This window comes from Candidatus Laterigemmans baculatus (assembly GCF_010367455.1).
In the GTDB taxonomy this organism is placed as follows: domain Bacteria; phylum Planctomycetota; class Planctomycetia; order Pirellulales; family Pirellulaceae; genus Laterigemmans; species Laterigemmans baculatus.
The window spans coordinates 1-57,671 of record NZ_WRPR01000010.1; the positions used below are offsets into that span (position 1 = coordinate 1).

Below are 57,671 nucleotides of genomic sequence, written 5' to 3' on the forward strand. Positions count from 1 at the left end.
AGCGGCCGGCAACCGGCCCCCTCACCCTAGCCCTCTCCCCCACGGCTTGGCTGCGGAACTTTCGTTCGCAGCCAAGCCGCGGGGGAGAGGGGACCGGAAAACTGCACGACCTCTCCGGGAGCGCAAAGCAAAACAAAAAGCCGCCTCGGCACTCGGCCGACGCGGCTTTTGTTTTGTTGCGGTCGTCGCGGCCGAAGCGGCGACGAAGCGGTTTACTGTTGCTGCTGTTGCTTGCCGCCCGGCTGGTTCTGCGGACGGACCCGCTTGTTGATGTCGGTCTCGAGCACGCCGAAGACCGCCTCGTGGCGAGCCACCGACATCTGCAGCGCGGCCAGCAATCGCTTGGCGGTGTAGAAGTTCAGGATGATCCGCTGATTGACCTTGATCGGCTCCTTGGGAACTCCGATCGGCTGGGGGTTCAGCCCGAAATCGACGATCAATTCTTCGGGCGAGCCGGTCACGCGGCAGAAGTTGGCGTAGGTGGCGTGCGCCTGATCGTCGTTCACCTGGACCTGAACCGGCTGCTGGCGGGTCTGCGCCGCTTCGGCCGGGGCGGGAGCCGCGGGAGTGGCGGCTTCGGGGGCAGCTGCTTCGGGTGCGTCGCTCTTGGGGGTCTCGGTCTCAGCCATTACCAGTCTCTCCTCTCGAGGGGGCGATCAAATCAGTAGGTTCTCCCGCTTCGGATCGTGACGCATCGCCGGGCGGGATCGGGGCCGACGCACGTTCAAAACAATGAGCTTGATCGATGCCGTATGGTAACGGTCGTCTATCAAGGTGCAACATTAGGGGGTAAGGAAAGGCACCCTGAATGAGTAGGTTTCTTTTCCAATCTTGGCAAATCCTTTCTGCATTCCGGTAATATTGCCCCGCAGCGGTCTGCTCAGCTCTCCCTTGAGCCGCAGGCGCTAGCCTCGGGTGAGCCGTAGGCGCTAGCCTCGGGCCTTCGCACGCTCGGAATTTCCGCTGCAGCAACCGCGGCTAGCGCCGTCGGCTCAGGGTTTTCTGACAGCGCCTCGGGCCTTCGCACGCTCGGAATTTCCGCTGCAGCAACCGCGGCTAGCGCCGTCGGCTCAGGGTTTTCTGACAGCGCCTCGCCCAGTTGACTTAAAGCCTCGTTTGGTGACACCTTGCAAAACAGGGACAAATAGGAGACCCAGGAGACATGACGGAGATGCAACGGTTATAACGACTACAGCTCGAATGCAAACGTTTGAGTAATGATTCTCCACAGCCTCCAGCCGAGCGAGCGTGGTTCGGTGTGCACTTTGGCATTGCCTCGATAGCCGATCCGCAGCGGCAGTTCGTCAATATTCAGCGGCACGCGGCCTTGGTAGGAGATGCTTCGCGGTTTGGGTTGACCGGTGCTCGGATCGATCTCGGTCTGCAGCCCACCACCTGCTTGGCTGGCAAGCGATGCGGGAGCGGCATCCAACTCCGCTTCGGAGATTTCTTCCAAGATCCCTTCAAAGGTCTCGATCCGCGCGGCATCGAGTTTCAGTTCAACTTCCATGCCTTCGCGGACCAGTTGGATATCGCCCTGGTCGATCACCAGGGTGGCTTCCAGGTCATGGGGATCGCCAATCAAGCACAGCAAGTCATCTTCGCCGAGCAGAGCCCCCAGATTTTCTTCGTCCAGCGGCGAACCGGTCCAGTTCGGCAGCCGGTCCTCTTCACCGGGCTGGGGTTCTTTCCGCGGCGGGGGGAGGACCACGCCGTCTCGCTTGGCTCGGATCGTCAAGCGTTCGATCTCATCCTCGGCTTTGCTTCGCGAGTCGGCTAGCGAAACGATCAGCCGCTGCTGAGCCGGTTGCTGCCCCGTCGCGGCCTCGCGATCGTTGTGGAAGAGTCGCTCGAGCGTCCGCATCCGCTCGAACGCCAACCGCTCCTCGCCGCGCAACTCGGCCACGCGAATCTGCAGGTCGACGTTTTCCAAGCGAGCGAGCACATCACCCTCGCGGACAACCTGGCCCGGCTTCACGGTCTCCACGATCCGTCCTCGCGTCCCCGCATAAACGCGCGAAGCCTGTGCCGGGCGAACCTCGAACGCACAATCGATGTGGTGAGGCAGCGGCACGTAGCAGACGGCCAACACGACCGCGCCGACGAGTCCCAGCGTCATCGCCAAACGGCCCTTTTTCACCTTCTGCAACCTCCCAGGAGTGCGGACAAATTGAATCGTCTTCCAGATCGGCTGGCCGATCAATCCAGCAAACCCTGCCAGTGCGATCGTGCGGCCCAGTACCGCCAATCCGTAGGGTTCCAAAACTTTGATCACGAACCAGCAGATCGAAAACACCACGACCCAGCGGTAGATCACCGAAGCGACGGTATAGAGACCGAACATCAAACGGTTGCGACGCGGCAGGAACGGGTCGTCCTGCAACTCCATTCCCAAGCAAGTCTGCTGAAACCAACGCTTGAGAATTTCCGTGCTTTTCTGGCGGAGATTCGGAATCTCCAAAATGTCCATCAAGATGTAATAACCGTCGAACCTCAGCAGCGGGTTGCCGTTGACGACGATCGTGCTGACCGCATTCAAAAACATCATGTTCAAGCAGAGGTCATTCAGCAGCCCCGGCTCGCTAAACCACCACAAGAAGGTGGCGATCGAGGCCAGAATCATTTCCACATAAATCCCGCCGGCACCGATCCAGACGCGTTTCCACTTATTGGGAAGCATCCACGAGTCAGAGACGTTGCAATACAGGCAAGGCGTGAAGACGAGCAGCATGAATCCCAATTCGTGGCACTCGCCGCCAAACTTCTTACAACTCAGACCGTGGCCGAGCTCGTGCAGAACTTTCACGAATGCCATCGTCGCCGCGAGATACAGCCAACGGTCGGCGGCAAAAAACTGCTGGAACGTGGGCAGCTTTTCGTAGAACGTGTCGAACTGCGTGGCGATCAGCAGCCCGGCGGAGAGGAATAGCAGAACGAAACCGATCAATGCCGGGATCGTGAACATCCACCCAAACCAGGGCAGCAAACGATTTAGAAATCGCTCGGGGTCCACGCCGCGAAATCGCAGCGCAAAAATGTTCGCCGCGCGCCCGAGCAACTCCTTCTGCTTTTTCTTGGCTCCACGTTTCTGCAGCGCTCGGCCTTGGCCGGGCGAATTGCTGATCACCAACCCGCTGCGGTGCAGCATGCCGATGAACTGCTGCAGGTCGCCGAAAGTGATTTTCTGGGGTGCGAAGCGGGCCTCAAAACCCTCCTTGATCTGATCGAGGCTGACGTGCCCGTCGAGCATTTGGAGGATGAAATACTCCTCCTCGTGGAACCGGTAGTACTGCAGCCCCACCGGCTCCTTGACGATCCAGTACCCGGTTCCCTGGTACTGATGCCGGCTGCTCCGCAGGTCGGGGCGTTTTCGCACCGACAGCGACCGCGATGAGCTGCTGACCAGACTTTCGGCAAGTGAAGTCATAGGGAGTCGGCCTTAGCGATTCGCGTTGCCAGCCGCGGCGGCTTGACCCACGTTGGGTTCAGGAATCCGGGAGTTGTCGATGCGGATCACCGGCACCATCCCCGGCTTGATCAACCAATCGTCGCCAACGCGTTTGTTCTCGAATTCGACCCACACGCGGCGGCGATTGCTGATGTCGACGTCGTTGCCGACGAAGCCCACCACGCCATTGATCCGCTCGGTTCGGCCGCCGCCGAGATTGAACTCCACCACCGCCGGCATTCCCGGCGTGACGAGCGAGTCGGGATCGACCGCCGAGACAGCTCCCTGAGCCCGCAGGCGGTCCATTTGCACCAGCTGGACGATCGGCGATCCCGGTTGCACCCACTCGCCGAGTTGGGCCACGCGGAGTTCGACAAAACCTCCGAACGGAGCCGTAATCTTGCGGCGGGCGACCTCCAGTTCGGCAAGCTCCCGCTCCGATTTCTTCGCCATGTACTGAGCCTGGGCGATTCGCTCGTTCAGTTCGGCAAGCTCGATCCGCAGTTTTGCGCGATTCGCTTCGAGCGCCTTGGCGCGAGCTTCCCAGGTCGGCGTCGCTCCCTGACGGGCCAGATCGGCGTAGGCCACCGCTTCCTCGCGAGCCAGCTCCTCGCTCTGCTCAGCATCGCGACGATTGATCGTGTTCAGCGCGTTCAGCTCGGCTTCCTTCTCTTGCGCCATGGTCAGCAACAGCGTCAGCTGCGCCTTCTGGTCGTCGATCACCGCCAGCGTCTGCCCCGCCTCGACCAAATCTCCCTCCTCGACTCCGATCGCCGTCAGCACCCCTTCGACCTGGGCCGGGACGCGGACGTTGTTGATCAGAATCACCATCGAGTTCTCCGTCTCGACATAGCCGGGCGACGACTCGGAGCCGGAGGCCGACGGAGCTCGAGCCGCCGAACGCTGAGTACCGTTTGGGCGAGCAGTGCCGTTCGAACGCGCAGTGCCATTCGGGCGCGGGGCCGCAGCCGGAGGAAGCGTGCCGGCCGCGGGGGGGACTCCGGGCGAAACCCGAGCGCCGGAAGCAGCCGGGTTGGAAGCAGCCGGGTTGGCAGCGGCGGCCGGAGGCAAACCGAAGGCGGGGAGCGGCGCGGCGGGCCGATCACCGCGAGCGGGACCATTGGCAGCAGGACCACTGGCAGCAGGCCCACTGGCATTAGGCGTACGGGACGATTGTCCGCGAGGCGCCGTATCCTGGCCCCCGGCGGTCAGAAGCCACGACGGTGCGGCGACCGCTGCGACGAGCAGAACAGTGAACAGTACCAGACGCGTGGATTTCATCTGTGAGCCCAAGGAGGTTGACTGAAGAAGAGAGGTCGATCGGCGGGAGAGAAGGAGGGGGGCGACTCAGAAGAAGAATGTGCAGAGCCATTCGTAGACTTCGTGGCCGAGGACGAATCCGGCGGCTCGCTTGCCGACCCGGACGTCGGCGATCACTTTGGCTCCCGGCCGTGGCCGCAGCATGCTCATCGAAGCGTCATCCGGATAAGCCTTCATGCGAACGACTTCGCCCTCGTCGGCGTCGGTTTGTGTGCGCTGCTCGATGCTGGCGATGTCGAGCCCCGCTTGCAGCGACTGATCCGGGTCGGTGGCGAGGATGAAGTCGACATCGAGCCCCTCATCGAGCCGCCCTTGGGCAGCCAATTCGGCGATCCGGTGCTCCAGGTGAGCCATCCGTTTGTCGGGCATTGCCAGCTTGAGGTGCATCGGCTGGGTGAGATCGGCCAGCTCCAACATCACCTGTCCGGTCACGATCGGCCGCGAGCGGAGCGTCTTTTCGAGATCCCAGGTCGTCACCATGCCGTCGATCGGCGCCCGGACGATCAGCTGGTCGGCCTGCATTTGCCGCAGGGCGATCGAATTTTCGAGCGTTTCGATCTGACCTTTCAGCTGCAGTTCTTCCCCTTGCAGCTTGACCGATTCACTCGGTTCGAGCCCCCGCGATGAGAGCTGGGCTTTAACGCTCAGCAGTTCCTCATCGGCGCGTGCGAGCTGTCCTTGCAGCTCCGAAATTTTGAGGTCGAGCTCGCGGTTCTGCAGCCGCAGCAGTTCCTGCCCGGCTTGGACCGTTTGTCCATGGTCGACCAGAACCTGGACGACTTCGCCATCGATCGGCGCGAAGATCTGGCGGCGGACATTCGGCTCGAGCGTACCGTTGGCTTCCAGTTCCAACTCGAGGGGCACGAAGACCGCGGCCAAGACCAGGACCGCCAGCAGCGCGACGACGGCCAGCGTTTTCGGGAGCGTGCGGGCCCGGACGATCCAGCTCGCACGGCCCAAGGCTCGCCAGAGCGGCATCAGGAACAGGTTGTCGTAGCGGAGCGAGTTGGCGATCGCGCGGGTGCCGTGCTCGTAAACCAGATTCACCCGGTTGTGAAAAATCTCCGGCGGGAGCGTGCTCTCGATCTGCTCGACAATCAAGGCGCCGATCGTGTCTCCGCGGTGGGCTCCATCGCGGTCGATCTCCCCAGCGGCACCGCCCGCTTCGGGTGCATCGCCGCGAACCGGCTCCCGCAACGGGAGCACGGCGATGTGGCGGCCGTACGATTGGTCGACGTATTCCTCGAGCGCTTCTTCAATCTGCGGCGGGAGATCCTCGGCCGTGCCGTCGTGCCAAAGCGGTTCGCCGGCAGCGACGACGCGGGTGGCCAATTTGTTCAGCGCGGCGACGATGTTCGAGCGATTCTCGATCGTGTCCTGGCCACTGATCGCTTGGACCTTGCACTTCCGCCCCTTGAGAATCGCCACGCTGACGCGGTCGCAACCGATCAGCCGTCGCCCCTCGTTGGCGACGATGTAGGCGGTTTCTTTCAGGTTGAGCGTTTCGTGCGACAGCCGGGCAAAGGTGTCGGCCTGCTGCCAGAGCAGCTGGCGGTCGGAGAAATGCGCCAGCCGCTCGTTCTTGAGCCACTCGCCGCCGAGCTCGGCCATCTGCTGCAAAAACCGCAGGTAGCCTTGCTGCGTCGCCGGGGCCGCGTCGGGGCGCTGAAAAACTTCGATCAGCCCCTCGATGTGCTTGTCGTGCTTGAGCGGAGCGAGGACCAGCAAGTACCGCGTGGGGTTGCCTTCCGCTTCGCCGTCGGTCGTCCCGCTGTAGGGCGGAACCAACAGCGATTGCCCGGCACCGGCGACCCGCCGCATCAGCCGGTTGTGCCGTGCCGCGTCGTCGCTCTCCTCCTGCAGCAGCGGCTCGCTGATATTGATCTGGTACTGCAGCCGCAGCTGACGGTCTTCGTCAAACACCCAGACCGCACCGCCGACGGCTGCCAGCGCCGTGATCACCCGCTGCAAGAACTGGGGATAGAACTCTTCGGCCGGCGCTCCGCCCTTGCTCAGCGCCGCGATCTCATTGACCAGAGTCCGGATCTGCTGCTTTGTCTCTTCGACCGTTTGCTGATTGACTGTCATCTACCGCTCGTTTCAGTCCGGACGAATGGGAATTCGCTTTTCGATCGCGTCCACCGTAAGTCCCCTGGGCCACTCGCGCCGACTTTCGGACCACGCTTTCGTCTTTTTCTGCCGCGCCGACAGCCGACGCTGACGGTTGTTTCGAAATTGTCGCCAGCCCACCGAGAGCACCCCGTCCTGGGGAGCCAGAAACCGGTGCCATGGTGGGCCGGTCGCCCGCCTGCCGCAGGTGCCGGTTCGACGAAGGGAACGGCGTAATGGTTCCCGCGAAAATCGGCATTTTGCCGACATTCCCAGCCTTTCCGAGGGGGTTTTATACTTTTAGTATAAGCCACAAGGAAACGCGAGCCGAAAAAGTGCCCGCTCCGGCCGGGCCCGATGGGCGGCCGCTACGAGAAGACGGGGAACTTCGTCGCCGCAGGGGAACTCGCCCCGCACCGCGGGCGTCAGAGCCCCAGTTCCCGCAGGCTCGGGCTCCCCGCAGGCTCGGGCTCCCTAACCGTTTTCGGGAACCGGGGGCTAGCGCCCGGCGGCTGATGAATAATCCGGGCTAGCGTCCGGCGGCTGATGAATAATCCGGGCTAGCGCCCGGCGGCTGATGGATAATCCGGATTCAGCATCCCGTAGGGGCTCAGCGCTCATTGCGGCAGGTCCCGCATCACCCGCGCGGAATTCCCCCGATCGTGGCAGTTGTGCGAACCGGGCGGGCAATCAGACTGAAGGGCGGCTCCCCCGCCCCAGGTGAAGGAAGAGGATGAACCACGCCGCTTTGGTCGAAACGCTCCGCCCCCTCCCACGCGTCGGCCGGGTGCGGATCGCTGCGCAAATCGATCGCCTTCGGCGGATCTGCGACGACACTCAGCCGCTCGAGACGTTCTTGGAAGAAGTGCTCGACGTGCTGCGTCGAGTGTTCGGGGCGGCTGCGGCGAGCGTCTGGTTTCGCACTTCCGAAGCGAGCACTCTGCAGCCCGCTTCGCGAATTGGCTTCGACTCGCTAGCTTTTTCCGCCGCCGAGCTCGCCTCGCTCGACGAAGCGGTGCTCGCGCTCTGCGATGCCTCCGAGCCGCTGGCCGAATGCTTTGAAGAGCTTCCGGCGGCAATGCTGGTCGGCCCGATCCATGGCCCCCGCGACTCCACTAGGCCGAGCGAATCGCCAGAGATGAGCGAAACGGCCAGGACGAGCGAAACGCCCGGGGCGGTTGGGGCGTTTCAATTGGTGATCACCGATATCCAGCCCAGCTGGGGTGACGATTGGGACCAGCACTCGTCGATCTATCTGCCGGCGCTCCGCAGCGTGCTCGTGGCACTCCAACCGGAGATGCTGCGGCGGATGCGGGTTTCGCACCTCTCGATCTCCGAAGCCCATCAGGGACTCGAGCGACTCGGCCAGCAGATCCACGGCATCCAGCGTTCGATTCGACTGGCGATCGAGCACCATCTGCAGCAGCACGCCGGAGCGACGTTCGGCTCGTTCGACGAGAACCTGCAGTTCCTCCGCAGCATCCACCAGCTGCTCGACGCGCACGGGCTCCGCGTCCGCTGCCCCGAATGTGGCCACCCCGCAATCCTTCGCTGTGCCCGCAACGCCTCGGTCCGCGCCGGCGTGTTCATGTTCGATCACTATCTGCCGAGCGGGCGGACGTTCCATGGCGGAGGAGCGGTGTTGCCGACGCTGCGGGTGGTGGCCAAACCGGAACGACGCAAGTCCACGCCGGGCGGCTGAGCAGCCATGAAGATTCTGAGTGGGGACGTTTTCGCCTTCCCACGAGGGGCTAAACTGCATGCACGCGCGTCGCTCCGCCATTGTCACCAGCCCCGCCCCGCTAACGCTAACGCCAACGCCAACGCCAGGAAATCCATGCCCTGCTCCAAGTCGATCGCTCTCGCCTTACTATTTCTGACTGCCTCCGCGGTGTCGGCTCAAGACAAGGCCGCCCAAGACAAGGCCGCCCAAGACACGGCCGCCCAAGACACGGCCGCCCAAGACGCACCGGCGAAGGGCGAGGCGACCGCCGCGTCTTCGCAAACCGATATCGTTCGCTCGCTGCAAGAGCAGGCTGTTACCGCCGCCAAGGCCGACTGGGGCTACTGGGGTTTCGATCCGCAGCGATTCTCGACCTGGACGAACCACTCGAACCGACTGATCCCGGTGTACACCTTCGGCGTCTCGCTGGATGCCGTGCGGGAAGACGAGAACCCGTATCACTCGGAAGAGTCGCTGCGAAAGCTGTACGGTCGCGTTCCCGAAGGCACGCTCAATTCCGACGCCAAGTACTTCGACCAGACGAACATCTACGACTTGCAGCAACAGGCGATTCGCGAGGGCAAGCGGCACGTCATCCTGATCGTTTTCGACGGCATGGACTGGCAGACCACGCAGGCCGCTGCGATTCAGGCCACCGGACGCGTGGCCTACACCGAAGGAGCCGGCACCGGATTGTCGTTCCAGGATTATGAGGGAGTCTCCAAAGATTTCGGCTACTTCGTCACCTCTCCCCACCGCGGGAAGAATAAGGTTGACGTGGATGCCCAGTTGGTGCTCGATCCCGACGCGGACTCGACCGGCGGTTACGACCCGCGGCTCGGCGGCGACGCGCCGTGGGCAACTCCCCCCAGCCGAGATTACTTGATCGGTCTCGATCGCACCCAGCCGCATACGGTCACCGACTCGGCCAGCTCGGCCACCTCGATGACCTCCGGCATCAAAACCTATAACGCGGCGATCAACGTGGCCGCCGACGGAACGCAAGTCGAACCAATCGCCCGCACCTTGCAGCGGGAACGAGGATTTGCGATTGGTCTGGTCAGCAGTGTGCCGAATAGCCACGCGACTCCGGCCAGCGGATACGCGAACAACGTCAGCCGCAACGACTACCAGGACATTTCCCGCGACCAAATTGGTTTGCCGTCGGTGGCCCACCGTAGCAAGCCGCTGCCGGGAGCGGATGTCGTGCTCGGTGGTGGCTGGGGAGAAACGAAGGACAAAGATGCAGGACAGGGAACCAACTATGTTCCGGGCAACAAGTTCATCTCGATGGCCGATGTCCGCCGCGTGAGCCTGGAAGAGGGTGGGCCGTATGTGACCGTCGAGCGGACGGCCGGGCGCGACGGCAGTGAAGTGCTCGCCAAAGCAGCCGCCGAAGCGCGGGCTGGCAACCACCGGCTGTTGGGGATCTTTGGTGCCAGCGGAGGAAACCTCCCCTTCCAGACCGCTGATGGTTCGTACAACCCGACGTACGACGTCACCGGCTCTGATACCTACAGCGAAGCGGACATCACCGAGAATCCGACGCTGGCCGAAATGACCCGCGCCGCACTTTCGGTGCTGGAGAAAGATCCAGAAGGTTTTTGGTTGCTGGTCGAAGCGGGCGACGTCGACTGGGCGAATCACGCCAACAACATCGACAATGCGATCGGTGCGGTGCACAGCGGTGCCGATGCCTTCACGGCGGTCACCGAATGGGTCGAAGCGAACGACGCTTGGGACTCGACCGCCGTGATCCTGACCGCCGACCACGGCCATTACTTCCACCTGACCCGCCCCGAAGCGCTGCTCGGCGAGTGACGCAAAAGAATCAGCCGCCACGCGCTAGCGTCCGGTTTTCCCGGCGCTTGCGGGAACCGTGGGCTAGCGCCCGGCGGCTGATGAGCAGTTCGGGCTCGCGCTCGGCGAGTGACGCAAAAGAATCAGCCGCCACGCGCTAGCGTCCGGTTTTCCCGGCGCTTGTGGAAACCGTGGGCTAGCGCCCGGCGGCTGATGAGCAGTTCGGGCTCGCGCTCGGCGGCTGACAGAATGTTCGAGCGGCGTCCTTAGTTGTCCCGCTCTCCGGCTCGCTCTCGGTCTTCGAACGTGCGGGCCAGCGACTTCGCCATCTCGAGGTGCCCTTGGGTAGCCTCCATCCCCTGCTCGACGACCTGCTGGAATTCGGGCGTGCCCTTGCCTTGCATCGCCTGCAGCTTCGCCAACATCTCCGTGTGGGCGATGATCTGTTGGCCGAGATAGCCCATGTCGAAGTCCTGCCCTTCGTAGTTCGAGAGCATCTCCTTAGTCATCTCGAGATTCCGCTGGGCGGCATCGCGGATGATTGGCATCAAGGCGACCTGGGCGCCGGGCCCGTCCCCTCGCAGCGGGCGACCGGCGGCAGACTGCTGCCGCTCGGCACGAGCTTCTCGTTGACGCTCACCGGCCGCCTCGAGCCGCTGACGGTTGCGGTTGCCCGCGGCCATCTGCGGATTGAACGGTTCGAGCTTTTGTTGGTACTCGGTGTGCGCCCGCACCATCTTCTGCGCGAACTGGCGAACCTGCTCGTTGTTCGACTTTTGCGCAGCGAGCTGACCGAGTTCGATCTCCATGTGGTTGCCCAGCGCAATCAGTGTCGCCAACTGGCTAACTCCCCGATTCGCCGCGGCCTCTTCACGGCCTGCCCGGTTGGGCCGCTGCTCATCGGCCTGAGCGCGGGCTTCAACCACCTCGTTCTGCTGGCTCCAAGCCAAGGAAGCGGGAGCCAGTGCCACCACACACGCCGCCGCCACATTAAACATCCGTCTCATCATTTGACCCTTAAAAAACAGACCGACCGGGGGAGGACCAACACCGACAATCGTGCTGGTCGATTGGCTCGCTGGCGAAGCAAACGGCATTCCCGCTCGAGGCGATCCGAGCCGGGGCGACAACCGCGAATCACAGGATTGGTGGGCACGGAAGGACACGAAAATGCACGGAAAGGAAAGCGACCGCGGATAGCACCAAGAACGCGGATAAAGAGAAAGTTCGAAAACGAACGATCCGTGTTATCTGCGCTAGCCGCGGTTCAACCTCCATCCCTGTTTTCGAAGCACCACTTTCAGATTTCACACCTGAAATCTCAGCTTTCCGCCGGCGGTCGGGTGCCGGTGCCCCCCGAGGTGCTGCCGCTGGAGCTTTGGTCTTCAGCGTTGGGTCCGGCAGCGTTCGGTCCGGCAGCGTTCGGTCCGGCAGCGGGTTTGCTGCCTGCAGTTCCCTCGCTCGCTTCGAGCACCTGCTTGAGTTTTTCCAGATCCTCGCAAACTTGTTGCTCCAGGCCGCTGCCGAGCCACGAGGCGACTGCTTCCCCGGCCTTGCCCGCCGGTGGGTTGTACTTCATCGAGACTCGCACGATCGTCGCCCCGTCCGGTCCGGAGGATTCGAAGTGAACGCTGCCGGCAGTTTGCACGTCACCGCCGGGAAGCGACCGCCAGGCGATCATCTCGCCGCTGCGTTCGTTAAAGATTTCCGCATCCCACTGGACCTGCACTCCGAGCGGTCCTTCGGCGACCCAGTGCGAGCGCCGCGAATCGATCGCGTCGACGCTTTTGAGGTGCCGCATGAACTGGGGCAAATTTTCCACATCGCGCCAGAAGGCGAAGACTTGCTCCGGCGCGCGGCGGATCTTGATCTCTTCCTCGACCCGCACTCCCTGCTGTGCCGGCACACCGGCGTGCGGATGGTACTCGGCCGTGTCGATCCCCAGCATCTCGTAGCCGTAGCAATGCCCGGTGAGCCCGCGGTAGAGCAGACACGCTCCGGCCCCGGCGGCGACGTAGCCGGCCGTCTTGCCGCGGAGCAAGCCGAACACGGTCAGCAGGCCTCCGACAGCCGTCGAAGCCCACCGCTCGGAATTGCTGATGTTTTGGGGCGGATTGAGGATTGCCGAGCGCCCGGGCAGGTGGCTGGACCAATCCTCCGCCCAGTGCGGCACCAGCGAGTGGCCACCGCCGTGCTGCGTCTCCTGCGGTTGGCCACCAGCGTGTAGAGCCGATGCGGATTCATTGGGGCTCGTCATCGTCTTCCGACTCCTGAAGGGGTTGGGCTTAGCTTTTTGCGTTCGCGACTGACGCTTCGTCCCCAGCTTTAGCAATTACCGCGCCGCGCGCTCCTGGCCCAGGCGTTCCCGGCCGCACGAGGAGATTTTTGCGTCGCTCCGTGAGGCACCACGCCAAATTAGTAGTTATCCTCTCTCGAGACCCCTCTCAGTTGCGGAGAACTCCCCATGCGGCCTACCAGGCTCCCCACCCGGCTCGCTTCCCGAGCCCCTGTTCGCCCCCTCCTGATCCTCCTCGCCGGAAGCCTCCTCTTCCTTTCGAGCCGAGGAACCGCGAACGAACCCACCGCTGACGACGCATCTGCGGACAACGCCCCGACCGGCCTGCAAGCCGGTGCGTACGCCCAGAACATCGATCCCGAGACGCTTCCGGTCTGGGTCAACGGCGGCTTTGTCGGCACGAAAGCCGATCGCATCCACGACCCGCTGCACGCCCGCTCGCTGGTCCTCAGCGACGGCCGCCACACGGTGGCGATCTGCGTCGTCGATAGCTGCGTGCTGCCGACCGAACTGATGGACGAGGCCAAGCGACTGGCGCACGAGAAAACGCAGATCCCGGTCGAGCACATCCTGATCTCGGCCACCCACACCCACTCGGCTCCCGCCTCCTATCCCGCCCACGGCACGCCCGTGCAGGAGGATTACGCGGCAGCCCTCCCGGCCAAGATCGCGCACGGCATCGCCACGGCGCACGAGCGATTGCAACCGGCCCGCGTGGGCTTCACGTCCGCCACCGCCGAGCGCTATATCCACTGCCGTCGCTGGCTGATGAAACCGGGAACCGCGCGGACCGAACGGTTCACCGGGCGGAGCGAGAACAAAGCGGTCATGAATCCTGGGCACGAGAATCCCAACCAGATCCGGCCGACCGCCGAAGTCGATCCCGAGATCCCGATCCTCTCGGTTCAAACGGCCGACGGAAAACCGCTCGCCGTCCTGGCCAGCTTCAATACCCATTACGCCGGCTCACCGGCGCTCTCGGCGGATTATTTTGGCGTCGTCTGCCGCGAGCTGGCCCAAAAACTCCGCCCGGACGATCCCTCCGCCTTCGTCGGACTGATGGCCAACGGCACCAGCGGCGACGCCAACTGCATCGACTTCAGCAAACCGCGGGAGCCGTTCACGCACCACGATGTCGGCCACTACGTCGCGGGCCTGATTCTCGAGCGACTGCCGCAGGTCGAGTACACGGCGGCCGCTCCGATCGACGCCGCCACGGCGACACTCACGGTCGACGCCCGCATGCCCTCGAGCGAAGAGCTGCAGGAGGCGAAACGCTACGTCAGCACCCGGCTCGGCGACCGCTTGCCGCAGAACGTCGAAGAGACCTACGCCCGCGACACGGTACTGCTGAGCGAGATGCCCACCACGCGGGAGCTTCCCTTGCAAGGAATCCGCATCGGCTCGCTGGCGATCGCCGCGAACCCCTGCGAGGCTTACAACGCGGTCGGCAAAGCGATCAAAGCCGCGAGCCCCTTCGCGATGACGATGAACATCGGACTGGCCAACGGCTTCAACGGCTACCTGCCCACCGCCGATCAGTTCTCCCTCGGTGGCTACACGACCTGGCGAGCCCGCACGAGCTGTCTGGAAGAAACGGCCGATTCCAAAGTCGTCGAAACGCTGGCTGGGCTGCTCAAGCAACTTGATTCCACTGAGCCCGCCGCCGCTGATCAGGCAGACGCTGAATCCGACTCGGCAGCCAAACAAGCGCCGACCGCCAAACAACCGCCGACCGCTCCGCTCAGCCCCGAAGCGAGCCTCGAGTGGTTCGAGCTCCCCGACGGCCAGTCGATCGAGCTGGTCGCGGCCGAACCGCAGGCGATCGATCCAGTCGCCTTCGCGTTCGACGACCGCGGCGATCTGTGGGTCGTCGAGATGAGCGATTACCCGACCGGGCCGCCGAATCCTGGCGACCCGCCGCTCAGCCGGATTCGGATCCTCCGCGACGAAGACCTCGACGGCCGCTACGAGTCGGCGAAAACATTCGCCGACCGGCTGTCGTTCGCCAACGGGCTGCAGCTCTGGCAAGACGGAGCGATCGTCACGGCCACCGGTCGCCTGCTGTTCCTCCGCGATACCGATGGCGATGGCGTCGCGGACGAGCAAGAGCTGTGGTTCGATGGGCTCGCCGACCAAAACCCGCAGCTCCGCGCGAACCATCCCTCGCTCGCCCTCGACAACTGGCTGTACATCGCCAACGGGCTGCGAACCGCCGCGGCGATCGACCGCACGGGCCAAGCAGCAGGCACGGGCCAAGCAGCAGGTACGGGGCAAGCGGCAGACGAGAACAGCGATCGGCTAGATCTCAGCGGTCGCGACATGCGGATCGACCTGCGGCCCGCGTTGTTCGGGGGAAGCGCCAGTGGCGGCCAAAGCGCCCCTGGGGGCAAAACCGGCAGCGGGCTGCATGCCGAAGCGATCACCGGTCCTTCGCAGTTCGGGCTGACCTGGGACCGCCTCGGCCGACGCTACTTCTGCACCAACCGCAATCCGTGCATCGAAGTCGCCATCGAGCAGCGGGACGCGGCCTTGAGCCCGCTCTCGGGCATCGTGCCGCTGACCCGCGACGTGGTCCCCGCCGGCGAGGCCTCGCAGGTCCATCCGCTGGTCCAGGCCTGGACGACTTCGAACCTCCACGCCGGCCAATTCACCGCCGCGTGCGGCGTGCTGGTGACGGCGACCGAGCGGATGCCGGCCGCACCACTCGGCCATGCTTTCACCTGTGAGCCGACCGGGCACCTGATCCACCGCCGCACGGTCAAACGCGAGGCGGCTCGCACGCAGGTAGTCGACGAGCCGGTCGATCGCGAGTGGCTGGCCAGCTACGACAACTGGTTCCGGCCGGTGAATCTCAGCGAAGGCCCCGACGGTGCGATCTACATCGCCGACATGTACCGGGCCGTGATCGAACACCCCGACTTCGTTCCCACCGAGCTGAAAAACCGCCCCGACGCGAGGTACGGTGATGACCGCGGCCGGATCTATCGGGCTGGGATTCTCGATGCAAAAGCCTCGGCCGAAATCTTCCGCTCGCTCCGCGAAAACCCCCTCCGGGACCGCGAGACGAGCGAGCTCGTCAGCCTGCTTGAACATCCGCACGAGTGGATGCGGGCGACCGCCGCTCGATTGTTGCTCGACCGCAAATCGCCGCAAGCCATCGCCGCTCTGGAGCAACTGGCCACGGGTTCCGATTCGCTCGACGGACGCCTGCGAGCCGCCCACCTGCTGGCTTTCTGGAGCGCGCTCGATGCCAAAGTGGTTGAGAGCTTCCTGGCTGCGAGCGACGCGCGGCTCCGTTCGACCGCCTGGCAACTCGTCCGCCAACAACCCGAACTGGCTGCCCCATTCGAAGAGGCAGCCGTCGCGGCACTCGCCTCCGAGGACTTGGACGAAGCACTGAACGCCGGTTGGTATTTGGCCAGCACGCAAGCCGCGGACGCTCCGCAGTCGGACTCTCAACCACAGCAATCCACCGCCTCGCGGCTGGAAAAATCAGTCTGGCTCGGCGTGCGTCATGCCGACGATCCCTACGTGCTGATGGCAGCCACCGCGGCTTGCAACGACCAGCTCGACGCCTGGTACGAACAGTGGCTGAACCACCTGAGCGGCGCCGAAGCCGCGCCGTCAGCGACGCTCGGGGCGGCCACTTGGGACACGGCCGAACGGCTCGCGAAGCGACTGGCTCCCCAGCCGTCGGAAGCCAGCAGCCGGATTCGCGAAAACCTGATTCGCTTTGCCACCGGGGCGGCATCGGGCGAGGCGACCGAAGCGAGTCGCCAGCGGTTGTGGTTGTCGGTCGCGATTGGCTGGGCCGACGGTGCCAAACGAGGCGAGCTGGCCGGCGCCGCGCCGCTGTGGGACTGGGTCTCGGCCCTCGCCGTGGAGACCGAGGCTCCCAAGGAAAACCGGCTGGCGGCTCTGCGGCTGCTCGGTCACGCTCCGCCGGAACTGGTCAAGACGCTCTTTCCGGAGCTGCCCGAAGAGCTCGAGGACAGCGTGCTCGCCGGAGCGGCCGTGACCGCTTGGTCGCGGCACACCGACGAGCGTCGGGCTCCGTGGCTGATCGATCGCTTCACGACGGCGACTCCGCGGGAACGGACCGCGATCTTCGACGCCATCATGGCCCGCTCCGATTCGCTCACCGCGCTCGTCGAGGCGCTCGAGGCGGGAGCGGTGAAGGTGCGTGACTTCGACGCCAGCCAAATCCAGCGGCTCGGGTCGTCGCGAAACGCCGAACTCAAACCGCGGATCACCAAGCTGCTGCAAGGTGCGGTCGACCCGAACCGCTCGGCGGTGCTGAAGAAGTACGCTGCGGCGCTGGACATCGAAGTCGACCCCCGACCAGGAGCCGCGCTGTTCGTCAAGCACTGTGCAGCCTGCCATCAGGTCGATGGCGTCGGGTTCCACGTCGGTCCCGATATCTCCGACTCGCGAACCCAGCAGCCGCTGCAGCTGTTGACGGCGATCCTCGATCCGAACCGAGCGATCGACAACCGCTACTTCCGCTACCTGGCGCTGACCGACGACGGCCGCGTGGTCGACGGAGTGCTGGCCGAGGAGACCGCCGACACGATCACGCTGATCCGGCAGAACGCCGAACGCGTGGTGATCGAGCGGGACGCGATCCTCGAACTGAAACCGGCGGGCGTGTCGCTGATGCCCGAAGGTCTCGAAGCCCAGATGACGCCCGAGGAGATGGCCCAGCTCGTCTCCTACATCAAGAACTGGCGCTACCTGAAGGACAACCCCGAAGGCATCGGCCTAAGCAGCGGGAAGTAGTTGAGGATTGGTTCGAAGCGAGATCGTCTCATCAACATCACCCTCCCCCCGGGAGGGTCGAGCGTCAGCGAGGGGAGGGAGAGCAATCCCTAACGATAGCCCCAAGTGAAACTCACCGTTGCGGAAGCCCTCCCCGCTCGTTCCTCGCGACCCTCCCGGGGGGAGGGTGATGAAGCGCCGTGAGAACCGGACGCTAGCGCGTGGCGGCTGATAACAATCGCCACCTCCCTTCCCCTACTCCCGCTCTCGCCGCAGCTCGGTGCTGCTGATGTCGTTGCGGAACTCGCTCGGCGGGACGTCCTCGCAAAGTTCGCGGATCACCTCGGGCAGTTTGAGCTGGCGGGGATCGGCAAACCGCTGGCCCATCTGCCGACCGAACAGCAGAAACCGGCAACCGGCTTTGGCGATTTGCTGCAAGGCTGCGTCGCGACGCCCGGGATCGTTGTCGTAAAAGCGAGGATCGGCCAAGCGGATTGCGGTGTCGGCACCGATCACAAAAACCGCTCCCGGAAAGAGCGCCGCCTTGTGATCGAAGCGGGGACTGCGGGTCAGCACTAGCGGCAACCCTCGAGCGGTGAACTGCTGCGCGCGGTCGGCGATCGTCAGATAGTCGAGCGGCGGCTTGTCGGCATTGGCGATCGACAGCTCAAACGTCACCGGCATCCCCAGACGCGCGGCGGCGATCTCCGCCATTTGCAGATGCCCTTCGTGCAGCGGATTGAAGCTGCCCGGAAACACGACCTGCCTGCGGAGCACCGGAGGTACCTTCCAAGTCCGTTCGCCCTCCTCTCCGCCTTCGCTTCCCACCGCTACGATCCTTCCTTCCGATAGATCCATCCACGCTTGCGAAGCGGCGTGCTCCCGCGCGACCGTGGGAAACGACGGCAGCGAGAGCCCCTCGACCGAAATCTCCAGCTCGCGCAGTGCGGCTGCGACCAGCTCAGCGACCCACGTCTCCTCCGCACCCCGGTCCGACTCGGCACGCCCAAAATCGGCCGCGAGCGTCAGCGACCGCGCCCCAGCGTGGACCGCCACGAACGCGCGATCGCGGCCGCGGCGAACCCGATCGGTCGCCAGCGCCGCGGTGCAGCCGACACCGGCGACCGCTCCCGAATTTTCACCCTCGGTAAACCTCCGGCCTCGCTGGTACGCAGCGACCGCCAACCGCAGCGCCGTCGCCTCCGAGCACGCTCCCTCAACCGGGCCGCCGACGTATTCTGCCAGCGCCGCCGGATGGTAGGGAACGCTCGCCTCGAGGACCACCCGCGAAGCTCCACTGCGGGCCAGCAGGAGCGGAATCACCCGGCTCCCACCGCCGGTCACCGCCAATACGACTTTGTAGGACATGAACCAGAGCCTAATCCAAATTGTTTATTAGCCGCCGGGCGGTAGCTCCCGGGTTCATCTACTTTTGAGCCGACGGCGCTAGCCGCGGGTTCCGCCGCGCTGCCGAACGGATTGAACTCGTGGCTAAACCCCGCTGCAGCGTAACGTTTTCCCACGGCGCGGAGCGAATTAGGCCCGAGGCTAGCGCCTACGGCTCAACGGAGAAGTGAAAGGGCGGGTTCGGCTCCCGAAGAGCCGTTGGCTTGTTGCGGTTTTCCCCCCTAATTACAATTGCCGCGACTCTCACCGGTGCTCGCCTCCACCCCCTTCCGCCCCCGAAGGACGCGCTTATGTGGATCTGCCGCTTCGCTTGGTTCACCGGTTCTCGACTCCTCGCTTCCCGCTTGCTCGCGGGACTCGGCCTGTTCCTCGCGCTGGCGATCACCGGTTGCTCGAGCCGCCAGGTGAGCGAGGGCGAGGGAGCGGCCGCCGAGACCCGCCGGATCATCATCCTGACCAACGGCCCCGACCCCTACTGGGATACCTGCGAAGCGGGTGCGAAAGCGGCGGCCGAAGAGTTGGGGCTGGCCGAGCAAGGTTTCGTGGTCGACTTCCAGCGTGGGGATTTCACCGACAAAAAACAGATCGACATGCTCAAGCAGTATGTCATCGCCTCGGACGTAGCGGCTGTGGGGATCTCGGTCTTCAATCCCGAAAGTCGCAATCTGGCGACCGAGCTGCGGAACTTGCAGCAGAAGGGAGTCCAGGTGATCACGCTCGACAGCGACCTAAACCGCGAGAAATTCCGCGACGCGCGATTCGCCTACCTCGGCACCGACAACATCATCGGCGGCCGTGAGCTGGGCCGGGCTGCCAAGGCGCTCAGCCCCGATGGTGCCGACTTCGCCTTCTTCGTCGGCGACCTCGGGCAAGCCAATGCCGTCGAGCGGATGAGCGGTTTCCTCCAGGGCGTCGGAGAAGACTCGGGCTTCAACGAACTCGCCAGACTCAGCGACGGCGGCGATCGTCCCAAGGCACGCAAGAACGTCGAAGACCTGCTCAACCAGCATCCCGAGTGCGACATGTTGGTCGGGATCTGGGCCTACAACACGCCGCAGATCATGAACGTCGTCGAGGATCGTGGGATTCGCGACAAAACCAAAGTCGTCTGCTTCGACGCAGCCCAGGACAGCATCCGCGGGATGGCGCAGGGGAGCGTGGACGTGATGGTCGTCCAGAATCCCTATCAAATGGGCGGTGAGAGCGTGAAGTTGATGCACGCGCTGGTCACCGACGACCAATCGACCGTCGACGCAATGTTCCCGAGCTACGCCCAAGAAGGCGAAGCCGATATTTATCGCACCGAGCTGCGAGTCGTGGCCCCCGACGAGGGTTCGCCGCTGACGGAAGAATTGTTCGAGGAGTCGACCGTCTTCTTCACGAATTCCCAGTTCCAAGCATGGCTCAAAGAGCGCGGCTTGATCAGCTCGTGAGCCATAGTCGCTCCGTCGTTCGTTAGTCGCCCCATCAGCCGCCGGGCGCTAGCCCCCGGTTCCCAAAAACGCGGCGAGAACCGGACGCTAGCGCGTGGCGGCTGATGTATCCGCCCCTCCGCTCCCAGCACCCACCGCACCGCCCGTGTCCGAATTCCTCCGCAAGTTCCGCAACGAAGTCGGGTTGCTCGGAGCGATTCTGTTGGTGTTGTCGGTCACGGCGATTTTCAGCGATGCCTACCACGATGCGTTTACGCTCCGGTTGACCGCCCGAGCGATTGCCCGCGACGCGGCCCTGGTCGGAATCTTCGCCCTCGGCGCCGCGGTGGTCATCATCTCCGGCGGCATCGATCTCTCGAGCGGCTCGGTGATCGCCCTCAGCGGAACGTTGTTCTTCGGCTTCATCGTGCTGCTGGCCCCGGACGATCTGTCGACGCGGTGGCCGAGCGACTCGGCGCGGCACTTTCCCGACACGGCGAATCTAGCCTTCTGGATACCGGCGGCGGCATTCGTGCTGACGATGTTCGCCGCCTTTCTCGTCGGCAGCTTTCACGCCTGGCTGATCACCGTCCTGCGTTTGCCCCCGTTCGTCGCCACGCTAGCGTCGCTGGTGGGGCTCCGATCGCTGGCCCGCTTGCTGGTCCAAGACATCACCGACGTTCGCTTCGGCCAGCGGCAATCGACGATCACGATCGCCGACGAGACGCTGACCTCGATCAGCCAGCACAACTGGTGGGTGCCGTGCCTGGTGTGGTTGGTGGTCGGCGTGGGGCTCTGGATTTTGCTCAGCCGCACGGTGCTCGGACGACACATCTACGCGATGGGAGGCAACGAAGAGGCGGCGCGGCTGAGCGGCATCCGAACCGACCGCCTCAAGTGGCTGGCCTATTGCATCAGCAGCATGACCGCCGGATTGGCCGGGATCTTGTACGCCTGCTACATCGGCACGACGAGTCCCTCGACCGACGGAATGGGTTATGAGCTGAACGCGATCGCCGCGGCGGTGGTGGGCGGATGCAGCCTGACCGGTGGCGTGGGCACGGTCGGCGGAGTCGTGTTGGGAACGATCTTCCTGCGGTCGGTCATCGACTCGGTCGCCAAGCTGTTCAAGAGCCAGCCCGATCTGTTCGAAGGCCTGGTCGTCGGAATGCTGGTCGTGTTCGCCGTCGCGTTTAATGAACTCCGCGGGGCGGGGACGAAGAAGGCGTTCTTCCCCGGACTGCTCGGCTGGGTCAGCGTCGTGGTGGTCAGCGGGCTGCTGGGGATTATCGCCGCCGTGACGATCAGCGAAGACAAACTCCGCACCGGCTTGATGGTCGGCGGTGCGGCGCTTGTGATGCTGACGCTCAAAGCCGTGCTCGAACGCGTCCAGGCCCGGCGCGCAGCGGTGAGGTGACGATCCCCGTGGCAGCCCCGTCCCCCGAGCCGACTTCCGCTTCGTTGCCGCCCGCTTCGATGCTGCCCCCTTCGATATTGCCTGCCGATTCGCGGCCGGTGATCGCTTTCCACGGCGTGACGAAAAAATTCCCCGGCGTCGTCGCCCTCTCCGGTGTCACGTTCGACGTCCGCCAGGGCGAGTTCTATTCGATCTGTGGTGAGAACGGCGCGGGCAAAAGCACGCTGATGAAAATCCTCTCCGGCGTGATCACCGATTACGACGGCAGCCTCACGGTCCGCGGCGAGGAGGTTCGCTTTCGTGGGACGCGGGACGCGGAAGCGGCTGGGATCAGCATCATTCACCAAGAGCTGAATCTGGTTGAACAGCTTTCCGCGGCTGCCAATATTTTTCTCGGTCGCGAGTTGCGAGGCCGGTTGGGGTTTCGCGACGACGCGGCGATGCAGCGAGAGGCAGCCCACTGGTTCGCCCAGCTCGAGTGCGACGTGGATCCCCGCTGCCCAGTCCACCGGCTGCGGGTCGGCGATCAACAGCTGGTCGAGATCGCCAAGGCGCTTTCGCTGCGGTCGGACATCCTGATCATGGACGAGCCGACCAGTGCGCTGACCGAGTCGGAAGTGGCCCGCTTGTTCCGCGTGATCGATCGGCTTCGCACCGCGGGAGTCACGATCCTCTACATCTCGCACAAGATGGACGAGGTTTTTCGCCTGTCCGATCGCATTCTCGTACTCCGCGATGGGCAGGTGGTGAATGTCGAGCGCCGCGAGGAAACCACGCCGAGTCGGGTGACGCACCAGATGGTCGGCCGCGAGATCGAGACGGTCGCTCGTGAGGTGGATTCGCACCCGCCCGGCGCCCCCGTGCTGGAGGTCCGCAACCTTTCGCTTCGCCGACGCGGTCACGCCCGTCGCTGGCGATTGGAGCAAGTCTCCTTCACGCTCCGGCGGGGCGAGATCCTGGGGATTGCCGGGCTGATGGGAGCCGGTCGGACCGAGTTGCTCGAATGCCTGTTCGGAGCCAGCGAGGAACCGCCCGCAGGAGAAATCTGGCTCGACGGTCGCCGCGTTCACTTTGCCCATCCCTCCGAGGCGAAGCAGGCCGGGATCGCGCTGGTGACCGAGGACCGCAAGCGGCTCGGTCTGTTCGCGCACATGAGCGTCAAGGAGAACATGACCCTCTGCCACTTGCCCCAAGCGATGCCGCTGGGCTTCATCCAGGGTCGCAAGGAGCAAGCGCTGGCGGCTGAGCTGACGACGCAGTTAGGAGTGAAGACGGCGAGCACGGCGGCGCCGATCACCAGCCTCAGTGGCGGCAACCAGCAAAAGTGCATCATCGGCCGCTGGTTGCTGACCAGTCCCCAGGTCCTGCTGCTCGACGATCCGACGCGGGGGATCGACGTGGGAGCCAAAGCCGAGCTGTATCGGTTGATCGACGATCTCTGCCGCGATGGGCTGGCAATCCTGCTGACCTCCAGCGAACTCCCCGAGCTGCTCACCGTCTGCGACCGGATCCTCGTGCTCAGCGAAGGCCGCCTGACCGCCGAGTTCTCCCGCGCGGAAGCCACCGAGGAAAGGATCCTCGAAGCAGCGATGCGGTAGCCGACGCTGGAAAGCAAGTCTCTCTTGCGAACGATTTTGCTTCGTCCATCCACCACCCTCCCGCATCCGGAAGGGTGACGTAGCGGGGACTGTCGTGAGATGTAGTGGCCAAGAATAATAGACCGGCGACGCGTCTTGCCCCTCCCCAAGGATTCTTCTGCATGTCCCACTCGGTGGTCACCGATCCGCAGCCCCGCCTGAGCGATGACGACGTGCAAGCGATCGGTCGTCTGCGTGAGGTGTATGCCCAGCTTCGCCGCGAAATCGCCCGCGTGATCGTCGGCCAGCAGACGGTGGTCGAACAACTGGCGATCTGCCTGTTCGCGCGGCGGCACGCGTTGCTGATGGGCGTGCCGGGACTGGCCAAGACGCTGCTGGTCAGCAAGTTGGCCGAGACGATGTCGTTGAAATTCAGCCGCATTCAGTTCACTCCCGACCTGATGCCGATGGACATCACCGGCACGGATATTCTGCAGGACCAGGGAGACGGACGGCGCGCCTTTCAGTTCATCCACGGGCCCGTGTTCGCCAACATCGTGCTCGCCGACGAGATCAATCGGGCTCCACCGAAAACCCAAGCCGCTCTCCTCGAGGCGATGCAGGAACAGCGGGTGACGATCGTCGGCAAAACGTTCGAGTTGCCGCCGCCGTTCATGGTCCTGGCGACGCAGAACCCGGTCGAACAGGAAGGGACCTACCCGCTCCCCGAAGCGCAGCTCGATCGATTCATGTCGCTGATCGAACTCGGTTACCCTTCGGAGCATGAGGAGATCGAGATCGCGCGGTCGACAACCGGCGGCGCGCTGCCCGAGCTGACGCATCTGCTGACCGCCGAACAGATCCTCGGTTACCAGGCACTCGTCCGGCGCGTTCCGGTTCCCGACCACATCTATACCTACGCGGCCCGCCTGGTCCGCAAGACGCGTCCCGAAGGAGACTCGGCGCCGGCTTGGCTCAAACCGCTCGTCTCCTGGGGCGCCGGTCCGCGGGCGGTGCAGAACTTGATTCTCGGAGCGAAAGCCCGCGCGGCGCTGCTCGGTTCGTACATGGTCCGGTTGGAGGATGTCCAACACGTTTCCGAACCGGTGCTGACGCATCGTCTGATCACCACCTTTGCCGCCCAAGCCGAAGGGATCACCGCGAAGGATATCGTCCGGCGCTTGGTCTCGGAATCGAAAGACACGTAACCCAAATGATTTATCAGCCGCAACGCGCTAGCGTCCGGTTTCTGCGGAGCTTGCAAGAACCAGACGGCGAAGAGACTGACGATGTTTAAACACGGGCGTCCCCGGGAGTTCCTCGATCCGACAGTAATCGCACGCCTGGCCGGTTTGCCGCTCTTTGCCCGCCGGCCGATGCAGGGGAACGTCTCGGGGAAACATACCAGTCCCAATCGCGGGGCCAGCGTCGAATTCGCCGAGTATCGCAAGTACGTTCCGGGCGACGATCTGCGGCGGCTCGATTGGCGGGCCTATGGTCGCAGCGATCGGTTCTATGTCAAGGAATTCGAAGCCGACACGAATCTCCGCTGTTGCTTAGTACTGGATACCAGCGGATCGATGGGCTTTGGCTCCACCGGTCTCACAAAACTGGACTACGCTCGGCGGATCGTGGCAGCGCTCAGCTATTTGGCGATCCAGCAGGGAGACGCCGTCGGCTTGTCGTGCGTCGCCGGGGGAATCGTCACCAATCTCCCACCCCGCCGAAATCCCTCCCACCTGATGAGCCTCTTCGATACGCTCGAACAGACTCGAGCCGCTGGGGAAACGCAACTCGTCTCGGTGCTGCATGAATTGGCCGAGACGATTCGCCAGGCCGCGCTGGTGATCGTGATCTCCGACTTCTTCGTTGATCCCCAGCTTCTGCGAGCCTCGTTCGAGCATCTGCGGTTTCGCAAACACGACGTGTCCTTGTTTCAGTTGCTCGATCCGCTCGAGTTAGAATTTACGATCCAGCGTCCAACCCGCTTTCTTGACATGGAAGGGGGCTCGGCCATCTTCGCGGAGCCGAATCAGATCGCGGAGCGGTATCAGAAAGCCTTGCATGATTATCTCGACCGTCTGAAACAAGTCACCGTGGAAACCGGAGTCGATTACCACCGGATCCGTATCGACGAATCTTATGAGCAAGTCCTGATGCGTTTTCTGGTCGGACGCTCGCGCGGCAAGGGCGTGCGATGATTTTCTTACAGCCGTTGCTGCTGGCCGCGCTGCCGCTGCTCGCCCTGCCGATCATTATTCATTTGATCAACCAGCGGCGTTATCAGACGCTCCCCTGGGGAGCAATGATGTTTTTGCTGGCAGCCAATCGCATGTCGCGAGGATACGCCCGCCTTCGCCAGTGGCTGATTTTGCTGTTCCGCGCGGTCGTGATTGCTGCCCTGATCTTCGCGATCAGCCGTCCGCTAGCGAGCGGGTGGGTCGGAAGCGCGGTCGGTGGCGTCGCCGACACGACGATCGTGCTGCTCGACCGCTCCCCGTCGATGCAGCAACGCAGCGGCGGGTCGAACCTTTCAAAGCTGGAGACCGGGACCGCCCAGCTGGCCCGCTCCCTCGCGGCCCTCGGAACCCCGCGATATGTATTGATCGAAAGTGCGACCAATGCGGCTCGCGAACTGGAGTCGATCGATTCGCTACCTACGCTGTCTCAAGCCGGACCGACCGAAGCGGCAGCGGATGTGCCGGCGATGCTCCTCACGGCACTCGATTACATCCGCGCCAACAAAGTCGGCCGGACCGATCTCTGGATCTGTTCGGATTTGCGAGAGAATGATTGGAACCCGAATGATGCCCGCTGGCAGTCGCTCCGCGAAGCATTCGCCGCACTCGGTCCGCGGGTCCGTTTTCACCTCCTGGCATATCCCGCCCAGCCCGGGGACGGCCGAGCCGCAAAACACTCTCCCACGAACCACAGCATCCGGGTGACCGGTGTCCGCCGCCAGTCCGCACAATCCGGAGCCGAGCTCCGCGTTTCCTTGCAAGTGATGCGGACGGCAGCGGCAGAGTCTCAGCAGCCACTTCCGATCGAGTTCGAGATCGAAGGGGCCCGTTCGGTGCTGAGCGTCGAATGGGAAGGTCCAGTGTTTGAACTGGAAGAGCATTCGATTCCGCTCCCAGCGAACCTAACGCGGGGGCATGGCCGCGTCTCCATTCCGGCCGATGCCAACCCCGCGGACAACGACTTCTACTTCGTGTTCGACGCTCCACCACCGCGACACACGGTGATCGTCTCGGACGACCCAGCCGCGGCCGAGCCGCTGGAGCTCGCTGCACGGATCGCTCCGGCGGCCGACGTCACCAGCACCGCCGAACGGATCGACCGCACGCGATTGGCAACGATCGCTTGGGAACGCGTGGCGCTGCTGCTCTGGCACGGCCCGCTACCCCGTGCCGAGCAAGCTGAACTGGTCGAATCGTTTGTCGCCAGCGGCGGACAGGTGATCTTTTTTCCTCCCCTCGTCGCGGGTCCGGAGACGGCGTTCGGCGTCCGCTGGCAAGATTGGCACGAGTCGCCCGAGCCGCTCTCGGTTCGCTCGTGGCGGGGCGATGGCGACTTGCTCCGCAACACGCTCAGCGGCCAATCGCTGAGCGTCGGCCAGCTCGAGATCCGCGGATACAGCAGCCTCGAAGGGGAGGCGACCGAGTTGGCGACCCTGGAGAACAGCGCGCCGCTGCTGGTCCGCGCCGCCACGCCCCGCGGAGGTGCGTACTTCTGGACGACCACGCCTCACGAAAAACATTCGACGCTGGCCCGCGACGGCGTGGTGCTGTACGTCACGCTGCAGCGCGCCGCGGCAGCCGGAGCCGAAGCACTCTCGAGCGTCGCGGAGCGAACCGCGGGTCCGCTCGCGACGCCGACAGGACCCGACGCGACACTCCCACCAGCAGAAGCGTGGGCGCAGCTCGCCGGCCCCGCCGACGCCCTTTCCTCCGAGTATCCCGTTCGCGCAGGAGTCTACGCCCACGACGATCGGTTGTGGGCGGTCAACCGAGCGAGCAGCGAAGACCGCGGCGGAGTGCTCAGCGACGAGCGGCTGGCGACTCTGTTTGGTGGACTCCCGCTGCAACGCGTCGATGACCGGGCGGGCAATCTGCAGTCGCTCGTGCAAGAGGTGTGGCGAGTCTTTCTCATGGGCATGATGGCAGCGATGGTCATCGAAGCGGCCCTCTGCCTTCCCTCCCGGTCGCAGAGTGGAGGGAGCGCGGCATGAATCTCTCCCGTTCGCTGCAGTGGGCCTGGACGCCCTGGACGCTGCTGTTCTCCGTGCTCGCCTTGGCGATCGCCGCTGTGCTTTCCTGGCTCGCCTGGAAGCGGAGCGGATATCGCCGTTCGATCCTGGGGCTCGAGCTCGTCCGGCTCGCGCTGCTGGCCACCGCAGCCCTCTTGCTCAACGGGCCGGAATGGATCGAGGAGTATCGCCCGGCGAGCAAGCCGACGGTCGTCGTCTTATGGGACGATTCGCCGAGCATGGAGACGCGGGATGTGGTCGCAGAAACCTCTGGCGGCGCGTCGGGCGCTGGCGGTGGCTCTGGCACGGCGGCGGGCCCGCCCCTGTCGCGCCGCGAAGCTCTCGCGCCGCTGACCGATTCCGCGGCGTGGCAAACGCTCGACGAAGACGCAGACGTCGTCGTGCAGCGGATCGCCGCGAGTGGGCAAGGGACTGACCTGTCAGAGCCGCTCTCAAAGGTCGCCGAGGCTCATGAAAACTTGATCGGCGTCGTGCTCGCCTCCGATGGCGATTGGAACGCAGGAGCGCCGCCGGTCGGTGCCGCGAGCCGACTGCGGGCGCGTGGCGTCCCCGTATTCGCGATCCCGGTCGGCAGCACGACGCGTCTGCCCGATCTGGAACTGGTCAGTTTCGACGTCCCCACGTTTGCTGTGCAGGGCAAAAGCGTTCGCATTCCCTTCACCATCGACAGCTCGCTACCCCGCGATTACGCCACGACCGTGACGCTCCGCAGTCCAGGTGGCAAGGCAGTGGAGAAGCAAATTCGGATCGCTGCAATGGGGCGGACGAGCGAGGCGATCGTTTGGGAACCGGGAGAACTGGGCGAGGCGACGTTGACGCTCGAAGTTCCCAGTCATGCCGAAGAGATCCTCAGCGACAACAACCGAGTCACCGCTCCGATCTCGGTACGCGAAGAAAAGCTGCGAGTTCTGATCGTCGAATCGTACCCGCGGTGGGAGTATCGCTACCTGAGAAATGCACTCTCGCGAGATCCCGGTGTGGAGGTTTCGTGCTTGCTCTTTCACCCGGGGCTGAGCCGGGTCGGCGGCGGCAGCATCGACTACATCCAGCGCTTCCCCGAAGGGAAAGACGAGCTGGCCGAGTACGACGTGGTGTTCCTCGGCGACGTGGGGATCGATGACGAGCAGTTGACCGTCGAACAGTGCTCACTCGTCAAAGGTTTGGTCGAGCATCAAGCGAGCGGCTTGGTCTTTCTGCCCGGCTGGCAAGGCCGCCAGTTCAGCTTGCTGGAAACCGAGCTGCAGGATTTGTATCCGGTGGTCTTGGACGAGACGCAGCCCGGCGGCTGGGGCTCGCGAACCCCTCAGCAATTCGAGCTGACCGAGTCGGGGCGGCGGAGCCTGCTGACGAAATTGGCCGACACTCACGACGAGAATGTCGCGGTCTGGGAATCGCTTCCCGGCTTTCAGTGGTACGCCCCGGTCCGTCGAGCCAAGGCGGGGACCGAGGTGTTGAGCGTGCATCGGGAGGTGAGCAACCAGTACGGGCGGCTGCCGTTGCTGGTCACGCGAAAGTTCGGTGCCGGCAAGGTGTTGTTCATGGGGACCGATGGAGCGTGGCGGTGGCGGAAAGGCGTGGAAGACCTCTACCACTACCGTTTCTGGGGTCAGGTCGTTCGGTGGATGGCCTACCAGCGCAACATGGCGGCCGGCGAATCGATGCGGTTGTACTATTCGCCCGAACAGCCGCAGGTTCGGCAGACGATCACGTTCAACGCCAACGTGATGGACTCGAGCGGCGAACCGCTCGCCGCAGGAGACGTCACGGCCCGCGTGGTCGCTCCCTCGGGTGCGGCGGAGACGATCCGGTTTCACCATACGGGCGAAGCCTGGGGAGCTTTTGCGGGACGCTACACCGCCGAGGAACCGGGCAACCACGCCGTGACGCTGCATTGCCAGCAGACCCAAGCCTCGCTCGAAGCCACCCTGTTCGTCCAAGGGGCACCGCTCGAGCAGGTCGGCAAACCGGCGCGGCCCGAGGTTTTGGAAGAAATCACTCGCGTGACTCGCGGCAAAGTCGTCGCACTCGATAAAGTGGAGGAGGTCGCTCGCTCGCTGGCCGCTTTGCCCGCTCCACCGGCGTCGGTCCGCCGCGTCCAGCTGTGGAGTCATCCGGCGGTGGCCGGCGTGATCATCGCGCTGCTGGGATTGTTCTGGGTCGGACGCAAAATCGTGGGACTGGTTTAAAGCATGGACAGGCACCCGGGCGACGGGCTCGACCCACTGCGGGTCCCCGACTCACTGCAGCGACAACTGTTCGCTTACCGCCGCCGCGTTCGCTTCACCAAGATGGCCGAAGCGATTGCGATCGCAGCGGCCGCATGGCTCGGCGGGTTTCTCGCCGTGTACGGGATCGACCGACTGCTCGACACGCCGGCCGTCATCCGTGGGGGCGTTCTGCTCGCCTCGCTCGCGGCGACCGCAATCATCCCTTGGTTTCTTCACCGCTGGGTGTGGCGTCAAAGCGATCTCGAACAACTGGCTCGGCTCCTCCGCCGTCAGCTGCCTCGCGTGGGCGAACCCTTGCTCGGCGTGATCGAATTGACGCGCAACTCCGCCGAGCAGTCCCGCTCGCTCGCTCTCTGCCAAGCGGCGATGCGGCAGGTGGCCAGCGATGCCAAAGGGCAAGACTTCCTCCAGGCAGTACCGACATCGCGGCACCGCTTGTGGAGCGGAGTGGCAGCATCCGCGGTCCTGGTCGTCGCGCTGCTCGGAGTGCTCTATCCAGCCGCGGCAGCCATCGCCGCGGTCCGCTTTGCCGCCCCCTGGAGCAAAACCCCTCGCTACACATTTACCGCGATCGATCCGCTTCCCCAGCCGTGGGTCGTGCCGCATGGCGAACCGACTACGCTTCGAATCGCACTCCAGAAATCCTCACCGTGGCAACCGCGGCAGGGAGAGTTGGTGGTCGATTCCCAACCGCCGATCACCGCCGAGCTCGAGAGGGGCCAGTACCGTTTTGCAGTTCCGCCTCAAATCGATTCCCAGTGGCTGACGGTCCGCATCGGCGACCTTTCGCAGCGAGTCCGCCTCGAGCCGATGCTGCGTCCTTCGCTCGAGCAGATCGTGGCCGAAGTCACGCTCCCAGAATATCTTGACCGCAGCGAAAAGGTGCGGCAGGACGTCCGCGGCGGAGCTCTCCGCGTGGTCAAAGGGAGCGGCATCGAAGTGACCGCCACCGCCAACCGCCCGCTCGCCGCGGCCACCGTTCAGTCGGAAGAAACCCCGCCCGTCGCGATCCCTGTGCGTCAGCCGAACAAGCTGGCAAGCGGGCTGACTCGCTTCTCCCGATCCGGCAAGATGCGGCTGGACTGGCGCGACCACTGGGGGTTGGCCGCCAGCGAACCATTCGCGCTCGCCGTGACGGCTTTTGACGACGAAGCTCCGACGCTGATCTGCGAGGATCTGCCGCGGCAGGCAGTCGTCCTGCAATCCGAACTGCTGACGTTCAACGTCATCGCCAACGACGACTTTGGCATCCGCCGCGTCGGGCTCGCCTGGCGTCCGCTCCGTGAAGCCGAACCGTCGGCAGGGAACGATTCGCAGTCCCCTGATTCGCAGCCCACTGGCGGGGAACGAGTCTTGGCCGCGGGCGACAGCGACCGCGAAATACTCGAAGCGGCCGGGACGTTTTCGGCGGACTCGCTGGGGATCGAGCCACAGCCGATCGAATTGTTCGTCTGGGCCGAAGATTATTTGCCCGAGCGTCCCCGCACGTTCTCGCCTCCCCACGTGCTGTACGTCCTGACGCCCGACGAGCACGCGATCTGGATCAGCGAACAGCTCGCCAAATGGCATCGCCAAGCGCTCGAGGTCCGCGACCGCGAGTTGCAGTTGTACGAGGTCAACAAAGAGCTGCGTCAGCTCTCAGCGGCTGAACTCGACCAGCCCGAAACGCGGCAGCGGATCGACCGGCAAGCGACGGCCGAGCGGTCGAACGGGCGGCGGCTGGCGGACCTGAGCGACGTGGGCGAATCGCTACTCCGCTCCGCCGCGCGGAATCCGGAGCTCGGCGTCGGCCACCTCGATCGCTGGGCCGAAACGCTGCAGGTCCTCGAGGACGTCTCCGCCAACCGCATGCCGTCGGTGGCGGACCTGCTCAGCCGAGCCGCCCAAAGCGCAACCGTGCAAAGCGCAACCGTGCAAAACCGAACCGCTCAAAACCCAACCACGCAAAGCCCCACGGCGGGCAACTCCCGCGCGAACCCGTCGGCTGCGGCCGCGCCGGCGGCGGAACAAGCGGCCGAGGAGAAACCCGAGCCGCCGGCCGCGGCTCCGCGCGTGGTCGATGCCGAGTCGTCGCAACGCGGCCCCCACGAAGCGCTTCCTGCGGACCAGGCGAGTCTCGCGGACGAGCCGGAAGCGGCCGAGGAAAAACCTTCACCGCAGCCACTTCGGCTGCCGGGCACGACCGTCGCGGGATCGGGAACGTCGCGAGCCGCAGCCCCGCCGCCCGATGAGAGTTCCGATGAGAGTCCCGCTGAGAGTCCCGCTGAGAGTCCCGCTGAGAGTCCCGCTGAGAGTCCCGCTGAGAGTCCCGCTGAAGAGACGCTCGCCGAGGCGGTCAGCGAACAGGAGGAACTGCTCGCCGAGTTCAATCGGATCGCCGAAGAGCTGAACACGGTCCTGGCCAATCTCGAAGGGAGCACTCTGGTCAAACGGCTCAAGGCCGCCTCGCGAGCTCAAGACCGAATCGCCGGCCAGATCAGCGACCGCATCGGCTCCGCTTTCGGCCGCCCCGACTATCGGATCGACGAGGCGGTCCAAGACGAGCTGACGGAATTGGCGTCCGCAGAAGAGGCCAGCAGCCGCGAGCTGTCGATCATCATGGACGACCTGGCCGCCTACTTTCAGCGACGACGTTTTGCCCGCTTCCAATCGGTGCTCGACGAGATGCGGGAGGCGGATGTCGTGGGGGGACTGCGGCAGCTGGTTGAAGAGATTCCCGACGACCAGGGCCTGTCGCTCGCGCAGTGTGAATATTGGTCCGACACCCTCGACCGCTGGGCGGATGACCTGGTCGATCCCGCTTGCGATGGGTCGTGCCCGGGGAGCAAGTCACAAGAGAGTCTGCCTCCATCGGTCGTGCTGGAAGTGATGCAGATCCTCGAAGCCGAGATGAACCTCCGCGAAGAAACGCGCGTGGCCGAGCAAGCCGAGTCGGCTCAACAGCCCGCCGAGCACGAGGCCGAAGCCCGCCGTCTGGCCGCTTCGCAAACCGGGCTGGCCGAGCGGACCGGGGCGGTGAATGGGCAGATCAAAGAGCTGCCGGAGAGTGGAAAGCATTTTGCCGCCGAACTTGCGTTACTCTCCGAAGTCGAAATGGTGATGCGCGAGTCGGCCTCGATCCTACGGCGTCCGGAAACCGGAGCCCCGGCGATCGCAGCGGAGACCGAAGTGATCGAATTGCTGCTGCAGTCCAAGCGAATCAATCCGAAGTCGGGAGGCGGAGGTGGCTCGGCCCCCGGCGGCGGCGGAACGGGAACAACAGTCGACTCCGCCCTCGCCTTGGTCGGCGCGGGGATCAACGCCAAGGAGGTCCGAGAGTCGCGTGAAGTGCCGCAGATGACCGGCGAAACAGGCAGCAGCTTTCCCGAAGAGTTCCGTCACGGACTGGACGAATACTTCAACCGCCTCGAACACCGAGTCCCATGACCGCAGCTCTCTCATCTGCCGAGCCCTTTCTGCGGGCCCTTCCGCGCCGCCTCTTCGGCTTCGCGCCATGCATCGGACTGGCGGCCTGCCTCGTGCTGTCCTCACCGCGGGTCGCCGATGCGCAGTTCGACGACAATGATCCGATCTTCTCGGTGAAACCACCTGCCGCTGCGCCCGAGGAGGATCCAGGACCGGCGGTCGACATTCGCGGCGATGTGCGTCCGCTACTGGCAGTCGAACTTGGCTTGATTCGGCGAGTCTGCCAACCGACTCCCGCGCAGAAAAAACAGATCGCCGCGGCGGCGGACGAATGCCTCGACGCCCTCAACATGATCGCCGTGCTCAATCAAGGAGAGCAGGGGGGCGGATCCGAGATCGTCGCCGTCACCAGAAACGGTGTCCAGCTGACGGAACTGCCGCTCACACGGATCGAGCGAGAAATGGCCAAGGCTCTCCGCCCGATCCTCTCGCCCGAGCAGCATGCGGCTTACGTCGATGAAACCATCAAGCGAGCCGAATCGCGGCGACAGAGTGTGGTCTCCGTCGCAGTCCTGCTGATCGACCAGCAACTGATCCTGACCGACGAGCAGCGAGAAAGAATCACCGCGCGGCTACTCGACGAATGGCAAGAGGCAGCGGCGGTCCCGATTGAAATGTACATCTCCAACCCGCAGCACTTCCCCGACTTGCCCGGAAGCGTGATGCGTTCGGAGCTGGACCCCGAGCAAATGGTCGTTTGGGTATCGCTCAAAAAAACGCGATTTCCGTTCTATGTCGGACGCGCTGCGATGAATCCCTGGGAGGAGGAACTTCTTCCATGAATCGATCACGAACTCAGCTTGCATGCGGCGTCGTTCTGGCATTGAGCGTTTTCGCGCCATCCTCCGCCGCCGCTCAGAATGCGATCTCGCCGGCACAGTTCGAGTCGATGATTTTCCAACAATATGGCTCGGCCTCCCTGGTGCGAGAACGGTGGCAATTTTCGCTTAACCGGCAGATCCGCCGGATCCACCAGTCGATTCCACTGAGCGACGCCCAGCAGCAAGAATTGCGTCTGGCTGGCCAGGGCGATATTCAACGCTTCTTCAATCGTGTCGTCGCCGCCCAACATAAGTTTCAAGCACTCTCAGCCGACGAAGCGGATTTCAACGGGGCCTACAAAATTGCGGAGCCCCTGCAACGGGAGTTGGTCGCGGGACCGTTTGGCAATCAGTCGCTATTCGCCAAAGTCTTGGAAACCACGCTCGACGAATCCCAACGGAAGGTTCACGACGAGATCAAGGCTCTTCGCCGATATCAGCAGAAAGAGTTCTACGCGCGGATTTACCTTGCCAATCTGGAATCGAATTTACCGATCACCGACAAGCAGCGGGAATTGCTGGTGGAACTACTCGCCTCGCGTCTTGAAGATATGCCGCAGGGAAACCAGCTTCGCTTCGCATGGGTTGCCTATCACTTGAGTAGCATTTCCACAGAAAAGCTGGCGGAAATTTTTGACGCCGAGCAGATGGCTGCCCTGCAAAGAATCAAAGCGCTGCAAACGGACGCGGAGCAATTCCTGCGGCAACAAGGAGTGCTCGACGATGGGGCGGAATAGCAAGTCGCATTGGCGCACGTTAGCCCTGCGACTCCTGATCATCTTCGGCATCCTGGGCGTCACAATTCCCCCGGCCTGCGGTCAGCTTCCGGGGGAACAATTTGGCGAAGTGGTGCCTCGCGATATCCGCGAGATGTACGCCTTGGGCCTCCGGTACCTGGCGACCACGCAGCAGGAATCGGGAGATTGGCAGAACCAGTCCTACGGCGGCCCTGGAGTGACAGGGATGGCCGTGATGGCTTTTTTGGCTTCCGGCGAAGACCCCAACTTCGGCCTCCACAGCCACCATGTGCGCGGCGGACTGCGAAGCATCATCCGCAGTCAAGACGCCGAGACCGGAATCATCGGCGACAGCATGTACCACCACGGCTTCGCGATGCTCGCCCTGGCCGAAGCCTATGGAGCGGTGGATGACCGGAACCTCTGGTCCGGCGAGAATGCGGCGACAGGGAACGGGTCGCTGCGGAGCATCGGCGAATCGCTCGAGTTGGCCGTCCGCGGAGCGCTCACTTCGCAGAAGAAAAATCCCCACGGTGCGTGGCGTTACTCGCCCGACGCCTCCGATGCGGATACCTCGGTCAGCGGTGCGGTTCTGGTCGGACTGCTCGGCGCTCGCAACGCGGGAATCGAGGTCCCCGACGAAGCGATCGATCGGGCCATCGCGTACTACCGAAACATGACCAGCCCTTCCGGCCAGGTCGCCTACACCGGTGGCATCGCGGGAGGCGTCGACGAATCACCGGCTCGCATCTCCATCGCGAGTTTGGTGTATGCCATCGCCAAGCGGCGGGATTTGGATGAGTACCAGACGACGCTCGCCCAACTCACCGAACGGCTCGAGCAACCTGCCGGCACCTGGATTCAATACGCCCGCTACTACCAAGCTCAAGCTCTCTTTCAAGGAGATCCCACGGCCTGGGAGAAGTGGAATCAACAGCTCGCCCGCGAACTCAAAGAGGCCCAGCAGGAAGACGGGCACTTTACTGGTGAGTTCGGACCGGCGGTCGATACTTCGCTCTCGCTGCTCGCCCTTGCGCTGAACTACCGCTTCTTGCCAATCTACGAGCGATGATGCGAATCTCGATTCTCTTCGGAGCACTCTTCACGGCTGCCGTCGTCGCGGCACCGGTGCGTGCAGAAGGACCGGGCGCCGATGGGCCGCGAACCGACGTGGCGGAAGTCCTGAAACTCCACCGCGGTGACTTTGCCGCTGGCCGACTGGTCGACCATCCCCGCGGCGACGAACTGGCTTGGCAGCACCCCGCCTTCGACGGCAAATTCATCTTCCCCTTTCGGACCGTCACCAGTGCGACGTTTGCCGCTCCTGACAAAACCGCCAGCACCGGGGCGAGCCGCACCGGGGCGAGCCGTCACTGGGCTGGGGGAGATTTTTGCGCCGAGTTGACCAATGGGGATCGCTGGTATGGATCGGTCGCCGGCATCGACTCCGAGAGCCTGACGATCCGCTCTCGCGAACAGGGCACGCTGGCGATCGAACGCGAGCGACTGCGGCGACTGTTCCGCTGGGATGACGGACGGGCGATTGCTTATAGCGGCCCGGGTGCCCTCTCCGACTGGCAGCAGTCGGTGGGCGAGGGGCAACCCACCGAGGAGCAACCCATCGACGAGCAAAACGGCTGGCGCGACCAAGGCAGCGCGCTTCGCACCGACCGTGAGCTGGCGTCGATCTACGCCGACATTGGGCTTCCCCCGCAAGCCGAAATTCAGCTGGCTGTTTCGTGGACCGGCTCTCCGAACTTCGTCGTCGCCATTGGCGTCGACGACACCCCGGCATCGCTCCAGCACGCCCTGCGGCTGGAGGTCTGGAATCAAACGGTGGTCTTGGTCCGAGAAGCGGAGCAGACGGCGGACGTCGTAGCACTGGGCACGCTCGCGGAATTCGACGATCAGTTGAATCTCACGCTCACACTGGATCAGACGTCCGGCCGCACCGTCGTGCACGCCGCCTCGGGAAGGAAGCTGGGCGAGTTGCAATTGCGGGTGAACGCTCAGCCGGCGCTGCCGGGGATTCGATTTCAAAACATCTCCGGAAACATTCAACTCGATTCGCTGCAGGTGATCCGCGGTCCGTCGGGACCAGGCAGCACGCAGAGCGCGGAGCTGGCGAACCCCCGGTCCGATCGCGCGGACGCCGTGCGTTTTCAGCTTCGCGGTGGCGGCGCGGTCCGTGGCCGCTGGCTCCGCGCCGAAGCCGCGAGGTGGATCGTGGCTGACGAAGATCAGGAGCGGGTGATCGATCCGGCAGCCGTCGTGGCGATCGCTTTCCCAAACCCTGAGGCTTCCACTCGTGGCGCTACTACTCGCAACGCGTCGCAGGGGGGCCAACCCGACGACCGCCGTGGGCGACTGCGGGTGGTGACTTACAGCGGAATCCATGCGACCGGTAGCCTGCAGAAAGTCGAAGCCGGTGCGTTGTATCTCGAACCCGATGGAGTCGGTGGCGCGGTGCCACTCCGCGTGGCCGACCTGCGCCTGCTCGACACCGCCGCGGCCAGCACCGCCGCGTCTACCACCGGGCAGGCTACCACCGAGCGGGCTGGCACCGAGCGGGCCGGCACCGTCGATTCATCGGCTTCGCTTTGGACTCAGCCACGCGAGAACCGATCGTCTTCCGATCAATCGAGCGAGCGAAGCGATCCTGAATCCGCCGCCGACGAGGCTTCGCAAGCGAGCGGACGGATCGGACGGTTGGAATTGGTCGAGACGCGACTGCACGGCCGCTTGGTCGACGCCGAGGCGACCGAGGCAACGAGTGGGCTGCGATTCCAGCCGCTCGACTCGCTCAATTCGGCAGCGTTTCGTCCGCACGCTTCGGGACGGCTGGTCTACCGCGACCATCACTCCGAATCGCGGAGGTCCCGATCCCGTCCAGCTCCCGTCCCCCGGGCCCCCGCACCCGGCATGCCCGCACCCGGCATGCCCGCCGCGGGCGTGCCCGCCGCAGGAGTGGCCAATCCGGATCTGCTGGGGGCATTCGCCGGAGTCCTCGGCGGCTCGGAGTCCGGTCCGCCCCCACAACTGAGCGGGCCGCGTCTGCATCTCCGCTCCGGTGACGTCCTGCCGTGCGAGCTCAAGGAGATCGGCACCGCTGGCGTCGTCTTTGAATCGTCGGTCGTTGGAGCCACGGAGCTCCCGCACGAGTCGATCCGAGCGATCGCTTTAACCCCAGCCGACTTGGCAAATCTTGACGCGACGAAGCGGGAGCGGTTGTTGACCGTCCCACGGATGCGAAAAGCGACGCCTCCCTCGCACTTGATCATCTCCACCGACGGAGACTTCCTGCGGGGTCGGGTGCTCAGTCTCGATGCTCAAACGCTGCGGGTCGAGAATCGGTTGGAGACGATCGACATCCCTCGCCACGTCGTCTCCCAAATTCTCTGGTTCCACCCCGACGAGCTCGCCGATCCCGCAGCAAAGCCACAAACCGCAGCCCCCTCCGACTCGCCGCAGAACCTGCCGGCTCAGCAGGGGCTACGGGTTCAAGCGCTGCACCGCAGCGGCATGCGGCTGAGCTGCGAACCGCGGCAGGTCGGTGGTGGCGAGTTGATCGGCGAAAACCCGCAGCTCGGCCTCTGCCTGCTTCGCATCGCGGAGATCGATCAGCTTCGGATCGGAGACGCGATCGAAGCATCGCTCACCGACTCGCCCTATCACCCGTGGCGGTTGGTGCACGCCCCGGAACCCAAAGATCCGCAGGCCGCCGATTCGCTAGCGATGGGAGCCGGCGGTGTCGACTCACCGCTCGTTGGCACGGCGGCCCCCGAGTTCGACCTGGAATTGCTCTCCGGGGGAACTTTCCGGCTGAGCGAGCAGCGAGGCAAGGTGGTCGTGCTCGATTTCTGGGCGACCTGGTGCGGCCCCTGCGTCGAGTCGATGCCTGAGGTCGAAGCAGCGGTCGCGGCCTTTGCCGATCGGGGCGTGATCTTGGTCGCGGTCAATCTGCAGGAGGGGGCCGAGCAGATTCGCGGTGCCCTGGAGCGTCTGCAGCGGAGTCCCCCCGTGGCGCTCGACAGCGACGGGCTGGTCGCTTCGCTGTACCACGCCGTCGCGATTCCGCAAACCGTCGTGATCGACCGCGAAGGGCGCGTCATGCGGCTGTTCATCGGCGGCGGGCCGAAGCTCGGCGAGCACCTGCGAACGGCGCTCGAAGAAGCGACCGAAGAACCCTGAGGGGCGAGTGCGTTCATCAGCCGCAACGCGCTAGCGTCCGGTTTTCACGGCGCTTTCGGGTACTGTGGTTTAGCGCCCAAATCCATCACCCTCCCCCCGGGAGGGTCGGGCTCTTAGGCCCGGGGAGGGCCGGCTAATCTCTCCTCGCCCAGGGCTCTACGTCACGCGTCGCCCTCCCCGCTCGTCCCTCGCGACCCTCCCGCAAGCGGGAGGGTGATGAGATGCGTTGGCAAAACCACCAACCCCGACGCCTTCACTTACAGCAACGAATCGAGCAGCCGTCGCAGCTTTCGCAGCTCGACGCGGTGGTCGACTCCTTCCATCGGCGTGATGTGCACGCTCAGCGCCCGATCAAACTTCTCCCGTTCGAGCTGGGCGATCAGCTTGCCGTAGTCGACTTCCCCCTGACCGACGCTGACTTGGAAGACGTCCTTTTTGGAATCCCGCAGGTGGACGTGGTAGACGTACTTGAGGATTCGGTCGAGGCTCTTGCCTTGCGCCGGTCCGACCATGTAGACGCTCGGGTCGAGCGTGATCCCCAGCCCGTGCACGTTGTCGCAGAGGACCATCAGCGTGTCGGGATCCTCGCTGAGCCGGCCCAACTGGCTGCGGACCCCGACGCGGATCCCTTCGCTCTCGGCGATGTCGACCAGCTTCTGCAGGTGCTCGACCTCTTCGTTGAACGGCGTTCCCAGTTCGGCCGAGGGAACCGTCAACGTGACGACCTTGGAGGCTTTGGCGAAGCGGCAAATCTCTTTGAAGTCCGCGTAGTGCTGCTCTCCGCTGGAGGCGAGCTCGATGCTGTACGAGGAGATATCGAGGCGATGGCTGAAGCGGATCCGATGCATCGCCGCGTCGGGATCGGCCAGCAATTCGCTCGGCTTGTAATGACCACCTTCCTCGTGCAGGTCGATTTCGATCATCGTAAATTCGAGATCCGCCAACAGATCGATTGCCCCTTCGAGCGGCAGATCGGGCAAGCAAGCGGTCGACGCAGCAACGTACACGTCCATTCCTCCGTGACAGGTGGGGTCATTCAGGCGAGTCGCGTAGCTTAGCGATCCGGGGCCGGGAAGTGAACGGCAGTCGCCGGCCGAAGCGGAGCGAGTCGCAGGGGCGTTTTGCCGCCGATCTTCCCACGCTGCCCGTCCTTTCCCCCCGCCGCGTTTTAAAGCATCATTGCAGGGTCTCCGGCGTGGGCCGACGTGGAAGCAGATAGACACCTCCAACTCCCAGCAACAAAAAGGTTTTGAAGAGTCATGGCGGAGTTAAACATCCCCAGCAGCGACGCGTGCGAACTCGATTTCCTCTCGCTCGGCGCGCTCGTCCATCGGCTCGACCCGGGCGTCATTCCCTTCCGGCGGGCGACCTCCTTCGATGTCCACGTCTCGGGAGGCGAGTACAACGTCGCAGCGAACCTGGCCAGCTGCTTCGACCAGCGGACGGGGATCGCGACCGCGATGGTCAACAACGGGATCGGCGAGCTCGTCCAGAGCCGGGTCCGCGAAATGGGGGTCCGCCCGTTCTACAAGCACTTTGAACACGATGGGGTCCGCGGCCCGAACATCGCCACCGTCTACAGCGACCGCGGCCAGGGAGTTCGCCCGCCGATCGTGTTCTACAACCGGGCCAACGAAGCGGGCGGGATGCTCAAGCCGGGCGATTTCGACTGGAAGCAGATCTTCTCGGCCGGCGTGCGGTGGTTCCACTCGGGAGGGATTTTCGCCGCCCTCTCAGAAACGACGGCCGACGTCGTCGTCGAAGCGATGCAGGCCGCCAAGGCGAGCGGGGCGGTCACCTCGTTCGACCTCAACTACCGGGCGAAGCTGTGGGATACGATCGGCGGCCTGAAGCGGGGCCAGGAAATGATCGGGCGGATCGCCAAGCACGTCGACTGCATGATCGGCAACGAAGAGGACCTGCAGAAAGGGCTCGGCGTCCAAGGCCAAGATGTCGAAAGCCGCTCGAAGCTCGATCCCGAAGCGTTCTTTGGCATGATCGAGCAGGCGGTGGAAAAGTTCCCCAACATCAAGCTCGTCGCCACGACGCTCCGCGAAGTCCACTCGACCAACCGCCACAGCTGGGCGGCGGTCCTGTGGTACAACGGCCAGCGGTACGTCAGCCCCACGATCGAGCTCGACGTGATCGATCGCATCGGTGGCGGCGACGGCTTCTGCTCGGGGCTGATCTACAGCCTGCTCGATGGCCGCGCTCCCGAGCAAGCCCTCCGCCTCGGCTGGGCCCACGGCGCGCTGCTGACGACCTTCCCGGGCGACGTCAGCATGGCTCGGCTCCCCGAAGTCGAAGCCCTCGCCGCCGGCGGCTCCGCCCGAGTCCAGCGGTAAAGAACTCGTTTAACGGCAAGCCGAAGGCGACTGCTTTTCTCGATTCTTGAATCGTTTAACGGCAAGCCGAAGGCGACTGCTTTTCTCAATTCTTGAATCGTTTAACGGCAAGCCGAAGGCGACTGCTTTTTCTGCATCCGATTGATGCCCCGTTGCCTTCAGCACGCCGTTGAACGATTTCGAGGGCGGTTCGACTGAAGTATCATCCCCTGCCGCTTCCCACGAGGCTACAAAGGGAGGAAGAACGACACTTCGGCTCCAAGTCGCACCAGGAACGCCCGGGATGGTCCACGCATACCATGTGATCCTTCCCGTCTACGGATACTGGCTTCCCAACGATCCGCGTGGAGGCTGGTCGGAGGTGATCCGAAAATGGGAGTTAATCCATTTCGGCAACGCCAGCAAAACCCTCGAACGGCGTTTCCTGGAGGAACTTACGCCTCAAGAGTTGCGCGAACGTCAGGCTGCGAAAAAGCGACTTAAGTACCCAGCGGTCAGACTAACGGGCACACAGGCCGCTGCAATCGGTGGCGGGTTTGCCGAGAAAACCAGAAAAGGCAACTACACAATTTGGGCGTGTTCAATCCTCCCGGAGCACACTCATTTGGTGATCGCTCGCCGCACCTTCAAGGTCGAGCAGATGGTCAACCTTCTAAAAGGATCAGCTACGCGGCGACTGATCGACAGGTCGCTTCATCCACTCGCAGCGCATGCCAAAGAGGGCGAACGGCCCCCCAGGATGTGGGCTTCTCACGAGTGGAAAGTTTTCCTCGACTCAGAGGAAGCAATCGAAAATGCGATTCACTACGTACAAGAGAACCCTGTCAAGGAAGGCAAGCGCGAACAACATTGGTCGTTTGTGACCCCGTTTAGCGGGCTGCCGATCGGAAGCTGGGTTACCTACCACACCAATTGAAGCGTCTGTCACGACTATTTAGTGGCACTGAACCGCTGACTGTTCACGCTTCGTTAGGCCGGATTGAAACACAGTCGCCTTCGGCTTGCCGTTAAACGATCTGACCCTTAGCCTTCATCACCGTTGCTGAGCACGGCCATGAAGGCTTTTTGGCTGATCTCGACGTTGCCGACCGCCTTCATCCGCTTCTTGCCTTCTTTCTGCTTCTGCAGCAGCTTGCGCTTTCGCGTGATGTCGCCGCCGTAGCATTTCGCGGTCACGTTTTTCCGCATCGCCGGGACCGTTTCGCGTGCAATCACGCGGGAGCCGATCGCCGCCTGCACGGCGACTTCGAACATGTGCCGCGAGATCTCCTGCTTCAGCCGCTTGGCGACCGCTCGCCCGCGGCGGTCGGCGTCGCGGCGATCGCAGACGACGCTCAGCGCATCGACCCGGTTCCCGTTGACCAGGATATCCAGCCGCACCAAATCGGCCGGCTCGTAACCGACCATCTCGTAGTCGAGGGTCCCGTAGCCGCGAGTCGCACTCTTGATCTTGTCGTGCAGGTCGTAGATGACTTCCGCCAAGGGAATATCATAGGTCAGCATCGCGCGGAGCGGACCCAAATACTCCTGGCTCTTCTGAATCCCGCGGCGCTCCTGGCAGAGCTTCATCACCGCCCCGATAAACTCGGTCGGAACGACGATGTTGCACCGCACGATCGGCTGCCGGAACTCTTCGATGTCGCCCGGGTCGGGAACGTCCTGAGGCTTGTGGATCATCCGCGTCTCACCGCGCTTGTCCAAAATCTCATAAGTCACGTTCGGAGCGGTCTGCACCAGGTCGATGTCGGCTTCTTGCTCGAGCCGCTGCTGGACGATCTCCATGTGCAGCAGACCGAGGAACCCGCAGCGGAATCCGAAGCCCAGGGCGTCGCTCGTCTCGGGCTCGAACTCGAAGCTCGGATCGTTGATGCTAAGCCGGCTGAGCGCGTCGCGGAGCTCGGAAAAATCCTGTCCGTCGCTGGGGAACAACCCGCAGTAGACCATTCGCTTGGGCCGCATGTAGCCCGGCAGCGGCTCGGCCGCCTTGTCACCCGGAACGCTGACCGTATCGCCAATGTGAACGTCCGAGAGCGACTTGATGTTGCAGATCAGATAACCGACTTGGCCGGCGGTGAGCTGTTCGCAAGGGACGCGCTGCGGAGCGAACTGGCCGAGCTCGACCACTTCATGCTGGCTGCCACTCCGCAAGAAGCGAATTTTCTGACCGCGGCGGACGGTCCCCTGCATCAGCCGCACGTAGGTGATCGCGCCGCGGAAGTCGTCGTAATTGGAATCGAATACCATTGCCTGGAGCGGCGCGTTGGGGTCGCCGCCGGGGGGCGGGACTTTGCGAACGATCGTCCTCAGCAGCTCGTCGATCCCGATTCCCGCTTTGGCACTGACGCGGACCACGTCTTCCGGGTCGACGCCGAGCGATTGCTCCATCTCGTCAGTGACTTCATCGGGCCGGGCGTAGGTCAGGTCGATCTTGTTGATCACCGGGACGATCGTCAGGTCGTGTTCCATCGCGCTGAAGGCGTTGGCCACCGTCTGCGCCTCGACCCCCTGGAACGCGTCGACCAGCAGCAGCGCTCCCTCACAACAGGCGAGCGACCGCGACACTTCGTACTGAAAATCGACGTGGCCGGGAGTGTCGATCAGATTCAGCTCGTACGTCTCGCCGTCCAGCTTGTAGTGCATTGCGACCGCGCGAGCCTTGATCGTGATCCCCCGCTGTCGCTCGAGCGCGAGATCATCGAGCACCTGCTCCTTCATCTGTCGTTTGGTGATCGTCCCGGTGTGCTCAAGCAACCGGTCGGCCAACGTACTCTTGCCGTGGTCGATGTGGGCGATGATGCAGAAATTGCGGATCTGCATAAATTTCCAGAAGGTTTTGAGTGGTTGTGGGTGGTTGGGGAGCAGCGTTGGAAGAGTGAACGGGCTCGGCTGGCGTTACTCGCCTCCAGCAGCCTCATGCCGCGCGTAACCGGCGGCTCCGAGATATCCGGCGTCACTGCCGAGCGTGGCGAAGTCGATCGTCGTTCCGGCGTACACATTTTCAAAGGTGCGGCGGTGGAATTCTTCGCGGATCCCGTTGAGGAATCTTATCCCGACCGGGCAGTCGGGGCCTCCGAAGTCCATCGCACCGCCGAGCACGACCAGCCCTGGATCGATCGTGTGGACGAACGTCGTGATTCCGATCCCCAGCCACCGCGCGGTCTCGTCGATGATTTCCAGCGCCAGCTCATCGCCGTGCTCGGCCGCCTCGTAGACCTTGCGGGCCGTCAGTTCGGTGTCGCTGCCGCCGAGCAGCCCTCCTAACCGGCTCGCCGCAGCCAACGGGCCGCCCGCCCGCAGCCGATCCCGAGTCCGCTCCACCACCCCGCTGGCCGAGGCGTACGCTTCGAGCTGACCGCGACCGCCTCCCCAGACGCAGAGCCGAGCGTCGTCGGCCGAATCGACCAAAATGTGGCCGCACTCGCTGCCAAAACTGTTCACGCCATTGACCAGATGGCCGTCGACGATGATTCCCCCGCCGACGCCCGTCCCGAGCGTCAGCAAAATCATCGACCGGTGTTCGCGTCCGGCTCCCAGCCAAAATTCTCCATAAGCAGCGGCGTTGGCGTCGTTGACGAACGAAACCGGCAACCCGGTCGCCTGAGCAACCGCGTCACGGATCGGAAAATGCCACCAGTTCGGCAAGTTGGGGGGCTCGACCAGCATCCCGCTCGGCAAATCCATGCTGCCGGGAGTTCCCAAACCGATCCGCACGATCTGCTCGCTGACCTCCGAGCCAAGCTCGCTTTGAAGCTCTTTCAATTTCTCGGCGATCCGGTCGACGGCAGCCTGCGGGCCCCGATTTTCCTCCGTGGAAATGCGAGCATAGGCGAGCGGCTGGCCATTATCATCGACCAAACCGAGCTTGATGTTCGTCCCCCCGACGTCGATCCCCCAGAAAAAGGGCGGCTGGGCGGTGCGGGAATCGATCAGGTGGGGCGATTCAGACATTTTCGGCTACTATTTCCCTAAATCCCCGTGGTACGTCACGCTTTCCAGCCTGACATGCATGCTCCGTCAGAAAACTCTGAGCCGACGGCGCTAGCCGCGGGTGCTGCAGCGTTGATCCCGGGTCTGCGAGGCCCGAGGCTTCTGCGAGGCCCCAGGCTTCTGCGAGGCCCGAGGCTTCTGCGAGGCCCGAGGCTAGCGCCTACGGCTCAAAAGAGTGAAATCGCCGGGTTTTCTGACAGAGCCTAACGTACGTCAGGTGGCGAGTATAAAAATGCAGGGGCAAAGCCACAACGAGCGTCATCCTCGCCCGCAACCGCACACCGAGCCTCACCCCGCCCATGCGCATTGCCTACCTGACCGCGGGAGCCGCAGGGATGTACTGCGGCAGCTGCATGCACGACAACGCGTTGGCCCGAGCGTTGATCGCTCGGGGGGCCGATTGTCTGCTCCTGCCGGTCTACACGCCGATCCGCACCGACGAGCGGGACGTCAGCGCCGACCGCGTCTTCTTCGGTGGAATCAACGTCTTTCTTCAGCAGAAGGCGCCATGGCTCGGCCGTCTCCCCGGTCCCCTGCAGCGATTCCTCGACGCGCCGTGGCTGCTGCGGCTCGCAACCCGCCGGGCCGCCGCCACCAGTCCCGCGATGCTCGGCGAGCTGACCGTCTCGATGCTCCGCGGGAGCGAAGGGCACCAGGCGGGCGAGGTCCAGCGATTGGTGCGTTGGCTGACCGACGAGTTTCGCCCCGACGCGATCGTGCTGAGCAATCTGCTGATCGCCGGTTGCGTGCCGGCGATCCGTCGCGCGATGGACGTGCCGATCGTCTCCTGGCTGCAAGGCGACGATATCTTTATCGAGTATTTGACCGAGCCGCACAAAACGCAGGCCCTCGAGCTGCTTGCCGAGGTGGCTGCGGCGACCGACGCCTGCCTGACCAACAGCCGCTTCTACGCTCAAAAGATGCAGGGGTTGCTGAAACTTAGCGACGACCGCATGCGTCTCGTTCCACTGGCGATCGATGTCGCCCCCTTTGCCGCCGCCCCCTCTGCGGTCGCCCCCTCTGCGGTCGCCCCCTCTGCCGTCGCCGCGCCGAGTCCGCTCCCCACGATCGCGCACGAGGGAAGCGAGTTCCCGGCGGGGAGTCGGCAGGTGGAGGAGTCGGACCCGGCGTTTCGGATCGGCTACCTGGCCCGGCTGGCTCCGGAAAAGGGTTTTCACCACTTGGTCGAGGCGTTTATCGAATTCGCCAAACGGCCGGGGGGGCAACGTGCCGAGCTGCACTACGCGGGCTGGTTGGGGAATCAGCATCGAGCCTATTTCCGAGCGGCGCAGCACCGGCTTGACGCAGCGGGCCTCGGCGACCGCCATCACTACCACGGCAGCCCGTCGCTGGAAGAGAAGCTCAGCTTCCTGCGGCACAACCACGTGCTCTGCGTGCCGACCGTCTATGAGGAGCCGAAGGGCCTGTTCGTGCTCGAAGCGCTCGCCGCGGGCGTGCCCGTGATCCAGCCGAACCACGGAGCCTTTCCCGAATTGTTGGCGTCGACCGGGGGCGGATTGCTGGTGCCCCCGGGCGATTTGCTGGCCCTGGCCGACGCGTTCGAATCGCTCTCGGCGGACCGCCCCCATTGCACCGCGCTCGGCCGAACCGGCTGCCAAAACGTCCACCGCAACCACACGATCGAAGCCCAGGCCGAGCGAGTCGAAAGGATTCTCCAAAGCCTCCGCTCGCCACGCGCGCTTCACCCTCCCCCCGGGAGGGTCGGGCTCTAAGGCCCGGGGAGGGCCGGCCAAACCGATGCGTCAGCGTTGCGAAGTCGGGTGCCCTCCCCGCTCGTCCCTCGCGACCCTCCCGGGGGGAGGGTGACGTTCATGTTTTGCGATCAAGCTCCGCGTGCACCGCCGGCCGTTCCTAAACGGCTAAAGCGGTGCGAGCTCCTCGGTCGATCCTTCTGCGTAAGGGACTGCCAGCTGCTACTACCGGAAGAATCGACGCTATGCCGCAATCCATCGATCGCCGCCACTTTCTCGTGCTCAGCTCTGCCCTCTCGGTCGCCGCCGCTGCGGGGCGCGTCGTCGGAGCCGAGCCAGCGGGCAGCGCCGGCAGCGCCGGCGAGGCCGTCCAACTCATCCCAGCGGCCGACCAAGACCTGTTCCGCGTGCGGATGCAGATGAGCGTCAAAGGGAACGTCGACATTCCCAAGAACCCGCTGGCTTCCAAAGAGCGAGACCGGCAGCTGCCGCTCGTGGCCAACTCGACGATCGATTTCGAGGAGCGGTGGGTCCGCGGCGAGAGCGAGTTGATGGCCGGGGCGCAGCGGTACTACTACGAAGCGACCAGCGAATCGAAAGTCGAAGACCGCACTCAGACGCGTGAACTTCGCGACAAAGCCCGCCGGGTGGTCGCCCACGTCGACGCCGGGCTGCCGGTGCTCTACGGCGAAGAGGATTACCTCACGCACGACGAGCTGGAGCTGCTGAGAACGCCGGTCTGCTCGCTGGCGATCGATGCGATCCTGCCCGCCAAAGCGGTCGCTCCCGGTGCGAGCTGGAGCCCCGACACGGCGGGCCTAGCTCGCTTGTTCAACTTGGCCGGAATTCAGAAGTCGACCGTCACTGGCGAGGTCGTCTCGATCGACGCCAAGCAGGCCAAGCTGCAATTCCAAGGGCGGATCGACGGCTCGATCGACGGCGTTCCGACGGTCATTGAACTGGCAGCCAAAGCCGTCTTCGACCGCGACGCCGGAGCGGTGACCTGGTTCGCCCTGGCACTTCGCGAGCAGCGAGAGATTGGCAAAGCCGAACCCGGCTTCCAAGTCGCCGCTCAGGTGAAGCTGATCCGCCAACCGCTGGAGGAGGCGAACGCCGTCCGCACCGACGACTCGCTCGACTTCTCCGCTCCGCCTCCAGAGGAGCGGATGATGGTCCACCTCGACAGCTCGATCGGCCGCTTCACCGTCTTCCTCGATCGCAGCTGGCGGATGATCTCCGACGCCAAGGGGCTGACGACGCTGCGGATGATCAAAACCGACAAAGTCATCGCCCAGTGCGACATTCGCCCGTTGGTCGCGATGAAGCCGGGCGAGCAGTTGACGCTCGAAGCCTTTCAGGCCGATATCCGCCGCTCGCTCAGCTCCCGCTTCGGGTCGTTCCTGGAAGCGGAAGAAGGCGTCAACAGCGGCGGGCTGCGGACGATGCGGGTCGCCGTCCAGGGAGAAGTCGAGCAGGTCCCGGTGCAGTGGGTGTTCCTGCACTTCAGCGACGATTCCGGCCGTCGCGTCGCCGCCACCTTCACGCTCGAAGCGACGCAGGTCGAAGCCTTCGCCGGCGCCGACGCCCAGTTCGCCAATACCTTCCGGTTCCAAGCCGCCGCGGAAGAACCCGCCGAACAACAAGCCGCCAAAGCCAGCAGTGCGGACCGGAAGTAGGGGCTGTCTCTTCGTTTAACGGCAAGCCGAAGGCGACTGCTTTTCTTCGCTCAACCGCAATCAAACACCGTCGCCTTCGGCTTGCCGTTAAACGAAACCTGAAACCTGCTGCCTCCCTAAGCCAACCTCGGCAGCGCCGGGAACGCGAGCGTGAACTTCGTCCCTCGGCCGACTTCGGTCTGCACCGTGATCCGGCCGCCGTGGGCTTCGATGATCTTGCGAGCGGTCGGCAACCCGAGCCCCGTGCCGGCCGTCTTGGTGCTGTAGAAGGGCTCGAACATGTGCATCGCCGTGTTGTCGTCCATCCCCTCGCCGGTATCGATCAGATCGAGCGCGACCCCGCCGCGGGTGGCATGCGTGCGGACGACCAACTGGCCGCCATCGTCCATCGCTTCGATTGCGTTCTTGACCAGGTTCATCAGGGCCGCTTGCAGCGCGTCGCTTCCCATCAAAATCCGCGGCAGATCGGGATCGAGGTAGCGGACGATCTCCACGCCTGCCTGATCGGCTTGAGCCTGGCAAGCTCGCAGCACGCGTTCGATCTGCTCGTTGAGGCTTCCCGGCGTGAGGTTCATCTCCCGCAGCCGGGCGAACCGCAGGAAGTCGGCCAGCATCCGCTCCATCCGCTCGCACTGCTGCCGCACGATATCGACCTTGTCGAGCGCGCGGCGGCGGATCGGCGATTCGCTCTCCTGCAAATCCTCGTCGAGCAAGTCGATGTTCATGTGAATCACCGACAGCGGATTCTTGATCTCGTGAGCCAACGAGCCGGCCAACTCGGCCAGCTCCTCGTACTGCTGCCGCACGGGATCGGCTGCCGCTTCGTCGTTGCCAGAGCCGTAAGAGGCGGTATCCATACTCACAACAGCTCGTCGAGTTCAGCGGTCAACTCTTTGAACCGGGCAAGGGTGACCGCGACCGGTTCGGGCTCCGTCATGTCGACTCCCGCGTCGCGAAGCAGATCGAGCGGATCTTTGCTGCAGCCGCCAGACAGGAACCGCTTGTAGTCGGCTAGCGCCTCAGGACCTCCGCCGAGCACTCGCCGCGAGAGGGCGACCGCCGCGCTCAGTCCGGTCGCGTATTTGTAGACGTAAAACGCGCGGTAGAAGTGCGGAATCCGGAAGCACTCCAATTCCAGCGCTTCGTCCACGACGAACTCGGGGCCAAAATACGCGTCGAGCAATTCGCGGTAGGCCGCTCGCAGCGAACCGACCGTCAGCGGCTCGCCCGCCTCGGCCATCTCGTGCGTCTTCCGCTCGAACTCGGCAAACATCGTCTGCCGCACCACGGTCCCGCGGATGCTGTCCAGCTCCTGGTTGATCAGGTACGCCCGCTGGCGGTCGTCGCTGGCGGTCTTGAGCAGGTGTTCGGTCAGCAGCTGCTCGTTGAACGTGCTGGCCACTTCGGCCACGAAGATCGTGTAGTCGTAATACTGGTAGGGCTGATTCCGAGCCGAATACCAGCTGTGCATCGAGTGTCCCGCTTCGTGGGCCAGCGTGAACACATCGTTCAGCACTTCTTCCTTGAAGTTCATCAGGATGTACGGCGCCCCATCGAACGTTCCGCAGGAGAATGCCCCGCTCTGCTTCCCCCGGTTCGGATAGCGATCGCACCACCGCCCCCGCAGCCCCTCTTCGAGCACGCCGAGGTATTCCGAGCCGAGCGGCTCAAGCGCGGTCAGAATCGTCTCGACCGCTTGATCCCAAGAATGACGCTTCTGGATGTCCGAGAGGATCGGCACGTAGGTGTCGTAGTGGTGCAGCTCCGACAGCCCCATCTTGCGGCGGCGGACGTCGAAGTAGTGGTGCACCGCGGGAAGCGAGTCGCGAACCGCCGAGATCAGATTGTCGTAGACCGAGGTCGGCACGTTGTCGGGAAAGAGCGCCGCTTCGAGGCTGCTTTCGTAGTTGCGGACCTTCGCGTAATAGACGTCGCGGTGGATGCTGCCGGCGAGCGTCGCGGCCAACGTGTTTTCGTGCCCCTTGAACTGATCGTAATACTGCTCGAACGCCGCCCGCCGTGTTCCCCGGTCGGGATGGATCAGCAGTTGACCGAAGGTCGCGTTGCTGAGCTCGATCGTGTTGCCATCGGGATCAGTGATCGTCCCGAATTTGAGATCCGCGTCGGTCAGCTGACGGAAGGCGGTCGAGGCGGCGGCAGCCATCTCGCCCTGCATCGCCAGCAGCCGCTCCTCGCGATCGCTCAGCGTGTGGGGACGGAACCGCAGCATCCGCTCTAGCCCCAACCGGAACGGGGCGACGGGCTCGGCGGCCAGCAGCGCGTCCATCTGCTCGACCGGGATCGCCAACAGCTCCGGCCGCATGTAGCTCGACGCCTGAGCGGCGCGGACCGCGAGATTGCGGAACCGGCTCTGCATCCCCTGGTAGGCGTTGTTCGTCTGGTCCTCGGTCGTCTTCAGGAACGCGTACGTTCCCAACCGCTCGGCGGCGCGATCGAAGTCGCTGTCGAACTGGAGCGCCTCGGCCAACGTCTCAGCCGATTCGCCCAGCCGCCCGCGATACTGCTCAAACCCCTCGACCCGCCCCTTCAAGTCCGCGAACGCGGCTTCCCAAGCCTCGTCGCTCGGAAACAAGCTGGCGAGGTCCCACGTATCCGGGGCGGGAACCTGCGAACGCGACGGGAGCATGGCTGCGGTAGACACGGGGCGAAGACTCCTCCATGGACAGGGGCAAGAACCCAGGAGAGTCTAACAAATCCGCCCCCCGCTACGTCAGACACCGTACCTCAGGCTTTCCAGGATGACTCATAGTCGCCTTTCGCTCCGCGAAAGTAGCGTCTCCCCCACCGGGATCTTTCGCGGAGCGAAAGGCGACTATGGGGCGTCCGAGGAGGTCTGGGCTGGAAAGCTGACGTACGGGCCCTACTTCGGCCGCACCACGTCTTTGGCCAAGCCGATTCGCTCCATCGCCACAATCACCCACCACGACATGTCGAATTCGTACCAGCGGTGTCCGTGGCGAGCCGCCCGCGGGCTGGCGTGGTGGTTGTTGTGCCAGCCTTCGCCGTGGGCGAGCAGGGCAACCAACCAGTTGTTGCGGCTCTCGTCCCGCGTCTCGTAGTTGCGATAGCCGAAGACGTGCGAGAGCGAGTTGACGGCCCAAGTGCCGTGCAGGACGAAGACCGTGCGGACCACCACGCCCCAGATGAACCAACTGGCTGCCATCCGCACCGCCTCGCCGCTGCTGCCCCCCATGACCCAGCCCCACAAGCCGCCGAGCGCCGTGATCACCAGACCATGGACCAAGTAGATCCCCAACCAGCGATAACGCCGCTCGAGGTTCAGATAGAACGGGTCGCGGAGCAGGTCGCGGACATACCGCTCGAAATAATGCACATGGTCGTGGTCACGGTTGCGGACGAGCACCCAGCCGACGTGGGCCCAGAGGAAATTTGCCAGCGGCGAATGCGGATCGGGCTGGTGGTCGCTGTGCTGGTGGTGCATGCGGTGGATCGCCACCCAGCGAGCCGGGCTGTCCTGCAGATTGCACATCCCGAACACCGCGAACGTATGCTCGAGCCACTTCGGACAGGTGAAGCCGCGGTGGGTCAACAAGCGGTGGTAGCCGATCGTGATCCCCAGCATTCCGAACGTCAGGTGCCCGAGCACCGCGACGACCACGCCCGACCAACTGAACAACCAGGGAACGACGGCCAACACCGCCAGAGCGTGCAGAATCGCCAGCGGAATCAGGTACGACCAGTAGATTCGCAGCGGCACGGCGGCTTCGGGAAGCGGAATCCGCTGAGGGTCCAAGCCGCAAGTCGCCCCCTTGCCAGCCACTTCCAAGCAGCCTTCATCGGGAACGACCTTCTCAGGAGCCACCGGCAAGGTGGAGGAGAGACGGATGGGCGGTTGCATCTCGGCCGTCGCTTCGTCGGACACTCGCACTTCCTGGCTCAGAGGCTGGCGACCGACCCGAGAAAGATCCTGCACTCGCAGAACCACGGCACGGTCACTGTCGACCCGCTCAACCGCAGACAATCCCGTCGACAAAACGCGGCGAGCAGGCAGTTCGCGGAAGAAGGCAAATTTAAACCCTCAACCACCCCCGCGTCGACCCAAAATCCCCCGGAAGTCGCGTCGGCACCACCGGCGTTACAGGCTCGCATAGCCCCTGAGCCGCAGGGCGCTAGCCGCGGGTCTATTCCGGTTTGCTGTCCGAGAAAGCGTTGCACCGCAGCGGAGCTCAGCCACAAGCGAGAAACATTGGATCACGCGCATAGTCGCCTTTCGCTCCGCGCCATAGTCGCCTTTCGCTCCGCGCCATAGTCGCCTTTCGCTCCGCGCCATAGTCGCCTTTCGCTCCGCGCCATAGTCGCCTTTCGCTCCGCGAAAGTAGCGTTTCTGCACTACTTTCGCGGAGCGAAAGGCGACTATGGTTCACGCAACGTCGCCCAATTGCAGGACTTGTCCGTAGCGGCGGATGACTTGGCTGCGGAGTTTTTCGAAACCGGCCGCTTCGAGCTGGGGATCTTCGTCGATCAGCCGCTGGGCCAGCTCGCGAGCAGCGACCAGCTCGTCCGCGTCTCGCAACGGGTCGGCGATCCGCAGCGGCGGCAGGCCGCTCTGGCGAACCCCCATCAAGTCGCCGGGGCCCCGCAAGCGGAAGTCAGCTTCGGCTAACTCGAAACCATCGTCGGTCTCAGCCAACACCTGCAGCCGCTCGTTCTCCTCCGGCGATCCCGGGCCGCCAGTAAAAATCCCTACGTGCCCGGTGTGCCGACCGCGGCTGACGCGGCCTCGCAGCTGATGGAGCTGGGCCAGCCCAAACCGCTCGGCTCCCAGGATCGTCATCACCGTTGCGTTGGGCACGTCGATCCCGACTTCGATGACGGTCGTCGCCACCAGCACCTGCAACCGCCCTTCGGCAAACCGCTTCATCGTCTCCGCTTTGTCAGCCGGCGACATCCGCCCGTGCAGCAGCCCGATCCGGTACTTCGCCAGCGGACCACTCGCGAGCTCCCGGTAAATCGACTCGGCAGCCGCCAAGTCCTCACTCCCGCCACCGCTTTCGAGCCCCAGTTCGCCTTCTGGTCCGCTGTCCTCCAGCGGGTCGTCTCCATCGTCCCCATCCGCAGCCGCCTCCGCCGAGCGTTTGCCGCCGGCTGAGACGAGTGGAGTGACGACAAACGCTTGCCGCCCCTCGTCCAACCGTTCGGCGACGAACTGCCACCAGCGGTCCCGCCAACCATCGTGAGCGAGGTACGTTTTGACGACGCCTCGCCCGGGCGGCTTTTCCCGCAGCGTGCTCAGCTCCAGGTCGCCGAACATCGTCATCGCGACGGTCCGGGGAATCGGCGTCGCTGAGAGCACCAGGTAGTGCGGATCGAGGCCACCGCTGCGAAGCCGTGCCCGCTGGGCGACACCGAATTTGTGCTGCTCGTCGATCACCACCAAGCCGAGCCGCGGCAAAGCGATCTCGCCGTACAGCAAGGCGTGGGTCCCGACCAGCAAGTCGATCTCGCCCGCCGCGGCGGCCCGCAGCGTCTCCCGCCGCTCGGCCGCCGAGAGTGAGCCGCTGAACAGCCCCACGCGAACGCGACTCTTGGCCAGCGCGGCGGCGAACGTCCGCTGATGCTGCCGAGCCAGCACGTCGGTCGGAGCCATCAAGACTGCCTGATGTTTATGGGCCGCAGCCAGCAACATCGCGTACTGGGCCACGACCGTTTTGCCGCTCCCCACGTCCCCTTGGATCAACCGGTTCATGGGAAACTGGCGGGACATGTCGCGCCCCACCTCTTCGATCGCTCGCTGCTGGTCGCCGGTCAACTGGAAGGGAAACCGGCGGGCGATTCGAGCATTGATCTCGGGGCTGGGGGGCAGCGCCGGGCTGTGCAAATCGGTCGTCAACCGGCGACGCCGCATCGCCAGCGCCAGCTGCAGCACCAGCAGCTCCTGGAAGATCAGCCGTCGCCGCGCCGCTTCCAACTTCTCGGCGTTTTCCGGACGGTGGATGTTCAACAGCGCCTCGGCGATTCCCACCAGCCCCAGCGAGTCGCGGATCTCCTCGGGGAGCACTTCCGGGACGCTCCCCGACAGGGTCTCGGCCACCGAAGCCATGATCCGCCGCATCGCCGGCTGCTTGAGCCCTTCGGTCAGCGGATAGACCGGCAGCACATCACCGCCGGGAAGCGTCTCCTTTTCGTCGAGCGGCACGACGCGAGGGTGCACGAACTCGAACCGCAAGCCGTTCAGCCGCGGAGTACCCGAGACGAGCACGCGGTCGCCGCGGTGGAGGTTCTCGGTGCGGAATGGCTGGTTGAAAAACATCAGCCGTACCGCCCCCGTGTCGTCTTCGACTAGCACGCCGGCGATCGACTTTCCCGAGTAGGTGACCCGCTGGTCGACCTCGGCGATCGTCCCCACGATCGATGCCGGTTGCTCTTCGGCCAGCTCGGCAATCGGTTTGAGTTCCGCACGATGCTGGTAATCCCGCGGAAAAGCAAACAACGCGTCCCCCGCGTTGCGGATCCCCAGCCGGGCCAACAGCTCAGCCCGCTGCGGCCCGACCCCACGAAGATACTGGGCGGGCGTGGCGAGGGTGACGGCAGGAGCGTCGGTTGTGCGATCCATCGAATCTTTAATCTAATCCAAAGCGGTCTTGCTCCGCGCCCCGGCGTCTCTCTAGTATCCCAACCGCGGAACACTCACCAGACAAGGATGTCGGCGTGCGCGTCGTACGAAATCTCGACGAACCGATGCTCGCCTCCTCTGCGGGAGGTCGGACCTGGCGGTTGACCGCTGCGCTCTCAATTCAACCGCTCGCGGGCCTCGCCGTATCACTGCTATTTTTAGCCGCTTTGGCCGGCTGCACCCACCGCGCTTATCCGCTCGGCCCCGGCTATCCCGCCGGCAACCCCTGGGGGCCGGCTGCCCCGCCGAACGTCTCCCCGCTCGAAGCCCAAGTCACCGAACTGCAGCGCCGCGTTCAATTATTGGACGAAGACAATCGCCAACTGCAGACCCAGCTGGCCCAATCCGAACAGCAGTCGCTCGTCTATCGCGACGAAGTCAACTTGATGCGGCAGCAGCTCGCCGACACGGCCGAACGGCTCGAGCAGGCTCGGATCGCCGCCGACCAAAGCCAACAGCACTTCAAAGGGCTGCAGGCCTCCACCCAGTTCCGTGGCGGAGCGACGCTCGAAGCGAACACCAATCTGCGGCAGATCGCCGAAGCGATGCGGGCCAGCGGACTGCCGGTCGTCTACGAAGGAGACGCCGCTCGCGTGCTCGTTCCGACCGACCAACTGTTTCAACCCGGAACCGCCCAACTGCTGCCGCAAGCCTCCGGTCTGCTGACTCCGATCGCCACCCAGATCGTTCGCTTGGCGCCTCGCCAGCGGATCGGTGTCGAAGGCTTTACCGACGACGCTCCGCTCTACGGCGGCCAATTTTCGAGCCCCCATCAGCTGACCTCCGCCCAGGCGCTGAGCGTGTTCGAGCTGCTTGCCGAACGCGGCGGCATCGCTCGCGAGCAAATGACGACCACCGGGCATGGTGCCAGCAGCCCACGCCAGCCGAACCAAACCGCCGCCGGCCGCTCGGCCAATCGCCGCATCGAAATCGTGATCTACCCGAGCACGATGTAGCTTCCTTTCATAGTCGCCTTTCGCTCCGCGCATAGTCGCCTTTCGCTCCGCGCATAGTCGCCTTTCGCTCCGCGAAAGTAGCGTTTCTGCGATACTTTCGCGGAGCGAAAGGCGAGACTATTTGCGCTACTTTCGCGGAGCGAAAGGCGACTATGGGCTCACACCTGCTTGCGCGACAGGGCGATGCGGCGGCGTGGGATGTCGACTTCCAGCACTTTCACGCGGAACACGTCGCCGACCGCAACCACCTCGCTGGGATCTTGGATGTAGCGATCGGCCAGCTCCGAGATGTGGACGAGCCCGTCCTGGTGCACGCCCACATCCACGAACGCTCCAAACCGCGTCACGTTGGTGACCACACCCTCGAGGATCATTCCCGTCTGCAGATCGCCGATCTCGCTGACCCCTTCGGTGAAGCTGGCCACTTTGAATTCGCGGCGGGGGTCGCGTCCCGGCTTGGCCAACTCCGCCAGGATGTCACGAATCGTCGGCAGGCCGGCCGAGTCATCGACGAAATCGGACGGATTGAGTTTGCTGGCCGCCGAGGCGTTGCCGATCAGCTGAGCCGCGGGAATTCCCAAGCTCTTGGCCATCCGCTCGACGATGTGATAGCTCTCGGGGTGAACCGCCGAGTTGTCGAGCGGCTGGATGCCATCGGCGACCCGCAGGAACCCGGCCGCTTGGCGAAACGCTTTCTGGCCGAACTTGGGAACTTTCAGAATCTGCTTGCGACTCCCAAAACGGCCTTCGCTGTCACGAAACGCCACCACCCGCTCGGCTAATTTCGGACCGATCCCAGCCACCTGAGCGAGCAGCGGGGCGCTGGCCATGTTCAGATCCACCCCCACGGCGTTGACGCACGACTGGACTTCACGTTCGAGCGACTTGCGGAGCCGCGTCTGGTTCACGTCGTGCTGATACTGGCCGACGCCGATCGACTTGGGATCGAGCTTGACCAGTTCCGCGAGCGGATCCTGCAAGCGGTGGGCGATGCTGATCGCTCCCCGCACCGTCACGTCCAGATCGGGATACTCGGCGACCGCCAACTCGCTCGCCGAGTAGATCGAGGCCCCCGACTCGCTGACAATCGCTTTCGTAACTTCCAGTGCGTGTTCACGGACCAGCGCGGTCACGAACGCATCGGTCTCGCGCGAGGCGGTGCCGTTGCCGATCGCGATCATCCGCACGTGGTATCGCTGGATCAGCTCGATCAGCGTCTTGCCGGCTCCGGCAGCGTCGCTGCGAGGAGGCGTCGGATAGATCGTCGTATGGGCGAGGACCTTTCCCGTCCCGTCGACCACCGCGACTTTGCAGCCGGTGCGAAAGCCGGGGTCGATCCCCATCGTCACGTTCGGACC

35 protein-coding genes (1 of these 35 running past the window's edge) are annotated in these 57,671 nt (G+C 64.1%); 20 read left to right on the forward strand and 15 right to left on the reverse strand.

The annotated features are described in order from the left end of the window. Positions 1-212: 212 nt before the first annotated feature. The 4 genes from GNK13_RS01465 to GNK13_RS01480 all read right to left on the reverse strand — a co-directional run bounded on the left by GNK13_RS01465 (position 213) and on the right by GNK13_RS01480 (position 6,856). Complete coding sequence (locus GNK13_RS01465; RefSeq protein ID WP_164100662.1) at positions 213-629, reverse strand: DUF3467 domain-containing protein; 417 nt, start codon at positions 627-629, stop codon at positions 213-215. Between the two features lie 560 nt (positions 630-1,189). Then, positions 1,190-3,427, reverse strand: coding sequence for a biotin/lipoyl-binding protein (locus tag GNK13_RS01470; protein WP_235934711.1), 2,238 nt, complete (start codon positions 3,425-3,427; stop codon positions 1,190-1,192). A gap of 12 nt (positions 3,428-3,439) precedes the next feature. Then, positions 3,440-4,279 carry an efflux RND transporter periplasmic adaptor subunit gene (locus tag GNK13_RS01475; protein WP_164100663.1) on the reverse strand — a complete coding sequence of 280 codons (840 nt, stop codon included), beginning with the start codon at positions 4,277-4,279 and terminating at the stop codon, positions 3,440-3,442. Positions 4,280-4,795: 516 nt separating this feature from the next. Then, positions 4,796-6,856 carry an efflux RND transporter periplasmic adaptor subunit gene (locus tag GNK13_RS01480; RefSeq protein ID WP_164100664.1) on the reverse strand — a complete coding sequence of 687 codons (2,061 nt, stop codon included), beginning with the start codon at positions 6,854-6,856 and terminating at the stop codon, positions 4,796-4,798. A 754-nt stretch (positions 6,857-7,610) separates the two neighbouring features. On the opposite strand from GNK13_RS01480, the gene GNK13_RS01485 reads away from it, so the two are divergent. Both GNK13_RS01485 and GNK13_RS01490 read left to right on the forward strand, forming a co-directional pair. Further along, positions 7,611-8,579, forward strand: a complete 969-nt coding sequence (locus GNK13_RS01485) for a hypothetical protein (RefSeq protein ID WP_164100665.1) — start codon at positions 7,611-7,613, stop codon at positions 8,577-8,579. Between the two features lie 135 nt (positions 8,580-8,714). Beyond that, complete coding sequence (locus GNK13_RS01490; RefSeq protein WP_203328874.1) at positions 8,715-10,421, forward strand: alkaline phosphatase; 1,707 nt, start codon at positions 8,715-8,717, stop codon at positions 10,419-10,421. Between the two features lie 245 nt (positions 10,422-10,666). Here GNK13_RS01490 and GNK13_RS01495 read toward each other — a convergent pair whose 3' ends face one another. Together GNK13_RS01495 and GNK13_RS01500 are read right to left on the reverse strand one after the other, a co-directional pair. Then, complete coding sequence (locus tag GNK13_RS01495) at positions 10,667-11,407, reverse strand: DUF4142 domain-containing protein (protein ID WP_164100666.1); 741 nt, start codon at positions 11,405-11,407, stop codon at positions 10,667-10,669. Between the two features lie 314 nt (positions 11,408-11,721). Then, complete coding sequence (locus GNK13_RS01500; RefSeq protein ID WP_164100667.1) at positions 11,722-12,657, reverse strand: SRPBCC family protein; 936 nt, start codon at positions 12,655-12,657, stop codon at positions 11,722-11,724. A gap of 207 nt (positions 12,658-12,864) precedes the next feature. Here GNK13_RS01500 and GNK13_RS01505 point away from each other — a divergent pair, with 207 nt between their 5' ends. Next, positions 12,865-17,478 carry a PVC-type heme-binding CxxCH protein gene (locus GNK13_RS01505; protein ID WP_164100668.1) on the forward strand — a complete coding sequence of 1,538 codons (4,614 nt, stop codon included), beginning with the start codon at positions 12,865-12,867 and terminating at the stop codon, positions 17,476-17,478. A gap of 234 nt (positions 17,479-17,712) precedes the next feature. Here the strand turns inward: GNK13_RS01505 and GNK13_RS01510 are convergent, their stop codons facing one another. Next, a complete protein-coding gene (locus tag GNK13_RS01510; protein ID WP_164100669.1) occupies positions 17,713-18,825 on the reverse strand; it encodes a hypothetical protein in 1,113 nt (370 codons plus the stop codon). 329 nt (positions 18,826-19,154) lie between these two features. On the opposite strand from GNK13_RS01510, the gene GNK13_RS01515 reads away from it, so the two are divergent. The 12 genes from GNK13_RS01515 (at position 19,155) to GNK13_RS01570 (ending at position 38,982) form a co-directional block, all read left to right on the forward strand. After that, positions 19,155-20,297 carry a substrate-binding domain-containing protein gene (locus tag GNK13_RS01515; RefSeq protein WP_164100670.1) on the forward strand — a complete coding sequence of 381 codons (1,143 nt, stop codon included), beginning with the start codon at positions 19,155-19,157 and terminating at the stop codon, positions 20,295-20,297. A gap of 145 nt (positions 20,298-20,442) precedes the next feature. Further along, a complete protein-coding gene (locus GNK13_RS01520; RefSeq protein ID WP_164100671.1) occupies positions 20,443-21,693 on the forward strand; it encodes an ABC transporter permease in 1,251 nt (416 codons plus the stop codon). Between the two features lie 8 nt (positions 21,694-21,701). Continuing rightward, a complete protein-coding gene (locus tag GNK13_RS01525; protein ID WP_235934712.1) occupies positions 21,702-23,291 on the forward strand; it encodes a sugar ABC transporter ATP-binding protein in 1,590 nt (529 codons plus the stop codon). Between the two features lie 161 nt (positions 23,292-23,452). Next, a complete protein-coding gene (locus GNK13_RS01530; protein WP_164100672.1) occupies positions 23,453-24,478 on the forward strand; it encodes an AAA family ATPase in 1,026 nt (341 codons plus the stop codon). 81 nt (positions 24,479-24,559) lie between these two features. Beyond that, positions 24,560-25,471 (forward strand): DUF58 domain-containing protein, encoded by a 912-nt coding sequence (locus GNK13_RS01535; protein ID WP_164100673.1) that lies wholly within the window; start codon positions 24,560-24,562, stop codon positions 25,469-25,471. Continuing rightward, positions 25,468-27,501 carry a BatA domain-containing protein gene (locus GNK13_RS01540; protein ID WP_164100674.1) on the forward strand — a complete coding sequence of 678 codons (2,034 nt, stop codon included), beginning with the start codon at positions 25,468-25,470 and terminating at the stop codon, positions 27,499-27,501. Before GNK13_RS01535 ends, GNK13_RS01540 begins: the two co-directional genes overlap by 4 nt. Continuing rightward, positions 27,498-29,726: a hypothetical protein gene (locus GNK13_RS01545; RefSeq protein WP_164100675.1), complete on the forward strand. Its 2,229-nt coding sequence runs from the start codon at positions 27,498-27,500 to the stop codon at positions 29,724-29,726. Before GNK13_RS01540 ends, GNK13_RS01545 begins: the two co-directional genes overlap by 4 nt. Before the next feature lie 3 nt (positions 29,727-29,729). Then, a complete protein-coding gene (locus GNK13_RS01550; RefSeq protein WP_164100676.1) occupies positions 29,730-33,194 on the forward strand; it encodes a hypothetical protein in 3,465 nt (1,154 codons plus the stop codon). After that, positions 33,191-34,015: a hypothetical protein gene (locus GNK13_RS01555; RefSeq protein ID WP_164100677.1), complete on the forward strand. Its 825-nt coding sequence runs from the start codon at positions 33,191-33,193 to the stop codon at positions 34,013-34,015. The genes GNK13_RS01550 and GNK13_RS01555 overlap by 4 nt, the downstream gene beginning before the upstream one ends. Continuing rightward, a complete protein-coding gene (locus GNK13_RS01560) occupies positions 33,931-34,791 on the forward strand; it encodes a hypothetical protein (RefSeq protein WP_164100678.1) in 861 nt (286 codons plus the stop codon). Before GNK13_RS01555 ends, GNK13_RS01560 begins: the two co-directional genes overlap by 85 nt. Continuing rightward, entirely contained in the window at positions 34,778-35,863 is a 1,086-nt protein-coding gene (locus GNK13_RS01565) for a squalene--hopene cyclase (RefSeq protein ID WP_235934713.1), read from the forward strand. The genes GNK13_RS01560 and GNK13_RS01565 overlap by 14 nt, the downstream gene beginning before the upstream one ends. Continuing rightward, complete coding sequence (locus GNK13_RS01570; RefSeq protein WP_164100679.1) at positions 35,863-38,982, forward strand: TlpA disulfide reductase family protein; 3,120 nt, start codon at positions 35,863-35,865, stop codon at positions 38,980-38,982. The genes GNK13_RS01565 and GNK13_RS01570 overlap by 1 nt, the downstream gene beginning before the upstream one ends. 257 nt (positions 38,983-39,239) lie before the next feature. On the opposite strand, the gene GNK13_RS01575 is transcribed toward GNK13_RS01570, so the two are convergent. Further along, positions 39,240-39,989: a sugar phosphate isomerase/epimerase family protein gene (locus tag GNK13_RS01575; RefSeq protein ID WP_164100697.1), complete on the reverse strand. Its 750-nt coding sequence runs from the start codon at positions 39,987-39,989 to the stop codon at positions 39,240-39,242. Between the two features lie 252 nt (positions 39,990-40,241). Between GNK13_RS01575 and GNK13_RS01580 the strand changes: the two genes are divergently transcribed. Beyond that, positions 40,242-41,327 carry a sugar kinase gene (locus GNK13_RS01580; protein WP_164100680.1) on the forward strand — a complete coding sequence of 362 codons (1,086 nt, stop codon included), beginning with the start codon at positions 40,242-40,244 and terminating at the stop codon, positions 41,325-41,327. A gap of 283 nt (positions 41,328-41,610) precedes the next feature. Then, on the forward strand, positions 41,611-42,243 hold the full coding sequence (locus tag GNK13_RS01585; RefSeq protein WP_164100681.1) for a transposase: 633 nt from the start codon (positions 41,611-41,613) through the stop codon (positions 42,241-42,243). Between the two features lie 107 nt (positions 42,244-42,350). On the opposite strand, the gene lepA is transcribed toward GNK13_RS01585, so the two are convergent. Together lepA and GNK13_RS01595 are read right to left on the reverse strand one after the other, a co-directional pair. Next, positions 42,351-44,144 carry a translation elongation factor 4 gene (gene lepA, locus GNK13_RS01590; RefSeq protein ID WP_164100682.1) on the reverse strand — a complete coding sequence of 598 codons (1,794 nt, stop codon included), beginning with the start codon at positions 44,142-44,144 and terminating at the stop codon, positions 42,351-42,353. 75 nt (positions 44,145-44,219) lie between these two features. Continuing rightward, positions 44,220-45,275, reverse strand: coding sequence for an ROK family protein (locus GNK13_RS01595; RefSeq protein WP_164100683.1), 1,056 nt, complete (start codon positions 45,273-45,275; stop codon positions 44,220-44,222). A 338-nt stretch (positions 45,276-45,613) separates the two neighbouring features. Here GNK13_RS01595 and GNK13_RS01600 point away from each other — a divergent pair, with 338 nt between their 5' ends. Together GNK13_RS01600 and GNK13_RS01605 are read left to right on the forward strand one after the other, a co-directional pair. Further along, the gene (locus tag GNK13_RS01600; RefSeq protein WP_164100684.1) at positions 45,614-47,047 is read left to right on the forward strand and encodes a glycosyltransferase family 4 protein; all 1,434 of its coding nucleotides are present in this window, start codon (positions 45,614-45,616) and stop codon (positions 47,045-47,047) included. 224 nt (positions 47,048-47,271) lie between these two features. Next, a complete protein-coding gene (locus GNK13_RS01605; RefSeq protein ID WP_164100685.1) occupies positions 47,272-48,702 on the forward strand; it encodes a hypothetical protein in 1,431 nt (476 codons plus the stop codon). A 116-nt stretch (positions 48,703-48,818) separates the two neighbouring features. Here GNK13_RS01605 and GNK13_RS01610 read toward each other — a convergent pair whose 3' ends face one another. The 4 genes from GNK13_RS01610 to recG form a co-directional block, all read right to left on the reverse strand. Continuing rightward, on the reverse strand, positions 48,819-49,559 hold the full coding sequence (locus tag GNK13_RS01610) for a sensor histidine kinase (RefSeq protein WP_164100686.1): 741 nt from the start codon (positions 49,557-49,559) through the stop codon (positions 48,819-48,821). A gap of 2 nt (positions 49,560-49,561) precedes the next feature. Continuing rightward, on the reverse strand, positions 49,562-51,349 hold the full coding sequence (gene pepF, locus GNK13_RS01615; protein ID WP_164100698.1) for an oligoendopeptidase F: 1,788 nt from the start codon (positions 51,347-51,349) through the stop codon (positions 49,562-49,564). 234 nt (positions 51,350-51,583) lie between these two features. Next, positions 51,584-52,606 (reverse strand): acyl-CoA desaturase, encoded by a 1,023-nt coding sequence (locus GNK13_RS01620; RefSeq protein WP_235934714.1) that lies wholly within the window; start codon positions 52,604-52,606, stop codon positions 51,584-51,586. Between the two features lie 498 nt (positions 52,607-53,104). Continuing rightward, positions 53,105-55,297 (reverse strand): ATP-dependent DNA helicase RecG, encoded by a 2,193-nt coding sequence (gene recG / locus GNK13_RS01625; protein ID WP_164100687.1) that lies wholly within the window; start codon positions 55,295-55,297, stop codon positions 53,105-53,107. Between the two features lie 95 nt (positions 55,298-55,392). Here recG and GNK13_RS01630 point away from each other — a divergent pair, with 95 nt between their 5' ends. Continuing rightward, positions 55,393-56,313, forward strand: a complete 921-nt coding sequence (locus GNK13_RS01630) for an OmpA family protein (RefSeq protein ID WP_235934715.1) — start codon at positions 55,393-55,395, stop codon at positions 56,311-56,313. Positions 56,314-56,471: 158 nt separating this feature from the next. Here GNK13_RS01630 and GNK13_RS01635 read toward each other — a convergent pair whose 3' ends face one another. Further along, positions 56,472-57,671: the 3' portion of a Tex family protein gene (locus tag GNK13_RS01635; protein WP_164100688.1), read on the reverse strand. It continues 987 nt past the right edge of the window; the window shows 1,200 of its 2,187 coding nt (coding positions 988-2,187); its start codon lies beyond the right edge, outside the window — the gene reads right to left on this strand; the stop codon is at positions 56,472-56,474.

Bases quoted from the DNA above. Each gene is read 5' to 3' on its own strand.
- GNK13_RS01550 (WP_164100676.1), top strand. From the start codon at position 29,730: ATGGACAGGCACCCGGGCGACGGGCTCGACCCACTGCGGGTCCCCGAC.
- lepA (WP_164100682.1), bottom strand. From the start codon at position 44,144: ATGCAGATCCGCAATTTCTGCATCATCGCCCACATCGACCACGGCAAG.
- GNK13_RS01465 (WP_164100662.1), bottom strand. From the start codon at position 629: ATGGCTGAGACCGAGACCCCCAAGAGCGACGCACCCGAAGCAGCTGCC.
- GNK13_RS01585 (WP_164100681.1), top strand. From the start codon at position 41,611: ATGGTCCACGCATACCATGTGATCCTTCCCGTCTACGGATACTGGCTT.
- GNK13_RS01515 (WP_164100670.1), top strand. From the start codon at position 19,155: ATGTGGATCTGCCGCTTCGCTTGGTTCACCGGTTCTCGACTCCTCGCT.
- GNK13_RS01495 (WP_164100666.1), bottom strand. From the start codon at position 11,407: ATGAGACGGATGTTTAATGTGGCGGCGGCGTGTGTGGTGGCACTGGCT.
- GNK13_RS01555 (WP_164100677.1), top strand. From the start codon at position 33,191: ATGACCGCAGCTCTCTCATCTGCCGAGCCCTTTCTGCGGGCCCTTCCG.
- GNK13_RS01475 (WP_164100663.1), bottom strand. From the start codon at position 4,279: ATGGTGATTCTGATCAACAACGTCCGCGTCCCGGCCCAGGTCGAAGGG.
- GNK13_RS01505 (WP_164100668.1), top strand. From the start codon at position 12,865: ATGCGGCCTACCAGGCTCCCCACCCGGCTCGCTTCCCGAGCCCCTGTT.
- GNK13_RS01570 (WP_164100679.1), top strand. From the start codon at position 35,863: ATGCGAATCTCGATTCTCTTCGGAGCACTCTTCACGGCTGCCGTCGTC.
- GNK13_RS01530 (WP_164100672.1), top strand. From the start codon at position 23,453: ATGTCCCACTCGGTGGTCACCGATCCGCAGCCCCGCCTGAGCGATGAC.
- GNK13_RS01490 (WP_203328874.1), top strand. From the start codon at position 8,715: ATGCCCTGCTCCAAGTCGATCGCTCTCGCCTTACTATTTCTGACTGCC.
- GNK13_RS01595 (WP_164100683.1), bottom strand. From the start codon at position 45,275: ATGTCTGAATCGCCCCACCTGATCGATTCCCGCACCGCCCAGCCGCCC.
- GNK13_RS01540 (WP_164100674.1), top strand. From the start codon at position 25,468: ATGATTTTCTTACAGCCGTTGCTGCTGGCCGCGCTGCCGCTGCTCGCC.
- recG (WP_164100687.1), bottom strand. From the start codon at position 55,297: ATGGATCGCACAACCGACGCTCCTGCCGTCACCCTCGCCACGCCCGCC.
- GNK13_RS01545 (WP_164100675.1), top strand. From the start codon at position 27,498: ATGAATCTCTCCCGTTCGCTGCAGTGGGCCTGGACGCCCTGGACGCTG.
- pepF (WP_164100698.1), bottom strand. From the start codon at position 51,349: ATGCTCCCGTCGCGTTCGCAGGTTCCCGCCCCGGATACGTGGGACCTC.
- GNK13_RS01605 (WP_164100685.1), top strand. From the start codon at position 47,272: ATGCCGCAATCCATCGATCGCCGCCACTTTCTCGTGCTCAGCTCTGCC.
- GNK13_RS01600 (WP_164100684.1), top strand. From the start codon at position 45,614: ATGCGCATTGCCTACCTGACCGCGGGAGCCGCAGGGATGTACTGCGGC.
- GNK13_RS01480 (WP_164100664.1), bottom strand. From the start codon at position 6,856: ATGACAGTCAATCAGCAAACGGTCGAAGAGACAAAGCAGCAGATCCGG.
- GNK13_RS01510 (WP_164100669.1), bottom strand. From the start codon at position 18,825: ATGTCCTACAAAGTCGTATTGGCGGTGACCGGCGGTGGGAGCCGGGTG.
- GNK13_RS01485 (WP_164100665.1), top strand. From the start codon at position 7,611: ATGAACCACGCCGCTTTGGTCGAAACGCTCCGCCCCCTCCCACGCGTC.
- GNK13_RS01470 (WP_235934711.1), bottom strand. From the start codon at position 3,427: ATGACTTCACTTGCCGAAAGTCTGGTCAGCAGCTCATCGCGGTCGCTG.
- GNK13_RS01565 (WP_235934713.1), top strand. From the start codon at position 34,778: ATGGGGCGGAATAGCAAGTCGCATTGGCGCACGTTAGCCCTGCGACTC.
- GNK13_RS01535 (WP_164100673.1), top strand. From the start codon at position 24,560: ATGTTTAAACACGGGCGTCCCCGGGAGTTCCTCGATCCGACAGTAATC.
- GNK13_RS01500 (WP_164100667.1), bottom strand. From the start codon at position 12,657: ATGACGAGCCCCAATGAATCCGCATCGGCTCTACACGCTGGTGGCCAA.
- GNK13_RS01610 (WP_164100686.1), bottom strand. From the start codon at position 49,559: ATGGATACCGCCTCTTACGGCTCTGGCAACGACGAAGCGGCAGCCGAT.
- GNK13_RS01580 (WP_164100680.1), top strand. From the start codon at position 40,242: ATGGCGGAGTTAAACATCCCCAGCAGCGACGCGTGCGAACTCGATTTC.